This is a genomic window from Pseudomonas alliivorans (genome assembly GCF_017826695.1).
In the GTDB taxonomy this organism is placed as follows: Bacteria; Pseudomonadota; Gammaproteobacteria; order Pseudomonadales; family Pseudomonadaceae; genus Aquipseudomonas; species Aquipseudomonas alliivorans.
The window spans coordinates 1-57373 of record NZ_JAFFZW010000006.1 but is presented as its reverse complement, the minus strand read 5'-3'; the positions used below and the strand labels follow the sequence as shown (position 1 = coordinate 57373).

At 58.4% G+C, this 57373-nt stretch carries 52 protein-coding genes and 2 tRNA genes (1 of these 54 cut by a window edge); 31 read left to right on the top strand and 23 right to left on the bottom strand.

Features of this window, described 5'->3' with window-relative positions; translation table 11 throughout:
• Nucleotides 1-1815 carry the 3' portion of a carbamoyl-phosphate synthase large subunit gene (gene carB / locus JTJ32_RS16665; protein ID WP_099226792.1) on the top strand. The gene continues 1407 nt to the left of window position 1, outside the view, so the window shows 1815 of its 3222 coding nt (coding positions 1408-3222); its start codon lies beyond the left edge, outside the window; its stop codon occupies nt 1813-1815.
• Complete coding sequence (gene greA, locus JTJ32_RS16660; protein WP_004879992.1) at nt 1812-2288, top strand: transcription elongation factor GreA; 477 nt, start codon at nt 1812-1814, stop codon at nt 2286-2288. Before carB ends, greA begins: the two co-directional genes overlap by 4 nt.
• Nucleotides 2289-2441: 153 nt before the next feature.
• Here the strand turns inward: greA and JTJ32_RS16655 are convergent, their stop codons facing one another.
• A complete protein-coding gene (locus JTJ32_RS16655; RefSeq protein ID WP_004879990.1) occupies nt 2442-2750 on the bottom strand; it encodes a YhbY family RNA-binding protein in 309 nt (102 codons plus the stop codon).
• A gap of 104 nt (nt 2751-2854) precedes the next feature.
• Between JTJ32_RS16655 and rlmE the strand changes: the two genes are divergently transcribed.
• The 16 genes from rlmE to JTJ32_RS16575 all read left to right on the top strand — a co-directional run bounded on the left by rlmE (nt 2855) and on the right by JTJ32_RS16575 (nt 18871).
• Nucleotides 2855-3505, top strand: coding sequence for a 23S rRNA (uridine(2552)-2'-O)-methyltransferase RlmE (rlmE, locus tag JTJ32_RS16650; protein ID WP_004879989.1), 651 nt, complete (start codon nt 2855-2857; stop codon nt 3503-3505).
• Nucleotides 3506-3698: 193 nt separating this feature from the next.
• Entirely contained in the window at nt 3699-5603 is a 1905-nt protein-coding gene (gene ftsH / locus JTJ32_RS16645) for an ATP-dependent zinc metalloprotease FtsH (protein WP_099226793.1), read from the top strand.
• Nucleotides 5604-5611: 8 nt separating this feature from the next.
• Complete coding sequence (folP, locus tag JTJ32_RS16640; RefSeq protein WP_099226794.1) at nt 5612-6463, top strand: dihydropteroate synthase; 852 nt, start codon at nt 5612-5614, stop codon at nt 6461-6463.
• Between the two features lie 16 nt (nt 6464-6479).
• Entirely contained in the window at nt 6480-7823 is a 1344-nt protein-coding gene (glmM, locus tag JTJ32_RS16635; protein ID WP_210042691.1) for a phosphoglucosamine mutase, read from the top strand.
• 66 nt (nt 7824-7889) lie between these two features.
• Nucleotides 7890-8645 (top strand): triose-phosphate isomerase, encoded by a 756-nt coding sequence (gene tpiA, locus JTJ32_RS16630; protein WP_099226796.1) that lies wholly within the window; start codon nt 7890-7892, stop codon nt 8643-8645.
• Between the two features lie 4 nt (nt 8646-8649).
• Entirely contained in the window at nt 8650-9030 is a 381-nt protein-coding gene (gene secG, locus JTJ32_RS16625; protein WP_004879981.1) for a preprotein translocase subunit SecG, read from the top strand.
• 45 nt (nt 9031-9075) lie between these two features.
• Nucleotides 9076-9161: transfer RNA gene (locus JTJ32_RS16620), tRNA-Leu, on the top strand.
• A gap of 96 nt (nt 9162-9257) precedes the next feature.
• Nucleotides 9258-9334: transfer RNA gene (locus JTJ32_RS16615), tRNA-Met, on the top strand.
• 130 nt (nt 9335-9464) lie between these two features.
• Nucleotides 9465-9923 carry a ribosome maturation factor RimP gene (gene rimP / locus JTJ32_RS16610; protein ID WP_004879978.1) on the top strand — a complete coding sequence of 153 codons (459 nt, stop codon included), beginning with the start codon at nt 9465-9467 and terminating at the stop codon, nt 9921-9923.
• 59 nt (nt 9924-9982) lie between these two features.
• The gene (gene nusA, locus JTJ32_RS16605; protein WP_004879977.1) at nt 9983-11464 is read left to right on the top strand and encodes a transcription termination factor NusA; all 1482 of its coding nucleotides are present in this window, start codon (nt 9983-9985) and stop codon (nt 11462-11464) included.
• A gap of 27 nt (nt 11465-11491) precedes the next feature.
• A complete protein-coding gene (gene infB, locus JTJ32_RS16600; protein WP_210042690.1) occupies nt 11492-14023 on the top strand; it encodes a translation initiation factor IF-2 in 2532 nt (843 codons plus the stop codon).
• A 159-nt stretch (nt 14024-14182) separates the two neighbouring features.
• Nucleotides 14183-14599 carry a 30S ribosome-binding factor RbfA gene (gene rbfA, locus JTJ32_RS16595; protein WP_004879974.1) on the top strand — a complete coding sequence of 139 codons (417 nt, stop codon included), beginning with the start codon at nt 14183-14185 and terminating at the stop codon, nt 14597-14599.
• A gap of 3 nt (nt 14600-14602) precedes the next feature.
• Entirely contained in the window at nt 14603-15520 is a 918-nt protein-coding gene (truB, locus tag JTJ32_RS16590; RefSeq protein WP_099226799.1) for a tRNA pseudouridine(55) synthase TruB, read from the top strand.
• Nucleotides 15521-15679: 159 nt separating this feature from the next.
• On the top strand, nt 15680-15949 hold the full coding sequence (rpsO, locus tag JTJ32_RS16585; protein ID WP_002555121.1) for a 30S ribosomal protein S15: 270 nt from the start codon (nt 15680-15682) through the stop codon (nt 15947-15949).
• A gap of 175 nt (nt 15950-16124) precedes the next feature.
• Nucleotides 16125-18230, top strand: coding sequence for a polyribonucleotide nucleotidyltransferase (gene pnp, locus JTJ32_RS16580; protein ID WP_004879969.1), 2106 nt, complete (start codon nt 16125-16127; stop codon nt 18228-18230).
• A 287-nt stretch (nt 18231-18517) separates the two neighbouring features.
• The gene (locus JTJ32_RS16575; protein WP_083182391.1) at nt 18518-18871 is read left to right on the top strand and encodes a BON domain-containing protein; all 354 of its coding nucleotides are present in this window, start codon (nt 18518-18520) and stop codon (nt 18869-18871) included.
• A 137-nt stretch (nt 18872-19008) separates the two neighbouring features.
• Here the strand turns inward: JTJ32_RS16575 and JTJ32_RS16570 are convergent, their stop codons facing one another.
• From JTJ32_RS16570 to dksA, 18 genes are all read right to left on the bottom strand, one after another.
• Complete coding sequence (locus JTJ32_RS16570; protein WP_210042837.1) at nt 19009-19287, bottom strand: DUF2845 domain-containing protein; 279 nt, start codon at nt 19285-19287, stop codon at nt 19009-19011.
• Nucleotides 19288-19337: 50 nt separating this feature from the next.
• Nucleotides 19338-22316: a DUF748 domain-containing protein gene (locus JTJ32_RS16565; RefSeq protein ID WP_210042689.1), complete on the bottom strand. Its 2979-nt coding sequence runs from the start codon at nt 22314-22316 to the stop codon at nt 19338-19340.
• Between the two features lie 108 nt (nt 22317-22424).
• A complete protein-coding gene (locus tag JTJ32_RS16560; RefSeq protein ID WP_210042688.1) occupies nt 22425-23441 on the bottom strand; it encodes a class I SAM-dependent rRNA methyltransferase in 1017 nt (338 codons plus the stop codon).
• Nucleotides 23442-23636: 195 nt separating this feature from the next.
• Nucleotides 23637-24815 carry an acetyl-CoA C-acetyltransferase gene (locus JTJ32_RS16555; RefSeq protein ID WP_210042686.1) on the bottom strand — a complete coding sequence of 393 codons (1179 nt, stop codon included), beginning with the start codon at nt 24813-24815 and terminating at the stop codon, nt 23637-23639.
• A 127-nt stretch (nt 24816-24942) separates the two neighbouring features.
• The gene (locus JTJ32_RS16550; RefSeq protein WP_210042684.1) at nt 24943-25809 is read right to left on the bottom strand and encodes an oxygenase MpaB family protein; all 867 of its coding nucleotides are present in this window, start codon (nt 25807-25809) and stop codon (nt 24943-24945) included.
• Between the two features lie 52 nt (nt 25810-25861).
• Nucleotides 25862-27799 carry an acetate--CoA ligase gene (acs, locus tag JTJ32_RS16545; protein WP_210042682.1) on the bottom strand — a complete coding sequence of 646 codons (1938 nt, stop codon included), beginning with the start codon at nt 27797-27799 and terminating at the stop codon, nt 25862-25864.
• Nucleotides 27800-27952: 153 nt separating this feature from the next.
• Nucleotides 27953-29617: a glucose-6-phosphate isomerase gene (gene pgi, locus JTJ32_RS16540; RefSeq protein WP_210042681.1), complete on the bottom strand. Its 1665-nt coding sequence runs from the start codon at nt 29615-29617 to the stop codon at nt 27953-27955.
• A gap of 185 nt (nt 29618-29802) precedes the next feature.
• Entirely contained in the window at nt 29803-30183 is a 381-nt protein-coding gene (gene panD, locus JTJ32_RS16535; RefSeq protein WP_025996635.1) for an aspartate 1-decarboxylase, read from the bottom strand.
• A gap of 7 nt (nt 30184-30190) precedes the next feature.
• Entirely contained in the window at nt 30191-31042 is an 852-nt protein-coding gene (gene panC, locus JTJ32_RS16530) for a pantoate--beta-alanine ligase (protein ID WP_210042680.1), read from the bottom strand.
• Nucleotides 31039-31839 (bottom strand): 3-methyl-2-oxobutanoate hydroxymethyltransferase, encoded by an 801-nt coding sequence (gene panB / locus JTJ32_RS16525; protein WP_099226807.1) that lies wholly within the window; start codon nt 31837-31839, stop codon nt 31039-31041. The genes panC and panB overlap by 4 nt, the downstream gene beginning before the upstream one ends.
• Nucleotides 31840-32071: 232 nt before the next feature.
• The gene (gene folK, locus JTJ32_RS16520) at nt 32072-32578 is read right to left on the bottom strand and encodes a 2-amino-4-hydroxy-6-hydroxymethyldihydropteridine diphosphokinase (protein ID WP_184321548.1); all 507 of its coding nucleotides are present in this window, start codon (nt 32576-32578) and stop codon (nt 32072-32074) included.
• On the bottom strand, nt 32571-33974 hold the full coding sequence (locus JTJ32_RS16515; protein ID WP_184321546.1) for a polynucleotide adenylyltransferase PcnB: 1404 nt from the start codon (nt 33972-33974) through the stop codon (nt 32571-32573). The genes folK and JTJ32_RS16515 overlap by 8 nt, the downstream gene beginning before the upstream one ends.
• Before the next feature lie 325 nt (nt 33975-34299).
• On the bottom strand, nt 34300-34677 hold the full coding sequence (locus JTJ32_RS16510) for a hypothetical protein (protein WP_184321544.1): 378 nt from the start codon (nt 34675-34677) through the stop codon (nt 34300-34302).
• On the bottom strand, nt 34677-36110 hold the full coding sequence (locus JTJ32_RS16505; RefSeq protein WP_099226811.1) for a sigma-54-dependent transcriptional regulator: 1434 nt from the start codon (nt 36108-36110) through the stop codon (nt 34677-34679). The genes JTJ32_RS16510 and JTJ32_RS16505 overlap by 1 nt, the downstream gene beginning before the upstream one ends.
• Before the next feature lie 22 nt (nt 36111-36132).
• A complete protein-coding gene (locus JTJ32_RS16500) occupies nt 36133-39087 on the bottom strand; it encodes a sensor histidine kinase (RefSeq protein WP_184321542.1) in 2955 nt (984 codons plus the stop codon).
• Nucleotides 39071-39247 carry a hypothetical protein gene (locus JTJ32_RS16495; RefSeq protein ID WP_004879930.1) on the bottom strand — a complete coding sequence of 59 codons (177 nt, stop codon included), beginning with the start codon at nt 39245-39247 and terminating at the stop codon, nt 39071-39073. Before JTJ32_RS16495 ends, JTJ32_RS16500 begins: the two co-directional genes overlap by 17 nt.
• Nucleotides 39248-39345: 98 nt before the next feature.
• On the bottom strand, nt 39346-40233 hold the full coding sequence (gene gluQRS, locus JTJ32_RS16490; RefSeq protein WP_210042679.1) for a tRNA glutamyl-Q(34) synthetase GluQRS: 888 nt from the start codon (nt 40231-40233) through the stop codon (nt 39346-39348).
• Between the two features lie 155 nt (nt 40234-40388).
• Nucleotides 40389-40829, bottom strand: a complete 441-nt coding sequence (gene dksA / locus JTJ32_RS16485) for an RNA polymerase-binding protein DksA (protein ID WP_004879927.1) — start codon at nt 40827-40829, stop codon at nt 40389-40391.
• Between the two features lie 349 nt (nt 40830-41178).
• Here dksA and JTJ32_RS16480 point away from each other — a divergent pair, with 349 nt between their 5' ends.
• Together JTJ32_RS16480 and sfsA are read left to right on the top strand one after the other, a co-directional pair.
• Nucleotides 41179-42351 (top strand): pyridoxal phosphate-dependent aminotransferase, encoded by a 1173-nt coding sequence (locus JTJ32_RS16480; RefSeq protein ID WP_210042678.1) that lies wholly within the window; start codon nt 41179-41181, stop codon nt 42349-42351.
• Entirely contained in the window at nt 42351-43064 is a 714-nt protein-coding gene (sfsA, locus tag JTJ32_RS16475; RefSeq protein WP_210042677.1) for a DNA/RNA nuclease SfsA, read from the top strand. The genes JTJ32_RS16480 and sfsA overlap by 1 nt, the downstream gene beginning before the upstream one ends.
• A 19-nt stretch (nt 43065-43083) precedes the next feature.
• Here the strand turns inward: sfsA and JTJ32_RS16470 are convergent, their stop codons facing one another.
• Nucleotides 43084-43488, bottom strand: coding sequence for a Rieske (2Fe-2S) protein (locus JTJ32_RS16470; RefSeq protein WP_408004602.1), 405 nt, complete (start codon nt 43486-43488; stop codon nt 43084-43086).
• A gap of 109 nt (nt 43489-43597) precedes the next feature.
• Between JTJ32_RS16470 and JTJ32_RS26540 the strand changes: the two genes are divergently transcribed.
• Both JTJ32_RS26540 and deoC read left to right on the top strand, forming a co-directional pair.
• Nucleotides 43598-43732, top strand: a complete 135-nt coding sequence (locus tag JTJ32_RS26540; protein WP_257211810.1) for a hypothetical protein — start codon at nt 43598-43600, stop codon at nt 43730-43732.
• A 111-nt stretch (nt 43733-43843) separates the two neighbouring features.
• A complete protein-coding gene (deoC, locus tag JTJ32_RS16465; RefSeq protein ID WP_210042676.1) occupies nt 43844-44671 on the top strand; it encodes a deoxyribose-phosphate aldolase in 828 nt (275 codons plus the stop codon).
• A 282-nt stretch (nt 44672-44953) separates the two neighbouring features.
• Here the strand turns inward: deoC and JTJ32_RS16460 are convergent, their stop codons facing one another.
• Nucleotides 44954-45298: a pentapeptide repeat-containing protein gene (locus JTJ32_RS16460; protein WP_099226818.1), complete on the bottom strand. Its 345-nt coding sequence runs from the start codon at nt 45296-45298 to the stop codon at nt 44954-44956.
• A gap of 96 nt (nt 45299-45394) precedes the next feature.
• The gene (locus JTJ32_RS16455) at nt 45395-46933 is read right to left on the bottom strand and encodes a bifunctional aminoglycoside phosphotransferase/ATP-binding protein (protein ID WP_184321532.1); all 1539 of its coding nucleotides are present in this window, start codon (nt 46931-46933) and stop codon (nt 45395-45397) included.
• 133 nt (nt 46934-47066) lie between these two features.
• Between JTJ32_RS16455 and mrcB the strand changes: the two genes are divergently transcribed.
• The 3 genes from mrcB to JTJ32_RS16440 are packed head-to-tail and all read left to right on the top strand — an operon-like array spanning nt 47067 to nt 50474.
• Entirely contained in the window at nt 47067-49388 is a 2322-nt protein-coding gene (gene mrcB / locus JTJ32_RS16450) for a penicillin-binding protein 1B (RefSeq protein WP_210042674.1), read from the top strand.
• 16 nt (nt 49389-49404) lie between these two features.
• The gene (locus JTJ32_RS16445; RefSeq protein ID WP_210042672.1) at nt 49405-50145 is read left to right on the top strand and encodes a hypothetical protein; all 741 of its coding nucleotides are present in this window, start codon (nt 49405-49407) and stop codon (nt 50143-50145) included.
• Nucleotides 50145-50474, top strand: a complete 330-nt coding sequence (locus JTJ32_RS16440) for a YqcC family protein (RefSeq protein ID WP_210042670.1) — start codon at nt 50145-50147, stop codon at nt 50472-50474. Before JTJ32_RS16445 ends, JTJ32_RS16440 begins: the two co-directional genes overlap by 1 nt.
• An 11-nt stretch (nt 50475-50485) precedes the next feature.
• On the opposite strand, the gene JTJ32_RS16435 is transcribed toward JTJ32_RS16440, so the two are convergent.
• A complete protein-coding gene (locus JTJ32_RS16435) occupies nt 50486-50917 on the bottom strand; it encodes a DUF4124 domain-containing protein (RefSeq protein WP_210042669.1) in 432 nt (143 codons plus the stop codon).
• A gap of 399 nt (nt 50918-51316) precedes the next feature.
• Between JTJ32_RS16435 and JTJ32_RS16430 the strand changes: the two genes are divergently transcribed.
• The 6 genes from JTJ32_RS16430 to msrQ all read left to right on the top strand — a co-directional run bounded on the left by JTJ32_RS16430 (nt 51317) and on the right by msrQ (nt 57299).
• The gene (locus JTJ32_RS16430; RefSeq protein WP_025996000.1) at nt 51317-53041 is read left to right on the top strand and encodes an acetolactate synthase 3 large subunit; all 1725 of its coding nucleotides are present in this window, start codon (nt 51317-51319) and stop codon (nt 53039-53041) included.
• Nucleotides 53042-53043: 2 nt separating this feature from the next.
• The gene (ilvN, locus tag JTJ32_RS16425; protein WP_025258538.1) at nt 53044-53535 is read left to right on the top strand and encodes an acetolactate synthase small subunit; all 492 of its coding nucleotides are present in this window, start codon (nt 53044-53046) and stop codon (nt 53533-53535) included.
• Between the two features lie 46 nt (nt 53536-53581).
• Nucleotides 53582-54598: a ketol-acid reductoisomerase gene (gene ilvC / locus JTJ32_RS16420; protein ID WP_002552076.1), complete on the top strand. Its 1017-nt coding sequence runs from the start codon at nt 53582-53584 to the stop codon at nt 54596-54598.
• 146 nt (nt 54599-54744) lie between these two features.
• Nucleotides 54745-55602 (top strand): CDP-diacylglycerol--serine O-phosphatidyltransferase, encoded by an 858-nt coding sequence (pssA, locus tag JTJ32_RS16415; RefSeq protein WP_029244489.1) that lies wholly within the window; start codon nt 54745-54747, stop codon nt 55600-55602.
• A 63-nt stretch (nt 55603-55665) separates the two neighbouring features.
• A complete protein-coding gene (gene msrP / locus JTJ32_RS16410; protein ID WP_184321522.1) occupies nt 55666-56679 on the top strand; it encodes a protein-methionine-sulfoxide reductase catalytic subunit MsrP in 1014 nt (337 codons plus the stop codon).
• Nucleotides 56679-57299: a protein-methionine-sulfoxide reductase heme-binding subunit MsrQ gene (gene msrQ, locus JTJ32_RS16405; RefSeq protein ID WP_210042668.1), complete on the top strand. Its 621-nt coding sequence runs from the start codon at nt 56679-56681 to the stop codon at nt 57297-57299. Before msrP ends, msrQ begins: the two co-directional genes overlap by 1 nt.
• The last annotated feature ends 74 nt before the right edge of the window (nt 57300-57373 follow it).

The following is a 57373-nucleotide window of genomic DNA, read 5'->3' as shown; positions in this document are numbered from 1 at the left end:
ATCAAGGACGAAGAAAAGGTCAAGACACTGGGTCTGTCGGCGATCGACCGCGACCTGATGTTCCGCCTCAAGCGCAAGGGCTTCTCCGATGCCCGTCTGGCCAAGCTGCTGGGCGTGACCGAGAAGAACCTGCGTACGCACCGTCACAAGCTGGAAGTGTTCCCGGTCTACAAGCGCGTCGACACCTGCGCCGCCGAGTTCGCGACAGACACCGCGTATCTGTACTCGACTTATGAAGAAGAGTGCGAAGCCAACCCTTCGACGCGCGACAAGATCATGATTCTGGGTGGCGGTCCTAACCGTATCGGCCAGGGCATCGAGTTCGACTACTGCTGTGTACATGCCGCCCTGGCGCTGCGTGACGACGGGTACGAGACCATCATGGTCAACTGCAACCCGGAAACCGTTTCCACCGATTACGACACGTCCGATCGTCTGTACTTCGAGCCGGTCACGCTGGAAGACGTGCTGGAAATCGTGCGCGTCGAGAAGCCGAAAGGCGTGATCGTCCAGTACGGCGGCCAGACGCCGTTGAAGCTGGCGCGTGCCCTGGAAGCGGCAGGCGTGCCGATCATCGGCACCAGCCCTGACGCCATCGACCGTGCAGAAGACCGTGAGCGCTTCCAGCAGATGGTCGAGCGCCTGAATCTGCGTCAGCCGCCAAACGCGACGGTGCGCAGCGAAGACGAAGCCATTCGTGCTGCCGCGAAGATCGGCTATCCGCTGGTCGTGCGTCCATCCTATGTGCTGGGTGGCCGTGCGATGGAAATCGTTTACCAGGAAGAGGAGCTCAAGCGTTACCTGCGTGAGGCGGTTCAGGTCTCCAATGATAGCCCGGTGCTGCTGGATCACTTCCTGAATTGCGCCATCGAAATGGATGTCGATGCAGTCTGCGACGGCACCGACGTGGTCATCGGCGCGATCATGCAGCACATCGAACAGGCGGGCGTTCACTCCGGTGACTCCGCGTGCTCGCTGCCGCCTTACTCGCTGCCGGCGCATATCCAGGACGAGATGCGCGAACAGGTCAAGAAGATGGCGCTGGAGCTGGGCGTTGTCGGCCTGATGAACGTGCAGTTGGCTTTGCAGGGCGAAGACATCTATGTCATCGAAGTCAACCCGCGTGCATCGCGTACCGTACCGTTCGTGTCCAAGTGCATCGGTGTTTCCCTGGCCATGATCGCTGCGCGCGTGATGGCAGGCAAAACCCTGAAAGAGCTGAATTTCACCAAGGAAATCATTCCGAATTTCTACAGCGTGAAAGAAGCCGTCTTCCCGTTCGCCAAGTTCCCCGGCGTTGACCCTATTCTCGGTCCGGAGATGAAGTCGACCGGTGAGGTGATGGGCGTCGGTGATACCTTCGGTGAGGCGTTTGCCAAGGCTCAGATGGGCGCCAGCGAAGTGCTGCCGACCGGTGGTACTGCATTCATCAGCGTTCGTGACGATGACAAGCCTTTGGTGGCTGGCGTTGCGCGCGATCTGATCGGTCTTGGCTTCCAGATCGTTGCGACGGCGGGCACTGCCAAGTTGATCGAAGCGGCGGGCTTGAAAGTGCGCCGCGTCAACAAGGTCACCGAAGGTCGTCCGCACGTGGTCGACATGATCAAGAATGACGAAGTCACCTTGATCATCAACACCACCGAAGGCCGTCAGTCGATCGCGGACTCCTACTCCATTCGTCGCAACGCCTTGCAGCACAAGATTTACTGCACCACTACTATTGCAGCAGGCGAAGCTATCTGCGAAGCGCTCAAGTTCGGTCCAGAGAAGACTGTACGTCGCTTGCAGGATCTCCATGCAGGATTGAAGGCATGATCAAATACCCAATGACTGTTCAGGGCGCTCGCGCCCTGGAAGAAGAACTTACACATCTGACCAAGGTGGTCCGTCCCAAGCTGAGCCAGGACATCGGCACGGCTCGGGAGCTGGGCGACCTGAAGGAAAACGCTGAATACCATGCTGCCCGCGAACAGCAGGGCATGGTCGAGGCGCGTATTCGTGACATTGAAGGCCGTATGCAGAACGCCGTGGTGATCGATGTCACCACGATTCCTCACACCGGGAAGGTGATTTTCGGCACGACTGTCGAAATCGCCAACGTTGAAACGGACGAAAGCGTCACGTATCAGATCGTCGGTGAGGATGAGGCGGACATCAAGAAGGGCAAGATTTCGGTGGGTTCGCCTATCGCCCGTGCCTTGATTGCCAAGGAAGAAGGCGACGTCGTTGTCGTGAAAACGCCCAGCGGCGTGATCGAATACGAAATCGTCGAGGTTCGTCACATCTAAGGCGAAGTGCCCGCTTCTGGCGGGCGCAACCTGTCGGCCTTCATGGTTCTGGTCTTGAAGGTTCTGGCGGTAGCCTGTTCGATAGTCTGGTGCGAGATAGTGCGGTAAATCAGGAGCAGGGCGCGCCGAAAGCGGCCCTGGCTTCTGCTTTTTTTAGTGCGCGCGGTGGACGTTGGACAACAGCTTGTTTACCTTTGGGTTCTTGCGATAGATCAACGCCATTTTGCCGATGACCTGAACCAGGTCGGCCGAGCCGGCTTTGCAGATCTCTGCAATGGCCTGCAGGCGGCTTTCACGGTCAAGGATGTTGAGCTTGATCTTGATCAGCTCGTGATCGCTCAGTGCGCGTTCAAGCTCTGCCAGCACACCTTCAGTCAAACCATTGTCAGCCACGATCAATACCGGTTTCAGGTGGTGGCCAATGGATTTGTATTGTTTCTTCTGCTCTTGAGTGAGCGGCATAATCTGACCTCTGCGTCTGATCTTGTAAAAAGCGGCGGCCAGTTTACCCGAGCGAGTCCGGGACCGCCCAGTTAATCACGACTCGTTTATTTTTGAGGTGCCCCGTGGCCCGTTCCAAGACAAGCCATAACTGGCTCAAAGAACACTTCGACGACAAGTACGTCAAAATGGCACAGAAGGACGGCTACCGTTCGCGTGCCAGCTACAAGCTGCTCGAGATTCAGGAAAAGGACAAGATCATCCGTCCTGGCATGACCGTGATCGACCTCGGCGCCGCGCCTGGAGGCTGGTCGCAGGTGACCAGTCGTCTGATTGGTGGTCAAGGCCGCCTGATTGCTTCCGACATCCTTGAAATGGACAGCATCCCTGATGTGACCTTTATTCAGGGTGACTTCACCGAGGACGCGGTGCTCGCACAAATTCTGGAAGCAGTCGGTAATACGCAGGTAGACCTTGTGATTTCCGATATGGCCCCCAATATGAGTGGATTGAGCGCTGTGGACATGCCGCGTGCAATGTTTCTTTGTGAGCTGGCGCTTGATCTGGCCGGGCGGGTTCTGCGTCCGGGTGGCGATTTCCTCATCAAAGTCTTCCAGGGTGAGGGTTTCGATGTGTACCACAAGGACATTCGCAAACTGTTCGACAAGGTGCAGATGCGCAAACCCTTGTCCTCACGCGACCGTTCTCGCGAGCAATACCTGCTGGGACGTGGCTTCAAAGGTATCGAAGGCGCTGCCAGCGATGAGCGTCTCTGACGCGGAGCGATAGCTTTTTTTAAATAGCGCTGTCGATGCAGCATGTTCGAACATTGCGCAGTCAAAGTTTCACAAAGGGTTACAGACGTCGCCTGCCACATCTGTAGGTTCTGTAGTAAGTTAGGCCGGTGAATATCATGCGAGGCACGCTTGCTGCGTGGAGCTTGCTTCAGAGGGTAGCTAATTGAACGATATGGCAAAGAATTTGATCCTGTGGTTGATCATCGCGGCTGTCCTCGTGACGGTGATGAACAACTTCTCCAGCCCGAACGAGCCGCAGACCCTCAACTACTCCGAGTTCATCCAGCAAGTGAAGGATGGCAAGGTTGAGAAGGTTTCCGTCGATGGCTACGTCATCACTGGCAAGCGCAGTGATGGCGATACCTTCAAGACTATTCGTCCGGCTATCCAGGATAACGGTCTGATCGGCGATCTGGTCGACAACAACGTCGTCGTTGAAGGCAAGCAGCCTGAGCAGCAGAGCATCTGGACTCAATTGCTGGTCGCCAGCTTCCCGATTCTGGTGATCATCGCCGTCTTCATGTTCTTCATGCGGCAGATGCAGGGCGGCGCGGGTGGCAAAGGCGGGCCGATGAGCTTTGGCAAAAGCAAGGCGCGCCTGCTGTCCGAAGATCAGGTCAAGACCACTCTGGCGGACGTTGCAGGTTGTGACGAAGCCAAGGAAGAGGTCGGTGAACTCGTTGAGTTCCTCCGTGATCCGGGCAAGTTCCAGCGCCTGGGTGGCCGTATTCCTCGCGGCGTGCTTATGGTCGGTCCTCCGGGTACCGGTAAGACGCTGATCGCCAAAGCCATTGCTGGCGAAGCGAAAGTGCCTTTCTTCACCATTTCCGGTTCCGACTTCGTCGAGATGTTCGTGGGTGTTGGTGCGAGCCGCGTCCGTGACATGTTCGAGCAGGCCAAGAAGCACGCGCCATGCATCATCTTCATTGACGAAATCGACGCTGTCGGCCGCCATCGTGGCGCTGGCATGGGCGGTGGTCATGACGAGCGCGAACAGACGCTCAACCAGTTGCTGGTCGAGATGGACGGTTTCGAGATGAATGACGGCATCATCGTCATTGCCGCAACCAACCGCCCTGACGTGCTCGACCCTGCGCTGCTGCGTCCAGGCCGTTTCGACCGTCAGGTCGTGGTCGGTCTGCCGGACATTCGTGGTCGCGAACAGATTCTCAAGGTTCACATGCGCAAGGTTCCGATGGGCGAGGATGTGAATGCTGGCGTCATCGCACGCGGCACGCCTGGTTTCTCGGGTGCCGACCTGGCCAATCTGGTTAACGAGGCTTCGCTCTTTGCTGCTCGCTCCGGCAAGCGGATCGTCGAGATGAAAGAGTTCGAACTGGCCAAGGACAAGATCATGATGGGCGCCGAGCGCAAATCGATGGTCATGTCTGAGAAGGAAAAGCAGAACACGGCCTACCACGAAGCGGGTCACGCTATCGTCGGTCGTCTGGTGCCTGAGCATGATCCGGTCTACAAAGTGTCGATTATCCCGCGCGGTCGTGCGCTGGGTGTGACCATGTTCCTGCCGGAAGAAGATCGATACAGCCTGTCGAAGCGGGCGCTTATCAGCCAGATCTGCTCGTTGTACGGCGGTCGTATTGCTGAAGAGATGACACTTGGCTTTGATGGTGTCACCACGGGCGCTTCCAACGACATCATGCGCGCGAGTCAGATCGCACGGAACATGGTGACCAAGTGGGGATTGTCGGAAAAGCTGGGGCCTCTGATGTATTCCGAGGATGAGGATGCCGGTTATCTTGGGCGTGGCGGCAGCCAGAATTCCAACTTCTCAGGCGAGACAGCCAAACTGATCGACTCCGAGGTTCGCAGCATCATTGATCTCTGCTACGGCACCGCGAAGCAGTTGCTTACGGACAACCGTGACAAGCTCGATGCCATGGCTGACGCGCTGATGAAGTATGAAACCATCGATGCTGATCAGATCGATGACATCATGTCTGGTCGTCCACCGCGCGAGCCGCGGGACTGGGAAGGCGGTTCGGGTACCAAAGGTACACCTATCACTCCTGATCCACGCCCGGAAACACCGATCGGCGGCCCTGCTGCCGAACATTAAGGTCTGACATGACTTCTGCGCTGTACCCGACCCGGTTGCCTTGCGGCAACCGGGTTCTTGATTTGGCTCACACGCATGTGATGGGCATTCTCAATGCAACCCCTGACTCTTTTTCGGACGGCGGGCGCTACAGCCGGTTGGATGCGGCCTTGCGCCATGCGGAGGCGATGGTTGAGGCGGGCGCCACTCTGATCGACGTGGGTGGCGAGTCCACGCGTCCGGGTGCTCGTCCGGTATCGCCGGAAGAGGAGGTGCAGCGCGTTGCGCCAGTGGTCGAGCTCATTGCTCGGGAGCTGGATGTGATCATCTCCGTCGACACTTCGACGCCCGAGGTCATTGTCGAGTCCGCCAGGCTGGGCGCTGGTCTTATCAATGATGTTCGCTCGCTACGGCGTCCGGGTGCGCTCGAAGCCGCTGCCGCGACCGGTCTGCCGGTCTGTCTAATGCATATGCTGGGCGAGCCGGGCGACATGCAGGATAATCCGCATTATCAGGACCTCGTCGGCGAGGTAAGTGCCTTTCTGGTCGATCGCATGGAACGATGCGAGTTGGCCGGCATTCCCCGGGGCCGTATCATTCTTGATCCCGGTTTCGGCTTTGCGAAAACGCTGGAGCACAATCTCAGCCTGTTCAAGCACATGGAAGCGCTGCATGCTCTGGGTCGCCCGCTGCTGGTGGGCGTCTCCCGCAAAAGCATGATCGGCGCTGTGCTGGGTCGTCCTGTGGACGAGCGACTGATAGGTGGGTTGGCGTTGGCCGCACTGGCCATGACCAAAGGTGCAAGAATCTTGCGTGTGCACGATGTCGCCGAAACGGCTGACGTGGTGCGCATGATCGCAGCTGTCGAAACAGCTGAATAACAACAGTGGGGCATCCATGACTACCAGAAAATATTTCGGAACCGACGGCATTCGCGGTCGTGTTGGCCAGTTCCCGATCACTCCCGATTTCATGCTCAAGCTGGGCTGGGCGGCGGGCATGGCTTTCCGCAAGCTGGGCACCTGCCGGATCCTGGTCGGTAAGGACACGCGCATCTCCGGCTATATGTTCGAGTCTGCACTTGAGGCCGGATTGTCCGCTGCCGGTGCCGACGTAATGCTGCTGGGTCCGATGCCCACGCCTGCCATTGCCTACCTGACGCGTACATTCCATGCTGAGGCCGGTATCGTGATCAGTGCCTCGCATAACCCGCATTACGACAACGGCATCAAGTTCTTTTCCGGGCAGGGCACCAAGCTGCCTGACGAAATCGAAATGATGATCGAGGAGCTGCTCGACGCGCCGATGACCGTCGCCGAATCTGAAAATCTGGGCAAGGTATCCCGCATCAACGATGCCGCTGGTCGTTACATCGAGTTCTGCAAGAGCAGCGTGCCGACCAGTACCGACTTCGCCGGATTGAAAGTCGTTATCGATTGCGCGCACGGTGCGACATACAAGGTCGCGCCGAATGTCTTTCGTGAGTTGGGTGCACAGGTTGTCGTTCTGTCGGCTCAGCCTGATGGCCTCAACATCAACAAGGACTGTGGCTCTACCCATATGGAGGCGCTGCAGGCTGCCGTGCTGGCCGAGAAGGCGGACATGGGTATCGGCTTCGACGGTGATGGCGATCGGGTCCTGATGGTCGATCATACGGGCACCATCGTAGATGGTGATGAGTTGTTGTACATCATTGCGCGTGATCTGCACGAGCGAGGCCGTTTGCAGGGCGGTGTGGTCGGGACCTTGATGAGTAATCTGGGACTGGAGCTGGCCTTGGCCGAGCAGAATATTCCGTTCGTGCGCGCCAATGTCGGTGACCGTTATGTCATCGCTGAACTGCTTGAGCGTAACTGGCAGGTCGGTGGGGAGAACTCCGGGCATATCGTTTGCTTCCAGCATGCGACCACGGGTGATGCGATCATCGCAGCGCTGCAGGTCATTCTCGCATTGCGTCGCAGCGATATCAGCCTTGCAGAAGCGCGTTTGAGGCTGCGCAAATGCCCGCAGATACTGATCAATGTCCGTTTTGGCGGAGAAGGGGTCGACCCCGTTTCGCACCCGTCCGTTCAGGAGGCCTGCGCGCGCGTTACCGAGCAAATGGCAGGTCGTGGCCGGGTTCTTTTGCGCAAGTCCGGCACCGAGCCATTGGTCCGCGTCATGGTCGAAGGTGAGGACGAATCTCAGGTCAGGGCCCATGCTGAAGAGCTGGCAAAACTGGTTGCTGAAGTTTGCGCCTGATTTCGGCTTGCCAGTGCTCTAAGTGTTGGGTAACATCTGCGCCCACTTTGACCCACGAGGTGTAGCATGCGTCGCCCAATGGTAGCTGGTAACTGGAAAATGCACGGTACCCGCGCCAGCGTCGCTGAGCTGATCAAGGGCCTTGCTCTGCAGTCTATTCCGAGCAATGTTGATGTTGCCGTAATGCCTTCGAGCCTGTTCATCGGTCAGGTGGTTCAGGGGCTTGAAGCTACCTCGATCACCGTTGGTGCTCAGGATGCGGCCATACAGGCTGCGCAGGGCGCGCTGACAGGTGAGGTTGCATCGAGCCAGCTGGCTGATGCAGGTTGCAAGCTGGTGTTGGTGGGGCACTCCGAGCGCCGTCAGTTGATTGGCGAGCAGGACGATGTCCTCAACCGCAAGTTTGCAGCGATCCAGGCAGAAGGGCTGACGCCGGTGCTTTGCATTGGTGAAACCCTGGAAGAACGTCAGGCGGGCCGGACACTTGAAGTGGTTGGTCGTCAGCTTGAGGTTGTCATTGCCGAGTTTGGTGTTGAAGCGTTCCGGAATGCGGTCATCGCTTACGAGCCAGTCTGGGCCATTGGTACCGGATTGACTGCTTCGCCTGAAGAGGCGCAGGAAGTGCACGCAGCCATTCGTGCGCAACTGGCGGAAAAGAATGCCGAAGTCGCACAAGGCGTGCGACTTCTCTATGGCGGCAGCGTTAAGTCGGCCAATGCGGTCGAGTTATTCAGCATGCCGGATATCGATGGGGGGCTCATTGGTGGTGCCTCCCTGAATGCAGATGAGTTCGGTGCGATCTGTCGCGCCGCGGGAAACTGAAAAAATGCTGGAAACAGTCGTAGTCGTTTTTCATCTGTTGGGCGCTCTGGGCGTTGTTGCTCTGGTATTGCTGCAGCAGGGTAAAGGTGCGGACGCAGGTGCGTCTTTCGGAGCAGGTGCATCAAATACTGTCTTCGGAGGGCAAGGAACCTCTACCTTTCTCAGTAAGTTTACTGCTATACTTGCGGCATGTTTTTTCATAACCAGCTTGGGGTTAGGTTACTTTGCTAAAGAGAAAGCTCAACAGCTGACTCAAGTAGGGTTGCCAGATCCAGCGGTACTGGAAGTGAAGCAAAAGCCGGCAGCAGATGATGTTCCGGTGCTCGAAGGGCAAAAGCCAGCTGTTGTTCCAGCTGACGTACCTCAGGCTCCAGAGCAGAAGTAAAAGAATTCAGGCGATGTTGTTGAGGTCGCCGAAAAGAGTTGTAATGCCGAGGTGGTGGAATTGGTAGACACGCAACCTTGAGGTGGTTGTGCCCATAGGGTGTAGGGGTTCGAGTCCCCTTCTCGGTACCAATTGAACAGGAGAGCCCGCACTAGCGGGCTTTCTTGTAGGTGGATGTTCGATTGACCCATAGATGGATCGGTCGTATACTTCCGCCCCAGCTTTGTCGCGGGGTGGAGCAGCTTGGTAGCTCGTCGGGCTCATAACCCGAAGGTCGTTGGTTCAAATCCAGCCCCCGCAACCAGTTTTAGCGGAGCCCCTTTTCAGGGGCTTTTTGTTAGCTGGACAGTACATGACGTCGATGTTCAGCGGCGTTCTCATGGATGGGCTTTTGCCCATTTTTTTATTTTTAAAGCATGCACGAGGGGGTTCAGGTGTCGAGCAAGCTAGAACAGTTGCAGGCCTTGTTGGCCCCGGTGGTCGAGGCTCTTGGCTATCAATGCTGGGGAATAGAGTTTCTTTCCCAGGGCCGACATTCACTGCTGCGCATTTATATCGACAAGGAAGGTGGTGTTCTGGTGGAGGACTGCGAAATCGTCAGTCGCCAGATAAGTGGTGTTTTGGACGTAGAAGATCCAATCGCTGCCGAATACACGCTTGAGGTGTCTTCTCCCGGCATGGACCGCCCACTGTTCACTCTTGAACAGTTTGCTTTGCACGCTGGGGAACAAGTGAAAATAAAGCTGCGCTCGCCCTTCGATGGTCGACGCAACTTTCAAGGCCTTCTCCGCGGGGTGGAGGAGCAGGACGTCGTGGTGCATGTAGAAGACCATGAATACCTGTTGCCGATCGACTTGATCGACAAGGCCAACATTATTCCCACGTTTGACTGAGACGTGCCAGATACTGCGGATCCCGCGGATCCAATGGCTTGCGAAAGGCGAGGCGTACGATGAGCAAAGAAGTACTGCTGGTTGTTGAGTCGGTGTCCAATGAAAAGGGCGTTCCGGCAGGTGTAATTTTCGAAGCACTGGAGCTGGCGCTTGCCACGGCTACCAAGAAGCGTTTTGAAGATGAAGTTGAACTGCGTGTGGAAATCAACCGTCACACGGGTAACTACGAGACTTTCCGTCGCTGGACAGTGGTCGAAGACGAAGATCTGGACGATCCGGCTTACGAGTTGGCAGTTGATCAGGCCCAGGCCAAAAAGCCGGGCGCCGTTGCTGGCGATCTGATCGAAGAGAAAATCGACTCCATCGAGTTCGGCCGCATTGCCGCACAGACCGCCAAGCAAGTCATTGTGCAGAAGGTTCGTGAGGCTGAGCGTGCTCAGGTTGTCGACGCCTATCGCGAGCGTCTGGGCGAAATTATTTCCGGTACTGTCAAAAAGGTTACGCGTGACAATGTCATCGTTGACCTTGGCAACAATGCCGAAGCACTGCTGGCTCGTGAAGACATCATCTCCCGGGAAACTTTCCGGGTCGGTGTTCGCGTTCGGGCGCTGCTCAAGGAAATCCGCACCGAAAACCGTGGCCCTCAGCTGATCCTGTCGCGTACTGCGCCAGAGATGCTGATCGAGCTTTTCCGTATCGAAGTACCGGAAATTGCCGAAGGTCTGATCGAGGTGATGGCTGCCTCCCGTGACCCGGGTTCGCGTGCAAAAATCGCTGTTCGCTCCAAGGACAAACGAATCGATCCGCAAGGCGCCTGCATCGGCATGCGTGGTTCGCGAGTTCAGGCCGTTTCCGGCGAGCTGGGTGGCGAGCGTGTGGATATCGTGCTTTGGGACGATAACCCGGCACAGTTTGTGATCAACGCAATGTCCCCTGCTGAAGTAGCGGCAATCATCGTAGATGAAGATGCGCATGCAATGGATATCGCTGTTGGCGCGGACAACCTGGCTCAGGCGATTGGTCGTGGCGGTCAGAACGTGCGTCTGGCAAGTCAGTTGACTGGCTGGACCCTGAACGTAATGACCGAATCGGACATCCAGGCCAAGCAGCAAGCTGAAACCGGCGACATCCTGCGCAATTTCATCGAAGAGCTGGAAGTCGATGAAGAACTGGCACAGGTTCTGGTTGATGAAGGCTTTACCAGCCTGGAAGAGATTGCCTACGTACCGTTGGAAGAAATGCTCAACATCGACGGCTTTGACGAAGACATCGTCAACGAGCTTCGCGCTCGTGCCAAGGATCGATTGTTGACTAAAGCCATCGCTACTGAGGAAAAGCTGGCAGACGCCCATCCGGCCGAAGACCTGCTCTCGCTTGAGGGTATGGACAAGGATTTGGCGATGGAACTGGCGGTGCGCGGCGTAGTTACCCGCGAAGACCTGGCCGAGCAGTCTATAGATGACCTGCTCGACATCGACGGCATTGACGATGATCGTGCCGGCAAGTTGATCATGGCCGCCCGAGCCCATTGGTTCGAGTAAGTAGGCGCGGCCTGAGGAGAGAAGTGCATGACGCAAGTCACGGTGAAAGAACTGGCCAAAGTGGTCGACACACCGGTAGAGCGCCTGTTACAGCAGATGCGTGAGGCAGGTCTGCCGCACACCGCCGCCGAGCAAGTTGTGACCGATAACGAAAAACAAGCCCTGTTGACGCATTTGAAAAGCGGTCACAAGGCCAAGGTGGAAGAGCCGCGCAAGATCACTTTGCAGCGCAAGACCACCAGCACACTGCGCGTTGCTGGCAGCAAGAGCATCAGCGTCGAAGTGCGCAAGAAGAAAGTCTTCGTACAGCGCAGCCCGGAAGAAATCGAAGCCGAGCGCAAGCGTGAGATGGACGAGCGCCGTGCGGTAGAAAATGCCGCACGCCAAAAGGCTGAAGAAGAAGCCAAGCGTCGCGCAGAAGAAGCGCCGCGCCAGCCTGCTGCACAGACTGCCGAGCAACCTGCACCCGCAGTTGCTCAGCCTGTTGCCGCTGCCGAGCCTGCGCGTGAAGCGCCGGCGGCTCCTGCTCCGGCACATCCGAACGCGACGCCGACCGTTGAAGTCCGCAAGCGTGACGACCAGCGTCGCCCGGACAAGCCGCGCGCCGACGATCGTAACGCCCGTGGTGGCGACGGCGAGCGCAAGAACGCGCCTCATCGCGCTTCGGTCAAAGAGAAGGCACCGGCTCCACGCGTTGCGCCTCGCACTACCGATGAAGAAAGCGATGGTTTCCGTCGTGGCGGCCGTGGCAAGTCCAAGCTGAAGAAGCGCAATGCGCACGGTTTCCAGAGCCCTACCGGCCCTGTGGTTCGTGATGTTGCCATCGGCGAGACCATCACTGTCGGCGAATTGTCCGCACAGATGTCGGTCAAGGCTGCTGAAGTCATCAAGTTCATGTTCAAGATGGGCACTCCGGTGACCATCAACCAAGTACTGGATCAGGAAACTGCCCAGTTGATCGCCGAAGAGCTGGGCCACAAGGTCACGCTGGTCAGCGACAACGCCCTGGAAGATTCCCTGGCTGAATCGCTGAAGTTCGAAGGCGAGACGTTCTCCCGTGCACCTGTCGTGACCGTAATGGGCCACGTTGACCACGGTAAGACTTCCCTGCTCGACTACATTCGTCGTGCCAAGGTTGCTGCTGGCGAAGCCGGTGGCATCACCCAGCACATCGGCGCCTACCACGTTGAAACCGAACGCGGCATGGTGACTTTCCTCGACACCCCTGGTCACGCTGCGTTTACCGCAATGCGTGCCCGTGGTGCCAAGGCGACCGACATCGTGATCCTCGTGGTTGCGGCGGACGACGGCGTAATGCCACAGACCATCGAAGCGGTTCAGCATGCTGTTGCTGCTGGCGTGCCTCTGGTGGTTGCGGTGAACAAGATCGACAAGCCGGGCGCAGATCTTGATCGCATCCGTAGCGAGTTGTCGGTTCATGGCGTTACGTCAGAAGAGTGGGGCGGTGATACGCCTTTCGTACCGGTCTCCGCGAAGATGGGTACCGGCGTCGACGAACTGCTCGAAGCTGTCCTGCTGCAGGCTGAAGTTCTGGAACTCAAGGCAACACCGTCGGCTCCTGGCCGTGGTGTGGTTGTCGAGTCCCGTCTGGACAAGGGCCGTGGCCCGGTTGCGACGGTTCTGGTTCAGGACGGTACGCTGCGTCAGGGCGACATGGTTCTGGTCGGTTCGAACTTCGGTCGTATCCGCGCCATGCTCGACGAGAACGGCAAGCCGGTCAAAGAAGCAGGTCCTTCGATTCCGGTCGAAATCCTGGGTCTTGATGGCACACCGGACGCTGGCGACGAGATGTCTGTACTGGCTGACGAGAAGAAAGCCCGTGAAGTCGCTCTGTTCCGCCAAGGCAAGTTCCGCGAGGTCAAACTGGCTCGCGCTCATGCCGGCAAGCTCGAAAACATCTTCGAGAACATGGGGCAGGAAGAGAAGAAGACGCTCAACATCGTCCTCAAATCCGACGTCCGCGGTTCTCTGGAAGCATTGCAGGGCGCCCTCGGCGGCCTGGGTAACGATGAAGTGCAAGTGCGCGTAGTCGGTGGCGGTGTCGGTGGTATCACCGAGAGCGACGCCAACCTGGCACTGGCCTCCAACGCTGTACTGTTCGGCTTCAACGTGCGTGCCGATGCAGGCGCTCGCAAGATTGTCGAGCAGGAAGGTCTGGACATGCGTTACTACAACGTGATCTACGACATCATCGAAGACGTCAAGAAGGCCCTTACCGGCATGCTTGGCAGCGACGTCCGGGAGAACATCCTGGGTATTGCCGAAGTCCGCGATGTGTTCCGTTCGCCGAAATTCGGCGCGATCGCAGGCTGTATGGTGCTGGAAGGCGTTGTTCACCGTAACCGTCCGATCCGTGTACTGCGTGACGACATCGTTATCTTTGAAGGCGAGCTGGAATCCCTGCGCCGCTTCAAGGACGACGCTGCCGAAGTGCGTGCCGGCATGGAATGCGGTATCGGCGTCAAGAGCTACAACGACGTCAAGGTCGGTGACAAGATCGAAGTCTTCGAGAAGGTCCAAGTGGCTCGCAGCCTCTAAATCGCGAGCTTCAGGAGCCATGGTGAAACATCGCATGCAAATGCCGCTGTCTTCATCATGGGCTCTCAACGCAACGCCCGGTCTGGCATTTGTCAGGCCGGGCGTTTGCCGCTTTCAGACTGTCAGGGTTTGGTCCCGGATCAGTAACAGGTAACAAACATGGCAAAAGAATATAGCCGCACCCAACGTATCGGCGATCAGATGCAGCGTGAGCTGGCGCAACTGATCCGTCGCGAAATCAAGGACCCTCGTGTGGGTCTTGTCACCATCACCGCTGTCGATGTCAGCCGCGACGTGGGTCATGCCAAGATTTTCATGACCGTCATGGGTCAGGACAGCGCTGAGGAAATTGCACAGAGCATCAAGGTGCTCAACTCTGCTGCAGGTTTCCTGCGCATGCAGCTGGCGCGCGAGATGAAGCTGCGCAGCGTGCCGCAGTTGCACTTCCACTACGACGAAAGCGTCGTGCGTGGCGCTCACCTCTCGGCATTGATCGAGCGGGCCGTGGCCGAAGACGGGCAGCACCAGGAAGGTTCTGCGCCACAAGGCGTCAAGCCTGAAAGTACCGAGGAGTAAAGGGTGGCTCAGGTCAAGCGTATACGCCGCAATGTCAGCGGAATCATCCTGCTCGACAAGCCGCTGGGTTTTACGTCCAATGCGGCCTTGCAGAAGGTTCGCTGGTTGCTCAATGCCGAGAAGGCCGGCCACACCGGCAGCCTCGATCCGCTGGCAACGGGTGTACTGCCCTTGTGTTTCGGCGAGGCCACCAAGTTCTCGCAATACCTCCTCGATTCGGACAAGTCCTACGAAACCCTGATGCAACTCGGCAAGACCACGACCACGGGAGACTCCGAAGGCGATGTTTTGCTGACGCGTCCCGTGACCGTTGGTCGTGACGATATCGAAGCCGCATTGCCCGCTTTTCGTGGACAAATCAGCCAGATACCGCCGATGTACTCCGCCCTCAAGCGGGACGGACAGCCTCTTTACAAGCTGGCACGTGCAGGGGAAGTAGTGGAGCGCGAGCCCCGTTCTGTTACTATTGCGCGCTTGGAATTGCTTGCCTGCGAAGGCGACACGGCACGTCTGTCGGTCGATTGCAGCAAAGGCACCTATATCCGGACTCTGGTCGAGGATATCGGTGAGCAGCTCGGTTGTGGTGCATACGTCGCGGAGCTGCGTCGTACGCAGGCCGGACCGTTCAGTCTGGCCCAGACGGTCACGCTGGAAGAGCTTGAGCAGGTTCACGCCGACGGCGGCAATGAGGCGGTTGACCGCTTCCTGATGCCCTCGGACAGTGGTTTGCTGGACTGGCCGCTGCTGAAGTTTTCGGAGCACAGTTCGTTCTACTGGTTGCATGGTCAGCCAGTAAGAGCACCGGACGCGCCTAAGTTCGGCATGGTGCGGGTGCAGGATCATGAAGGTCGCTTCATCGGTATCGGTGAAGTCAGTGAAGACGGGCGTATTGCGCCGCGTCGATTGATTCGGTCAGAGTGACCGGAACCCGCCCATCGGCAGGCTTGCCTGCAGATGGGAGGGAGCGAGGATGGCTGTCAACAGGCACGGTCAAGCCTCTTTTTTTAATACGAGGATCTGTCCTCGGCCTGTTGGAAACGTTTCTTCGGAAGCGGTTCCTTGAATGGAAGGATTGCCCACATGGCACTCAGCGTTGAAGAAAAAGCTCAGATCGTAACCGACTACCAGCAAGCTGTTGGTGATACTGGTTCGCCAGAAGTGCAAGTTGCACTGCTGACCGCCAACATCAACAAACTGCAAGGCCACTTCAAGGCCAACGGTAAGGACCACCACTCGCGTCGTGGTCTGATCCGTATGGTAAACCAGCGCCGCAAGCTGCTGGATTACCTGAAAGGTAAGGACGTTAGCCGTTACAGCGCCCTGATCGGTCGTCTGGGTCTGCGTCGCTAATAACGACGTTGCTAGAGGTTGGTTGTCTGTCGCGAATCATCGGGTTTACCCGGTGGTTCGGGCAGGCTCCCAGCCTCAAGTTTTATCTGGACTGTGGAAGGGGCCGATTCCCCACGCTGCCCAAGAATTCGCAAGAAACCAGTTCCCCAAGAGCCACAAAGAAAGGTAGGAAACCGTGAACCCGGTAATCAAGAAGTTTCAGTTCGGTCAATCGACCGTAACCCTCGAGACAGGCCGTATCGCCCGTCAGGCCTCCGGTGCAGTATTGGTCACCGTTGACGACGACGTCAGCGTGTTGGTGACTGTTGTCGGCGCCAAGCAAGCCGACGCCAGCAAAGGCTTCTTCCCTCTGTCTGTGCACTATCAGGAAAAGACCTACGCTGCCGGCAAAATTCCTGGCGGTTTCTTCAAGCGTGAAGGCCGTCCTTCCGAGAAAGAAACCCTCACCTCGCGTCTGATCGATCGCCCGATCCGCCCCCTGTTCCCTGAAGGCTTCATGAACGAAGTGCAGGTTGTCTGCACCGTCGTTTCCACCAGCAAGAAAACCGATCCGGACATCGCTGCGATGATCGGTACATCGGCTGCCCTGGCGATCTCCGGCATTCCGTTCGACGGCCCGGTCGGCGCTGCGCGCGTTGCTTTCCACGAGAGCACCGGCTACCTGCTGAACCCGACTTACGAGCAGCTTCAGGCGTCGAGCCTGGACATGGTTGTTGCCGGTACTTCCGAAGCCGTTCTGATGGTGGAATCGGAAGCCAAGGAACTGACCGAAGACCAGATGCTGGGCGCTGTGCTGTTCGCACACGACGAGTTCCAGGTTGTGATCAATGCCGTCAAGGAGCTGGCTGCCGAAGCCGCCAAGCCTACCTGGACCTGGCAGCCAAAGCCTGAAGCGACCGCATTGCTGGGTGCGATCCGTGCCGAGTTCGGCGAAGCGATCTCCCAGGCTTACACCATCACCATCAAGGCCGACCGTTACGCGCGTCTGGGCGAGCTGCGTGAGCAGATCGTCGCCAAGCTTGCTGTCGAAGAAGGCAGCCCGTCTGCCAGCGAAGTCAAAGCCGCTTTCGGTGAAATCGAATACCGCACCGTTCGCGAAAACATCGTCAACGGCAAGCCGCGTATCGATGGCCGTGACACCCGCACCGTCCGTCCTCTGAACATCGAAGTCGGCGTTCTGCCAAAGACCCACGGTTCGGCACTGTTCACCCGTGGCGAAACTCAGGCGCTGGTCGTTGCCACGCTGGGTACCGCGCGTGATGCACAACTGCTCGATACACTTGAAGGCGAGAAGAAAGACCCCTTCATGCTGCACTACAACTTCCCTCCGTTCTCGGTGGGCGAGTGCGGTCGCATGGGTGGCGCAGGCCGTCGCGAAATCGGTCACGGCCGTTTGGCACGCCGCAGCGTACAGGCCATGCTGCCGGGCGCTGATGTGTTCCCTTACACCATTCGTGTGGTATCGGAAATCACTGAGTCCAACGGCTCCAGCTCCATGGCTTCGGTTTGCGGTGCATCCCTGGCACTGATGGACGCTGGCGTGCCGATGAAGGCGCCGGTTGCCGGTATCGCCATGGGTCTGGTCAAGGAAGGTGAGAAGTTCGCCGTTCTGACTGACATCCTGGGTGACGAAGACCACCTCGGCGACATGGACTTCAAGGTAGCCGGTACCGCCAAAGGTGTGACCGCGCTGCAGATGGACATCAAGATCAAGGGCATCACTGAAGAGATCATGGAGATTGCCCTGGGCCAGGCCCTGGAAGCTCGCCTGAACATCCTCGGTCAGATGAACCAGATCATCGGTCAGTCGCGTACCGAACTGTCGGCCAACGCTCCGACCATGATCGCCATGAAGATCGACACCGACAAGATTCGTGACGTCATCGGTAAAGGCGGCGCCACCATCCGTGCAATCTGTGAAGAGACCAAGGCTTCGATCGATATCGAAGACGACGGCTCGATCAAGATCTTCGGTGAATCCAAGGAAGCGGCCGAGGCAGCTCGTCAGCGTGTTCTGGGTATCACTGCAGAAGCGGAAATTGGCAAGATCTATGTCGGCAAGGTTGAGCGCATCGTCGATTTCGGCGCATTCGTCAATATCCTGCCTGGCAAGGATGGCCTGGTTCACATCTCCATGTTGAGCGATGCTCGCGTCGAGAAAGTGACCGACATCCTGAAAGAAGGTCAGGAAGTTGAAGTACTGGTACTGGACGTGGACAACCGCGGCCGTATCAAACTGTCGATCAAGGACGTCGCCGCTGCGAAAGCATCTGGCGTCTGATTGATCAGGCAGCATTGAAAAAGGACCCTCCGGGGTCCTTTTTTTATGAGCGCAATTAAAGGCTTATGCGGCCGTGCTGCATACAGCATGATGCAAACATGCATCTTGCATGCGTAAAACGAGAGGAAGCGGGCAAACTGCACGATTACGCAAAAGTGATGAATTTATAACTCCTTGATTTTATTGGTTTAATCCCGATTTTGCGTATTGGCACAGCACTTGCGATATACCTGATAACCCTGCAGCCACACGCTGGCGCAGATTTTGAGAAAAACAGGAGTTATCGTATGAAGAAGTTCGTTATCGCTGCTGCTACCGCTACTACCCTGACTCTGACCATGGCTGGCGCTGCTTTCGCACAGACCGCTGTTCAATCTCCAATGGTTCTGGCAGCTAACACCACTACTCAAGAAGTCAAAGAAGACACCTCTGACACCTGGATCACCACCAAAGTCAAAGCCGACCTGCTGACTGAAAAAGGCATCCCGGGTTCGGACATCAAGGTTGAGACCAACAAAGGCGTGGTTTCCCTGTCCTCGACAGTTGCCGTGACCGACAGCCAGAAAAAAATGGCTGTTGATATCACCAAGAAAATCAAAGGCGTGAAAGACGTTTCCGCTGCTGGCCTGAAAGCTGAGTAATCAGATTCTGCCCATGAGCATCCCAGTCATCTGACCGATGGAAAGTTCATGCGAGGCTACAGGGATGTAGCCATTACAGGCCCCGGCTCTTGAGTCGGGGCCTGTTCTATTGTGGGAAAGAAAAAGCAGGAACGGACTCAGTTACCGCGTTTGCTCTGGATTTCGGTGAGTCGACCGCCCACAAAGCGCAGGTATTGGTACATGCCGTGGCTGGGTCCGTAGACCCATTCTTCAACAATGACTTCTTCGGTCTGACGGTAGTAATTGACCACTTCTTTACTGCTCACGACCTGTTGGCTGACAGGCTCGCCGCATTTCTGCTGAACCTCGAAGGTTCTATCTCCTGTGCTGACCAACTGGCTGCCGCAACGCAAGGTTGAAGCTGCCTGCGCGTCGAACGTGGCTGCCCCGGTCATCATGACGAGGGCCAGGCAAAGGGTGGATCGAAATGGTTGTGGCAAGGTGTCTACTCGCTATCCAGATGCAATGGGCTGATGACACTGCCGTCCGCCTGCGCCTGACCCAGACGGGCATCGACGAAGTAGACGCGTTCATCTTCAAGCTTTCCTTTTTCGACCAGATAATCCTTGATGCTGCTGGCCCGATTCTGTCCGAGCTCGCGAAGCAGGACTTCATTGCCGCTCCAGAACTTGAGCATGGCAGCACGCATCTGATTGGAGCGTTCCTCCTTGCCAAGGTTTGCCCACTCAGCGGGCGGCTGTTGCTTCAGACGAGCCCTGTAGATGCCTTCCAGCATGGGTGCCTTCTCGTCTTCCGGCACTTGCAGCAGCGCTGCCTTGGCAGGGACCTTGTCGCCACGACGTTGCAGGATCTTGTAGTAGGTGGCCTGATACTCGCGTTCCAGTCGCTGCCGGGCGATCAGCGGGCCGTCGCTACTGGCCGCGCTGGTGCCTTCGATCTCGAGCTTCAGGGTTGGACGCTCCTTGAGGGCGGCCGAGAGCTTGTCCAGGGCTTTTTGCGTGTCCGCGCTCAATTCGCTTGAACCGGGCGCAAAACTCACGTTACCGAGGTCCTCGGAGCCGCCACCGGATACCAGACCACCCAACATCTTGAAAGGCGCCTGTGCTGCGCGTAGCACCAGATTGCGCAAGGTTTGCCAGACAATGGGCATCACGCTGAACTGAGGGCTATTCAGGTCACCCTCGACCGGCAATTCGATGGAGATGCGGCCCTGAGTATCCTTGAGCAGCGCGACCGCCAGCCGGATCGGCAGATCCACCGCATCCGGGCTGTCCACTTTCTCGCCCAATTGCAGCTGCTCCACCAGCACCTTGTTCTGCGCTTTCAACTGGCCGTTGGTAATCAGGTAATGCAAGTCCAGATTAAGTCGACCCTTGCGGATCCTGAAACCGGCGAACTTGCCCGAGTAGGGCGTCAGCGTTGTCAGCTCGACACGTTTGAAGCTGGTCGCGATGTCCAGACTGGCCATCGGGTCGAAAGGGTTCAGGCTGCCTTTGATCGTGACCGGCGCGTAGCGATCAACCTTGCCTTCGATATTCACTGGCGCCGGCTTTGACTGGCGGTTGTCGATGATGCCAATGCGCCCGTTGAGCTGCTGCACGGCTGTGGAGAAGTTGGGCGTCAGCGTCAGGTCGGCAAAATTGGCCGAGCCATCCTTGATATTCACTTCACCTACGTAAATGCCCAAGGGGTTCTCTTTGGGGGCTTTGGGTGTGTTTTTGGCATTGGCTTTCGACGTTGCCGTCGGCTTTCCATCTTCAGGCTGCGGAATCAGCAGGTCGTCAATGTTGGTGGTGCGGTCGTCGTTGATCATGAAGCGCGCGTAAGGCTGCAGCATGTTTACCTTGGCAATCGACAGGCTGGCGCCGTGCTGATAGTCCAGACCCTCCAGATCGAGCTTTTCCCATTTGAGGAAATCGCGCTGTTTGAGGGTATCAAGCGTATGGAGCTGACTGACCTGTGCCTTGCCGGTCACGCTGAATGCCAGCGGTTCGGTACTTTTCAGGTTCACTGCCAGATCGCTGCCCAGCATGCCGCTGCGCATTTCAAGCTTGATGAACGGATTGATATAGGACTGGGCCAGTCGCAGATCGATATCACGGGTAGTGACATTCAACCGCGCAGTGACGGGATTGAGATTGACCTCGCCAGTCGCAGTCAGATTGCCTTGCTTGCCCAGGCCGGTGTCGAGCTTGAGGGTGAAAGGCGACGTATTGAGGCTGTCGAAGTTCTGCACATCCAGATTCAGCGGGCCGACATCCAGAAGTACAGGCTCTGTGGGCACTCGGTCTGCCAGATGGACCTGGTAATTGCGAAGCTGCACATCGCGCAGCACCACTTGCCATGGTTTTCCAGGCTTGTCTGAACGGGCTGTCGCCTTGGCCGACGCATCGGTGACCGGCGCAGGTTCTGCGGCTTTCTCATCGACTGGCGGTTTCTTCGGTGCGGCGGGTTTGTCAGGCTTGCTGGCAAACAGCTTCTGCCAGTCCAGTTGACCGTCCGCTTCACGGGCTGCCCAGGTTTCCAGCCCCTGACTGCGGATCTTGCCGACATTGACGTGTTGTCTGGCCAGATCGACCGTCGTTTCGCTGACATCCAGACGCTCGAGACGCACGAGTGGACGGCCGTCGGGTGCATTGAGCCCGAATGGCGCGACACTGGCCGAGAGGTTGGTCAGCTTGAGTTCGGTGTCCTTGGACAGATCAAGTGTGTAAGCGGTACTGAAATTCAGCACGCCGTCCTGAAGCGCCAGGGGAAGCGCGTCACGGACGTAAGGCCACCAGAGCTTCATTTTGCCGTCGGTGACTTTCAGAGTGCCTTCGGAGGTGATCGGCACAATGCTGATACGGCCTACCCAGTCGATTTGCCCGCCATCAGGCCCTGCCGCAACCAACGTCATGTCGGCATTGTCTTCAGGCAGGGTACTGAGGTTCTTCAATTCGAAGTTCAGCTTGTCGTAAAGAAACTCGATGGGTTCGCTAGGGCGCAGGTCGCGGAAATGCAGATAGCCGTCAGCCAGCCTGATTTCGTCGATGCGCAGCGGAAACGGCTTGCCCGGTGCCTCGTCCTTGACAGGCTCGCTCGCCGGAAACGTAAAAAGTTGCGCCAGATTCAGCTTGCCCTGCTTGTCGAACAGCAGTTCAGTCTTGGGCTGGAGCAATTCAACGCGTTGCAGGTGCAAGGCGCGGGTCCAGAGGCTGTCGAACTGAAGATTGGCGTAAAGCTTTTCGAAGGCGATCTGCTCCTGGCCAGGCGTGCCAATGTTCAGGCCCCATAGGGTCAGCTCGAGTGTGTAAGGGTTGAACTCCAGACGCTCGATTTTGGCGGGTGCCGTCGAATAGTTCGCCAGTTGCTGATTCGCGACTCGCAAAGCGATCCCCGGAAGGATGAAAAAACCCAACAAGCTGTAGAGCACGACCACGCTCAGCAGGGAGCCAAACGTGATTTTCAATCCTCTGGACATGGGTTAAGGCGTCTCACTGTTTCGGAGGTCCTTGGAGTATGGCATGCCTGTTCGGTTCCCAAGCCAATGCCAACCTTGCTCGTAGGAAGTTTCTGGTATTCCGGCGACCTAGAATTGCAGGATCAAGGTCTTCAGAGGCGGCTGGTTATCCATGGAGGGAAAATCCTCGGCAGGCTTCATGACCTGCCACTCACGCACCGGTCGACCCGCCTTGGTAGCGCAGCGCAGCACCTGTTCGCGCCAGTCTTCCATGCTGACCTTCGCCAGGTTGTTGCAGCAGATGAGTACGCCGTCGTCTGCGGTGCTCAAAAGCGCAGGCTTGAGCAGGCTCTGGTAGTCGCGCAGCAGGTCGACGGTGCCGAAGGCGCTCTTGGCCCAGGCAGGCGGATCCAGAAGCACCATGTCGTACTGACGCGGCTGCAGCTTGATGTAATCCGGCAGTTTCTGACTGCGTCGTGCCGACACCGGAAGACCGGCCAGTTGGCGGATGGCCGGGAAGTAGTCCGACTGGATGAACTGCATGGTCAGCAGTTGCGGATTCAACGCACCGTTTTCGCGGCCGACGGCCAGATTGCCCTCGGCAAAATCCAGATTACATACCTCGCTGGCGCCACCGGCCGCCGCGCTCAGGCCGACGCCGCAGGTGTAGGCAAACAGGTTCAGGACGCTCTTGCCGGCGCTGTGCTGTTTGACCCAGCCGCGTGTGTTGCGCAGGTCGAGAAACAGCAGCGGATCCTGTCCGGCATGGCGACCCCGAACCCGATAATTCAAGCCCCACTCGTGACCGACCTGATCTGCGAGCGAGAGGTCATCGGCCTTGTAGACGGCGTCCTGACGATCAATGCGCGAGTTGCCCTGCGAACGATCGTTGTAGACCAGCAGGGTTTCCAGCGCCAGATGACGGTTGACCTGTGCATGCAGCTCAAGCAGCGATTCACGTTCAAGCGCGGTGTGAAAGCTCTGCACGAGCAACTGCGGGCCGTAGCGGTCGATGGTCAGGCCGCTCGCACCCTCCTGGCTGCCATGGAACAGGCGATAACAATCAGTGCCTTGCTCGTGCAACTCATCGAGCAGTTGCTGACGATTATCGAGGGCGACGCTGAGCGCCTGATTCAGGGAAGACATACGACGCGCCTCGGGCTGGATGGAATGAGGCGCGGGAGTTTAACAGTTACTGGCAGGCTGGAGACGCATCGCTTGAAATGCCGCGCCTGCGTCTCACAAAAGACGTCTTTTCGTGGGAGGCGGCGCGATGGCGCTGCGTCAAAGACGTGGCGAGGCCTCCCACCAAACTGCAACTCTTCAGGGGGTACGCGCCGCTTATCGAGCCAGCGCCAGCGCCACACCCTGGCCGCCACCAATGCAAAGGGTCGCCAAGCCTTTTTTGGCGTCGCGCTTGATCATTTCGTGCAGCAGCGTGACCAGCACGCGGCAGCCTGATGCACCGATGGGATGGCCAATGGCGATGGCGCCGCCGTTGACGTTGAGCTTTGCCGGATCCAGCCCCAGTTCCTTGCCGACCGACAGCGACTGCGCGGCGAAGGCCTCGTTGGCTTCGATCAGGTCCAGTTGCTCAAGTGTCCAGCCTGCCTTGTCGAGGCAGCGGCGGGTGGCGCTGACAGGGCCGATGCCCATGATGGCCGGGTCTACGCCAGCGTTGGCGTAACCTGCAATTCGTGCCAGCACGGGGAGGCCCAATTGTTCGGCCTTGGCGGCGCTCATCAGCATGACTGCCGCAGCGCCATCGTTCAGCGAGGACGCATTACCGGCGGTTACCGTGCCGTCCTTCTTGAACGCAGGCTCGAGCTTGGCCAGTGCTTCGGCGGTGGTGCCCGCGCGCGGTTGCTCATCGGTGGCGAAAGACAGTGGATCGCCTTTACGCTGCGGAATCAGGATCGGGGTGATTTCATCGAAAAAGCGCCCGCCCTCAATGGCAGCAATCGCTTTCTGCTGGGAGGACGCGGCGAAAGCATCCTGCGCCTCACGGCTGATCTCATACTTTTCGGCCAGATTCTCGGCGGTAATGCCCATGTGATAGTCGTTGAAGGCGTCCCACAGGCCATCGCTGATCATGGTGTCAATCATCGTGGCGTGCCCCATGCGCAGACCGGTTCGTGCGCCGGGCAGGACGTAATTGGCCAGGCTCATGTTTTCCTGACCGCCGGCAATGATAATTTCAGCGTCGCCACAGCGGATGGCCTGGGTCGCCAGATGCAATGCCTTGAGGCCCGAGCCGCAGACTTTGTTCAGGGTCATGGCCGGCACGGCGAAGGGCAGGCCGGCCTTGATCGCCGCCTGACGGGCCGGGTTCTGACCGGCACCGGCAGTGAGCACCTGGCCCATGATGACCTCATCGACCTGCGCACCGTCTACGCCGGTCTGTTCCAGAAGCCGACGAATGACCGCAGCCCCCAGATCCACGGCGGGAACAGTGGCCAGAGAGCCCTGGAAACTGCCCACGGCAGTGCGGGTGGCGGCAACGATAACGACGTCTTGCATGGTGCGGATCCTCATTGTTTTTGGATGGCGGCCGATCGGTCGTGGCTGCCGTGATCACGTGGCTCATGGTGTCACAGATGGGGATCAATCTTCCAACTGCGAACCCGCCGGTCACTTTTCGCCTCGATCACAGGCCCATTCGTCGCCTTGCCCTGTGAGACGAGCCATCGCGCACTGCCCAGCGCAGAACAGATGCGCAGCGGTTGACTCCTGAACGGATCATTTTTCGTTTCGACGGTCCTTGGGCAACATTCAGCATGTCACTGGCCCATGTCGGCAGCAGCTCGATTCCGGCCTGCATCATCAGCACGCCGAAAGGCTTGGCCAGCCAGTTAGGCGCGGGGGCATCCAGCAGCAGTCGCAGCACTTCCCTGCTGCGCTCGTCGCACACAAGGTCTTTTCGAACGCTGGCCAAGTAGTCGGCAATCGCTTGGCGTGAGCGTGGCACGTCCCGAGCTCCAAGCCGCTCGGCAACCAAAGCGGTCTCGGCGTAGTAGGTGTCCTGATCGGCCGTTGAAAGCAGCGGATTGACGTAGCGCAGATGCGCCGCCATGAAGCTGCTGACTTCGGCCACATGCACCCATGTCAGCAGAACCGGGTCACTGGCTGCGTAGGGCCGGCCGTCGGGTGCGGTACCGATGATTTGCAGGTGAATGGTGCGCACTTTCTCGATCAGCCAGTTGGCGTCCCGGGTCGAGCCAAAGGTCGTACCCGACAGAAACTGCCCGGTGCGCCGCAGACGACCGAGCATGTCATCGCGAAAATTGGAGTGGTCCCAGATGCCGGCAAGCGCCAGTGGGTGCAGCGCCTGCAACATCAGTGCGCTGATGCCGCCGACCAGCATGCTGGTGAAGTCGCTGTGCACCTTCCAGCAGGCAGCCTGCGGGCCGAAAAGACCTGGATCGCCCTTGGGGTTTTCCAGGTCCAGCTGGCCCAGTGAAAGGCCAGTCAGATTGATCACCTGAGCTTCGATACGACTGCGAATGAATTCCATGTTCCCTCAGAACTAATACTGCATGCGCGGCGCTGACCATGCCTTGTGCGCTTCAGCGATTCAAGCGTTTGTCGATCAGATCCTCAACCACGCCCGGATCTGCCAGGGTTGACGTGTCACCCAGGCTGTCGAGTTCGTTGCAGGCGATCTTGCGCAGGATGCGGCGCATGATCTTGCCCGAGCGGGTTTTCGGCAGCGCTGATGCCCATTGCACATGATCGGGTTTGGCGAAACTGCCAATCTCCTTGCTGACGTGGCCGAGCAATTCCCTTTTCAGATCGTCACTGGGAGCGATCCCGTTGATGGGCGTGACAAAGGCATAGATGCCCATGCCTTTGACGTCATGTGGATAACCCACCACCGCGGCTTCGGCGATATTGTCATGCAGCACCAGCGCGCTTTCGACCTCGGCAGTGCCGATGCGATGCCCGGAGACGTTGATCACGTCGTCCACGCGGCCAGTGATCCAATAATCGCCGTCTTCGTCACGCCGTGCGCCGTCCCCGGTGAAGTAGTAACCGGGGAAGGGTTTGAAATAAGTGTCGATCATGCGTTGCGGATCGCCGTACACACTTCGAATCTGCCCCGGCCAACTGGCTTTTATCGCCAGCAGGCCGCTGCCGGGGCCTTCGATTTCCTTGCCTTGCTCGTCGAGCAGCACGGGTTGTACGCCAAACAGAGGGGCTGTGGCACACCCAGGCTTTATCCGGCTGAAACCGGTGAGTGGCGTCAGCATGATGCCGCCGGTTTCGGTCTGCCACCAGGTATCGACGATGGGGCAACGCTGCTTGCCGACCTGATGGAAATACCATTCCCACGCTTCGGGGTTGATCGGCTCGCCGACGCTGCCCAGCAGTCGCAGACTTTCGCGGGATGATCCTTGCAGCGGCCCTGTGCCCTCACGCATCAACGCGCGCAAGGCCGTGGGCGCGGTGTAGAAAATGTTGACCTGATGCTTGTCGATAACCTGCCAGAAGCGCGACGCGTCGGGGTAGTTGGGAACGCCCTCGAACATTAGCGTGGTCGCGCCATTGGCCAGCGGTCCGTAGACGATGTAGCTGTGCCCGGTAACCCAGCCGACATCCGCAGTGCACCAGAACACTTCGCCGTCCCGGTAATCGAACACGACCTTGTGCGTCATGGCCGCCTGTAACAGATAGCCGCCAGTGGTATGCAGCACGCCTTTGGGTTTGCCGGTGCTGCCGGAGGTATACAGAATGAACAGAGGATCTTCGGCATCCATCTGTTCCGGCGGACAGTCATGGTCAACCCCATGAATTGCTTCGTGGTACCAGATGTCACGGTTTTTGACCCAGTCGATCTTGCCTTGGGTGCGCTCGACAACCAGCACGGTGCTGACATCGGGACAGCTTTGCAGCGCTTGATCTACATTGGCCTTGAGCGGGATGTACTTGCCGCCACGAATACCTTCGTCGGCGGTGATCACGGTTCGGCAGTCGGCGTCGAGAATCCTGTCGCGCAGGGCGTCGGGCGAGAAGCCGCCAAACACGACCGAATGCACCGCGCCGATACGGGCGCAGGCCAGCATTGCGTAAGCGGCTTCGGGAATCATCGGCATGTAGATGCACACACGGTCGCCTTTTTTCACGCCGCGCATTTTCAGCACGTTCGCCAGTCGGGCAACGTGGTGATGCAGTTTCCGGTAGGTAATCTCGGCTGATTCGGAAGGGTTGTCACCTTCCCAGATAATCGCGATCTGATCGGCTCGATCCGGCAAGTGGCGGTCGATGCAATTGTGGCTGACGTTGAGCTTGCCGTCCTTGAACCAGGTGGCATGCCCTGTGGTGAGGTCAGCCTGATGCACCTGACTCCAGGGAGCCGACCAGTCGAGAAAGGTTTCGGCCTGTTCGGCCCAGAACTCATCGGGGTGATCGATCGATTGGCGGTAAAGTCGCTGATAGTCGGCTTCGCTGAGATGCGCATCTTTGCGCACTGCGTCGGCCCTGGGGAAAGCACTGATATCGAACATGACGGCTTCCTTATTCTGTGATCCACAGAAATGGGAGTCATGCGTGGGGAAAGGGGTTCAATACGTAAAGAGGTTCAGCCGGCTGATCGTGACCACGCGCCAGCGTGGTCACGATCAATGTCGAGGCGAGCGCAGTGCTCGGGCTCGATCAGGTCATCCGCGGTGACGACCACGGAAGTAGTTGATCAGGCCCTGGGTCGATGCATCGTCAGCCGGCTCTTCGGTACCACCGGTCAGGCGATGGTAGACCGCCTTGCCCATTTCCTTGCCCAGCTCGACGCCCCACTGGTCGAAGGCATTGGTGCCCCAGACCACGCTTTGCACGAACACCTTGTGTTCATACATCGCCACCAGCGCGCCGAGACGGCGTGGGCTGATGCGTTCGACGACCAGCGTGTTGCTCGGACGGTTGCCAGGGATGACCTTGTGCGGTGCCAGCTTCTGCACGTCGTCCTCGCCCATGCCTTTTTCGCGCAGCTCGGCTTCGGCTTCAGACTTCGTCTTGCCCATCATCAGGGCCTGGCTCTGCGACAGGCAGTTGGCGTACAACCACTGATGGTGGTCGGAAACCGGATTGAAGCTGACGATCGGCACAATGAAGTCGGCCGGGATCATCTGGGTGCCTTGATGCAGCAACTGGTGATAGGCGTGTTGGCCGTTGGCGCCCACGCCGCCCCAGATGACCGGGCCGGTGTCGGTAAAGACCGGCGTTCCGTCCTGGCGCACGCTTTTGCCGTTGGATTCCATGTCCAGCTGCTGCAAATGCTTGGTGATGTTACGCAGGTAGTGGTCATACGGCAGAATCGCGTGGCTCTGCGCATTCCAGAAGTTGCCGTACCACACGCCCAGCAAGGCCAGCAGCACTGGCATATTCTTCTCGAACGGCGCGCTCTGGAAATGCTGGTCCATGGTGTAGGCACCGGACAGCAGTTCCTTGAAGTTGGACATGCCGATCGCCAACGCAATCGGCAGGCCGATTGCCGACCACAACGAGTAGCGACCGCCTACCCAGTCCCACATCGGGAAAATGTTTTCTTCGCGAATACCGAACGCCACGGCCGCAGCATTGTTGCTGGACACCGCAATGAAGTGACGATGCAATTCCGCTTCGGAGCCGCCCTGCGCGAGATACCAGGCACGTGCAGCCTGCGCGTTCTTCAGCGTTTCAAGCGTGTTGAAGGATTTCGACGAAACGATGAACAGCGTGGTCTCTGCACGAATCTTCATCGACAGTTCATGGAACTCACTGCCATCGATGTTCGCCAGGTAATGGCAGCGCACGCCTTTGTGGGCGTAGGCGACCAGCGCTTCGGATACCAGCTCAGGACCGAGGAAGGAACCACCGATACCGATGTTGACCACGTCAGTGATGGGCTTCTCGGTATAACCACGCCATAGACCGTCGTGGATGCGGCCGACCAGTTCAGTCATCTGGTTGAGCACACGATGTACATCCGGGATGACATCGACGCCATTGACCTTCAGCTTGTCGCCGACAGGACGGCGCAGGGCCGTGTGCAGGGCAGGGCGGCCTTCGGAGGCGTTGACCAGCTCGCCGTCATACTGTGCCTTGATCGCGTCTTTCAGGCCCACTTCATTGGCCAGGCTTACCAGCAAGTCACGCGTTTCGGTAGTAATGAGGTTTTTCGAATAATCGAGGAACAGGCCAGCGCTGCTCAGGGTGAACTCGCTGAAGCGCTGTGGATCTGCATTGAACGCTTCGCGCATGCTGAAATCCTGCATGGCTTTGCGGTGTTCACTCAACGCCTGCCAGGCGGGCAGAGCGGTCACATCGGAAGGAGTGCGGTAGTACGCCATCGCTGCGGGTTTCCTTAACTGGATCTTCTGGGGCTTTATGGAGCGAGGTTGCGATTTGACCCATTGGCCACATTACGCAGACTACGCCCTCGTCTACCTGTTTGTCTGCGCTTCGCCGTACTTGAGCCCGGTACTATTTCTCACACAACAGGCGGGCTTTTCAGCCGAATGCTGTCAGCAATCGGTTACGCAAACTGTACGGGTATGGCATTACTGGTGTGGCTTAGTTCATTGCCCGGCGCCATGTACAGCATGCGCGGCTTGAAATTGACCAGCTCTGCTTCCGAATAATGAGCGTAGGCGCAAATGATTACCCGGTCGCCGACTTTCGCTTTGTGCGCCGCAGCACCATTCACCGAGATCATGCGCGAGCCTTCTTCACCGCGAATGGCGTAGGTGGTGAAGCGTTCACCGTTGTCGATGTTGTAGATCTGGATCTGCTCGTACTCACGAATTCCCGACAGGTCCAGCCATTCGCCATCAATGGCGCACGAGCCTTCGTAATCGAGTACCGCATGGGTGACTTCGGCACGGTGCAGTTTGGCTTTGAGCATCACGGTGTGCATCTTGTTGTTATTCCTTGATCAGGTGCAGATTGTCGATCAGGCGGGTCGTGCCCATGAACGCGGCGGCTATGACGACCAGGTCGCAATCCTGCGCAGTGGCCGGGCGCAGGCTGGTGGCCTCGCGTATTTCCAGATAGTCGATACGAAAGCCTGCGGCTTCCAGGTGTTGCCGGTTGCGGTGCAGCAGGCCACCGAAATCCTGTTCGCCGACGGTGATCGCGTCGCCAATCTGGCGAAGCACGCGATAGAGCGCGGGCGCGGCGGCGCGTTGTTCTTCGTTCAGGTAGCCATTGCGCGAGGACAGTGCCAGGCCGTCGTCGGCGCGTACGGTCGGCTCACCGATGATCTGGATCGGCATGTTCAGGTCGCGGACCATGGCGCGAATCACCGCCAGTTGCTGAAAGTCCTTTTCGCCGAACACGGCAACATCGGGCTGGACCATGTTGAACAGCTTGCTGACAACTGTCGCGACACCGTCGAAATGGCCGGGTCGACTCGCGCCGCACAGACCTTCGGAGACAAGCGGCACGCTGACGAGCGTCTGCACGCCCATACCGTTGGGGTACATCTCTTCAACGGAGGGCGTGAACAGCAGGTCGCAGCCTGCGTCCTGAAGGCGTTCCTGATCTGCCGTCAGGGTGCGCGGGTAGGTGGCCAGGTCTTCGTTGGCGCCGAACTGCAAAGGATTGACGAAAATAGTCGCGACCACAAAGTCTGCGCACTGGGTTGCGCGGGTCACCAGTGCCGCATGGCCGCTGTGCAGGTTGCCCATGGTCGGTGTCAGGCCGATGCGTTTGCCTTCACGGCGTGCATTGGCGACCGCTGCGCGCAGTTCCGAAACGGTTGAGACTGTGATCATGCCGAGAATCCATGTTCGATAGCAGGAAAGCTGACGTCTTTGACGGCGCTTACGTACGCCTGGATGGCCGACTGGATATCAGGCTGGCCGACCATGAAGTTCTTCACGAACTTGGGAACGCGTCCGGTGATGGACAGGCCAAGCATGTCGTGCAGCACCAGCACCTGGCCATCAGTTGCACTGCCTGCGCCGATACCGATGACCGGAATCTTCACCGCGTGAGTGATTTCTTCCGCCAGTTCGCTCGGCACGCATTCGAGCAGAATCATCGCCGCCCCGGCCTGCTCCAGCGTAATGGCGTCGGCACGCATCTGGCGTGCCTGGGTTTCCAGGCGTCCCTGAACCTTGTAACCGCCCAGCACGTTGACCGATTGTGGCGTCAGGCCCATGTGGGCGCAGACCGGAATGCCGCGCTCTGCCAGGAGACGGATCGACTCGGCCAGCCAGGCAGCGCCTTCGACCTTGACCATGTGCGCGCCGGCCTGCATCAGCGTTGTGCTATTGACGAAGGTCTGGTCCAGCGTGGCATTGGCCATGAAAGGCAGGTCAGCGAGGATCATCGCACCCTGATTGCCGCGTTTGACGCATGCGACGTGATAGGCCATTTCCGCAGTGGTGACAGGCAGCGTGCTGTCATGACCCTGCAGGACCATGCCCAGCGAGTCACCTATCAGCAGCACTTCGACGCCCGCCTGACTGGCAGCGTGGGCGAAGGTCGCGTCGTAGCAGGTCAGCATGGTGATCTTTTCACCTTTCTGTTTCATACCCAGCAGCGACGTAACGGTTATGTTCGGCATGTAAAGTCCTCCATCAGGCGCTGAAAACTGCGGCACTCAGCGCGTGAGAGTCATCCTGGAAAAGCAGGCACACCGTCGTGTCGCGGTGTTTTGCAAAGGCCTGTTTCGCGCCCGTTCGCCACGGGGGTGGCGGCGGGAGGCCTATCTTCGTGAGGAGGGGGCGTGAAGTCAATTGCGGGTGTTACCGTTTGCCAGGGCGGTTACAGCAACGGTAACTAGTGGCAGGAGGACACTACGCCTGAGCGGGCAAACGTTCCAGGCCAACGAACGGGCATTCACTCAGCAATTGACCCAGTTCGCGACCATCGGCGAGGGTCAGGCCAGGTGCCAGCTCGGCCAGCGGATAAAGCACGAACGGCCTTTCCTGCATGTGGTAATGCGGTACCTTGAGACGGGGTTCGTCGATCAGATGATTGCCGAACAGCAGGATATCCAGATCCAGTGTGCGCGGCCCCCAGCGCTCGTGGCGCTCACGGCCCTGATCCAGTTCGATGGATTGAAGCGCGTCGAGCAGGACCAGCGGAGCGAGGGCGGTGTCCAGCGCGGCGACCGCGTTGGTGAAGCGCGGTTGGCCGGGGAGCAGCGAGTCGCTGACGTAAAACGAAGAAACGCCCGTCAGTTGGCTGCCTGGCAGCAATTCCAGTGCCTTGAGGGCGCTGCGCAGTTGTTCGGCCGGGTCGGCAAGGTTGCTGCCCAAGCCGATATAGACGCGCTCAGTGTTTAACGAGGTGTTACTCACCGCCGGACGTCTCGGCACCGGTGCGCTTGCGCTTCGCGCCGCTGCTGCGCCGACGTTTGCGCGGAGCGGCACCGGCTGCTTCAGGCTTGCCACTCAAGTCGCGAATCATGTCGCGACGCTCGCTTTCGTTACATTCCTGATAGTCGGTCCACCACTGGCCTAGACCGTCGGTCTGTTCGCCTGCGGTTTCGCGCAGCAGCAGGAAATCATAACCGGCGCGGAAGCGTGAATTATCGAGCAGCAGATCGGCGCGCTTGCCTGAACGACGTGGCAGACGCTCCTGCATGTCCCAGATCTCACGGATCGGCATCGTGAAACGCTTCGGAATCGCGATGCGCTGGCACTGCTCGATGATCAGCTCGTGTGCAGCTTCCTGCATCGCGGCGATCGGCGGCATGCCGCGCTCCTGAGCGCGCAGCACCTTGGCAGGCAATGCAGGCCAGAGCAGCGCAGCAAACAGGAAGGCCGGGGTGACCGGCTTGTTCTGCTTGATGCGCAGGTCGGTGTTGATCAGGGCATTGCTGATCAGCGTGTGCGTATAGGTCGGGTTGTACTCCAGCGCCTTGGAGCTGGCCGGGAACAGGGGGTCGAACAGTTCCAGATCCACCAGCATCTCGAATGTCGAGGCGGCATGACCGGAAAGGAACAGCTTGAGCACTTCTTCGAACAGGCGCGCCGACGGGATATCACGAAGCATGGCGGCCAGCGGGCGAATCGGCAGGGCGCTGTGCTTTTCAATGCCGAAATCCAGCTTGGCGGCGAAACGCACGGCACGCAGCATGCGCACCGGGTCTTCCTTGTAGCGCTGTTCGGGATCACCAATCAGCCGGATCAGGCGATTGCGGATGTCGTGCACACCGTTGGCGTAATCCAGCACGCGCTCGGTGACCGGATCGTAATACAAGGCGTTGATCGTGAAGTCGCGACGCTGAGCGTCCTCTTCAAGGGTGCCGTATACGTTGTCACGCAGGATGCGCCCGCTTTCGTTGCGCGAGGACTGATTGCTGTCCTCTTCTTCGTCATCCTGTGGATGATTGGCGCGGAACGTGGCGACTTCGATGATTTCGCGACCGAAGTGGATATGGACCAGCTTGAACCGGCGGCCAATGATTCGGGCGTTGCGAAACTCGGCACGCACCTGCTCCGGCGTGGCGCTGGTGGCGACGTCGAAATCCTTGGGCGTGATATTGAGCATCATGTCACGGACGCAGCCACCGACCAGATAGGCCTGGTAGCCTGCGTTTTGCAGGCGCTCGACGATATTGACGGCGTAGCGACTGAATTGACCGCGTTGCAGCGAATGCTGGCCGCTATTGAGCACTTCAGGCGTGGTGCGCGTGTGTTGCTGCGGCTTGCGCAGTGGAGAGCGAAATGACTGGAACAGCTTCTTCAGCATGGGAGGCACTGTTTGAAGGAATATTCGGCCAAAAACGTGGAATGACCGCATGATGGGCGGGGATTCTAGCATTTAGTCGAGGGATGGTGTAGGAAGCTGTCGCTGAAGGCAGGGAAAGTGAGGCAGGGCTTTGTTCTTGAAGCTACTGGGGGAGCCGAAGCTCCCCCAAAGTGTGTGCTCTTTATTATTGTTTTCTGTTAGGGCTTCTTGTTTTTGTTGAGTGCCCATTCACGAGACTTTCGTCTGTGAAACCTCCCAATCGGGAGTCAAGAGCAAACGGATTGCTTTGGTCGCTGCGTTGCAATGATCATTCGATCCAACCAGTTCAGGCTCTACCTAAGGGTAGTTTTTGTTGTTCTCGGCCTGGTTGCGGGGCAAGCCCCAAATACAACTCCTCTCCAAAAGAATCAGTTAGCTGCGCCTCCGCCGTGTTGTTCTTGTTATGCGTGAGTCGATTCGTGTTGTTCTTGTTATGGGTGTCGTACTGCTTGTTGTTCTTCTTGTACAAGAGATATAGCAGGACCTGTGCCAACTTTTCAAAAGCCCCGTAAACCGGGGCCTTGGCAGCTTTTTCAAAAAACGGCAGGCATAAAAAAGCCGGGACTTCGTTACCGTAAGACCCGGCTTTTGTTACGTGAGGCGAGGAGGGTAACAGTTTGCGCAAAGCCCTGAGCGCCGCGTGCCAGAGCCTTGCGCAGAACATCAGGTTTCGTTGGCCACCCCTTTTCGACGGGGTATGCCCAGGCGCTGACGACGTTCCCACAGGCACTTGCGGCTGACCCCGAGTTTGCGGGCCAGCTCCGTTTCGGTCATGTGGTCCTGATGTTCCAGAACGAAGTGCTGGAAATAGTCTTCCAGCGACAGGTCCTCGGTCGGCTCGCTGCTGCCGGAGGTCGAGCCGCTGGGCAGCGGCGCAAGGCCCATGTACTCGTCGTCGCCCAGACCGTCCAGCTCGATGTCGATACCCAGCAGGTCGGCGGTGATTTCCGGGTTCTCGCAGAGAATGACCGAGCGCTCCACCGCGTTTTCCAGTTCGCGGACGTTGCCGGGCCAACTGTAGTGACGAATCGCCTGCTCGGCATCAGGCGCGAACTTCAGGTCGTTACGGCCAACCTTGGCGCTCTGGCGTGCCAGAAAGGCGTGGGCGATTTCGAGCACATCGCTGCCGCGTTCGCGCAAGGCCGGAAGTTTTAGGGCGATGACGTGCAGGCGGTAAAAAAGGTCTTCACGGAATTCGCCGTTCTTGGCCAGAGTCTTGAGGTCTCTGTGGGTCGCCGCAATCAGTCGCACATCGACCTTTTGCGACTGCACCGAGCCGACCCGGCGAATTTCGCCTTCCTGCAGAACGCGCAACAGGCGTGCCTGCGCTTCCAGCGGCAACTCACCGATCTCGTCGAGAAACAGCGTGCCGCCGTCCGCGGCTTCCACCAGGCCGGCACGTCCGGCGCTGGCGCCTGTAAACGCGCCTTTCTCGTGTCCGAACAGTTCGGACTCGATGAGCGACTCGGGAATGGCTGCGCAGTTGACAGAAATCATCGGTGCCTTGGCGCGGCGTGACAGATTGTGCAGGGCGCGGGCGACCAGTTCCTTACCCGTGCCCGACTCGCCCTGGACCAGCACGTTGGAATCGGTCGGTGCGACTTTGCGAATCTTGCTGTAAAGATCGAGCATCGGCGGACATGAGCCGATGATGCCGATTTCGCCATTGTTGTTCGGTGCCGTACCTTTCTCGGCACTGCTCACCTTGCCCATGGCGCTGCGTTCGGCCTGCAGGCTGCTGACCGTCTGGCGGTCACGCAGGATGCGCGACACGGCCTGAAGCATCTCGTCATGATCGAAGGGTTTGGCGATGTAATCCACCGCGCCCATTTTCATTGAGTCGACTGCCGAGCGCAGGCTGGCGTAGCTGGTCATGATCAGCACCGGCTTGCCTTCGCCCAGCTTGATCAATTCGGTACCGGGCGCACCCGGAAGCCGCAGGTCGCTGACGATCAGGTCAAAGGACGGGATGCTGAAACGTTCCTGAGCCTCCTGAACAGAACCGGCCTCACTGACTTCATACTGATTGCGTTCAAGCAGGCGACGCAGGGCTGAGCGGATAATCGTTTCGTCTTCGACGATCAAAATATGCGGCATTGATTCAGTTCTCTCGACGGTCTCAGTTCGCGGTGGACGTCGCGTCGACATGGCGTGGCAGAGTCACCCGGATACGGGTACCACGCTGGTGCTCGGGGTCGGCCGGGCTGTCGATGGTGATTTGTCCATAATGCTCTTCAACGATGGAATAGACCAGCGCAAGCCCCAGTCCGGTTCCTTCACCGGGGTCTTTGGTAGTGAAGAATGGCTCGAACAATCGGTCCATGATTGCCTTGGGTATTCCACTGCCTTCGTCCTCGACGATCAAATCCACAGTGTGTTCGGATGCTTCACTCTTGACCCTGACCGCGCTGCCTGCGGGCGATGCGTCGCGCGCGTTGGACAGCAGGTTGATCAGCACCTGTGCAAGACGTTGCGGGTCACCATCGACCCAGTGTTCAGGGTTGCAGAGGTTGTAGAACTGCACCTCGAAATTGCGTCGGTTCAGCGCCAGCAGGCCGATGGCATCCTGAGCCACTTCGGCCAGACAGACGGCTTCGTCACTGTGCTGATGAGCGCCAGCGTGGGCAAAACTCATCAGCGACTGCACGATACGCGACACGCGTTTGGTCTGTTCGAGAATCTGACTGCTGATCTCTTTCAGCTCGTCGTCTTCTTCACGCTCTTCCCGAAGGTTCTGCGCCAGGCAGGCGATACCGGTGATCGGGTTGCCGATTTCGTGGGCGACACCGGCCGCCAGTCGGCCAATGCTGGCCAACCGTTCCGAGTGGACCAGTTTGTCTTCCAGCATCTGCGTGTCTGTAAGGTCTTCCACCAGCAGTACCAGACCGCTGTTGCCTGGCGCGAGCGGTTCGTTGATGGCCGCCTTGTGCAGGTTGAGCCAGCGGGTCTGGCCATCCAGACCAAGACGCTGCTTGTGCAAGTGTTCATCAGGTACGCTGATGAAGCCGGTCAGCAGGCCTTTCCACGGCTCGGCGATGGTCTCGAGGCGGGAACCCACGACGCGCTGAGCGACGATGCCGGTCAGCTCTTCCATGGCACGGTTCCACATCAGGATTTCCTGATCCTCGGCCAGCGAGCACACGCCCATCGGCAATTCCTGCAGTGTCTGGCGGTGATAGCGGCGCAGGGCATCGAGTTCGGCAGCGAGCCCGGTCAGGCGCGAGTGGTAATCCTCGAGCCGGCTTTCGATGAAGTGGATATCTTCAGTGACGTATTTTTCGCTGCCCGATTTGTACGGCAGGAAAGTCTCCACCATGTCCTGAGCGACGCTCGGGCCCATCAGGCCGGACAGGTTGGCCTCGATCCGGTCGCGCAGACGCCGCAAGGCATAGGGCCTGCGTTCATCGAAGGGCAGATAAAGATCGCGCAGGGCCTGCTCGACTTCTTTCTGCGCTGCCTTCGCGCCCAGCGGTTTGGCCAGTTGCGTGGCGAACTCCTGTGGCGACACCGCGTGCAATTCGCGGCGTTGAGGCCTGCGCACGTTGTCGACCGCGCAGGCCTCGGCCGCGCTGACTTCTTCGGCGCTGGCATTGGTGAACAGCGACACGAGGGTGAACAACAGCACGTTTGCAGCCAGCGACGCGATGGCCGCCATGTGCCAACTGGTGTCGTCCAGCACGTAAATCATATTCAGCAGCGGAATGTAGAAGCCCTGCAGGTTGCTGATAAGCGGCAACAGCATGCTGACGACCCAGACCGCGATCCCGGCCAGCAGTCCGGCAATAAAGCCGCGCCGGTTCGCCGTCGGCCAGTACAGCACCGACAGCACGCCCGGCAGAAACTGCAGTGTCGCAACAAACGCCACGATGCCCAGATTGGCCAGGTCCTGCTGCGCGCCGAGCATCAGGTAGAAACCGTAGCCTGCTGCGATGATCGCCACGATCAGCCCGCGTCGGGTCCACTTCAGCCAGCGATAGATATTGCCTTCCGCTGGCGGCTGGTAAAGCGGCAGCACGAGATGATTGAGTGCCATGCCCGACAGCGCGAGCGTAGTGACGATGATCAGTCCGCTGGCCGCTGACAACCCGCCGATATAGGCAAGCAGCGCCAGAGCTGGCTTATTGGCAGCCAGCCCGATGCCGAGAGTGAAATATTCGGGGCTGGTGGTCGCGCCGAGCTTGAGCCCGGCCCAGAGGATCAGTGGAACGGCCAGACTGATCAGCAGCAGGAACAACGGGAGGCCCCAACTGGCGCTGACCAGCGAGCGCGGGTTGAGGTTTTCGGTAAAGGTCATGTGGTACATGTGCGGCATGACGATGGCCGAGGCGAAGAACACCAGCAGCAGCGTGCGCCACGGACCTTCCTGCAGAGGCGTGTGCAGCGACGCCAGGGCGGTCTGGTTCTGCAGCAGCCAGAGTTCCAGTTGCTGCGGGCCGTCGAACACACCGTACAGGGCGTACAGGCCGACGCCTCCCAGGGCGATCAGTTTGATCAGCGACTCAAAGGCGATGGCGAACACCAGTCCCTCATGTTTTTCACGCGTCGCGATGTGTCGTGAGCCGAAGAAGATCGTGAACAACATGATGATCGCGCAGAACGCCACGGCCACACGATCCTGCACCGGCTCGCGCGTCAGGATGCTGATCGAGTCGGCTACTGCTTGAATCTGCAGTGCCAGCAGTGGCAGCACACCAATCAGCATGAACACCGTGGTCAGCGCGCCGGCCCAGGTGCTTCGGAAGCGGAACGCGAACAGGTCGGCCAGTGAGGAAAGCTGATAGGTGCGGGTGATTTTCAGAATCGGGTAAAGCAACACCGGTGCCAGCAGAAATGCACCGGACACACCGAGATAGCTGGAGAGAAAACCGTAACCGTACTGATAGGCCAGACCGACCGTGCCATAGAACGCCCAGGCACTGGCGTAGACGCCCAGCGAAAGCGTATAGGTCAGTGGGTGGCGAATGATTGCACGCGGAATCAGGCCGCGCTCGCTGACCCAGGCAACGCCAAACAGCACCAGCAGATAGCCGGCGCTCACCAGCAACATCTGCGTCAGGCTAAAGCTCATCGGCATCTCGCTGGCTCTGAAGAATGAACGTCACCACGATCAGGATCAGCCACAGCAGATAGGGCCGATACCAGGCACCTGTCGCGTCGATCCACCAGTCCATGATGGCCGGAGAGAAAAGGTAAATACCTACCACCAGAAGCAAAACCAACCGGTATATGTACATCTGGTCTCCCTGCGCTGGTAGATGAGGAGCGGCATGGTAACGGATGCGCGACAAGCTGCAAGTAGCCATAAGCAGTAGTTTTCAGCAACCGCTCTGGTTCAGTCTATCCGGGCTTCCTCAATGTTGTGCACCCTGGGGATGAGGTCCGGGTTCCAGTGCTCAATGCCATAGGCCAGCACTTCGTGAGCTGTTCCGTACATCAACTGTGAATCGGTTGGCTGGCCCAGTGCGCGCAAGGCGCGCAGCAGCAAGGGTGTGGCCTGATCGGCAGGCAGGGGGGGCGAACGATAGGACTTGCCGAGCTTGTGGCCATCGGGTTGGGTGATCAACGGCACATGCAGGTAGCGCGGCTGAGCAATGCCCAGCAACTCCTGCAGATACAACTGGCGCGGGGTCGAGTCCAGCAGGTCGGCGCCGCGCACGATATCGGTCACGCCCTGCCAGGCATCGTCAATGACGACTGCCAGTTGATAGGCATACAGGCCATCCCGTCGGCGAATCACAAAGTCCCCGCTTTCGTTGCCCAGATGCATGCGGAACGTGCCTTGCACCCGGTCTTCGAAGCGATACTCCAGTTCCGGCACGCGAATGCGAATGGCGGCGTTATCGGGCGAATGCCCTGCGTTGCGGCACAAGCCGGGATAAACGCCTTTATAGCCTTCGAGCTGTTTGCGTGAACAGGTGCAGGCGTAGGCCAGGCCGTGGCTGAACCAGCGGTCGATAATGGCGGCGTAGGCATCATGGCGTTCGCTCTGGCGGATCAACTCGCCGTCCCACTCGAAGCCGTAGCGTTCCAGCGTTTCCAGGATGGCCGCTTGCGCACCCGGCACTTCACGTGGTGGATCCAGGTCTTCCATGCGCATCAGCCACTGTCCGCCTGCTGCACGCGCGTCGAGATAAGAGGCAAGTGCCGCAACCAGCGAGCCAAAATGCAGATAACCACTGGGCGTCGGCGCAAAGCGCCCGATGTAGGCAGATTTTTTCATGGGCCGGATGTTACTGGTGCGCAGCTTTGGCGATCAAGCGTGAAGCGAGTCGCATCTCTACGTAGAGCGATGTGCACGATCACTAGCAACTTCTCGATCCGTGAAAACCAAAAAAAGACGCCGAAGCGTCTTTTTTTCAAGGCAGGTCCTGCAGGTCACTTGCCGACCTGTTTTTCCTTGATTTCCGCCAAGGTCTTGCAGTCGATGCACAGATCCGCAGTCGGACGGGCTTCGAGGCGGCGGATGCCGATTTCGACGCCACAGGATTCACACCAGCCATATTCTTCATCAAGGATCAGTTGCAGCGTCTTGTCGATCTTTTTGATCAGTTTGCGTTCGCGATCACGAGCGCGAAGTTCAAGGCTGAACTCTTCTTCCTGACTGGCGCGGTCGGCCGGGTCAGGGAAATTGGCAGCTTCGTCCTTCATGTGGTCCACCGTGCGATCGACCTCTTGCATCAAGTCCTGTTTCCACTTGTTCAGGATCTTGGTGAAGTGCGCGCGCATAGGCTCGCTCATGTACTCTTCATCCTTCGTCGGAACGTAGGGTGAAAAGCCGCTGATTAGATGGTTCTGTTGCTTTTCTGGGGTGGGCATGTATGGACCGCCTCTCACTCTTCTAATCTATTGCGCAGGATTGTTCCATCACCGACACCCGTCGGCCCTGCAGCTGCAAGCGGGCGAACTTACCAGATCAAATCGGAGTGCGCTACTCCCGGTTGTCGAGCATGACGAAGCGGTCTGCTTGCAGAGGTGACCGTAACGAAACTGCCCGTGCCTTAAATGAACTCTAGTCTTCGACAGCCGTCGTAGCTTTCTTTTCTTTCTGCTTTATCGATACGTCCTGCACGATCATTTAGGGCACCGCAGGTACAGGGTGGGTAGAATCGTGTTCCTCTGTTGTGACAATCACATTTCCAGAAGCCTTCGTCATAAAGGAAGACCCATGGCCCAGCCTTACAGCGCGCGCAGTCGCGCTATCGAACCGTTTCATGTCATGGCGCTGCTGGCGCGTGCCAATGAGCTACAGGCGGCGGGCCAAGACGTGATTCATCTGGAGATAGGCGAACCGGACTTCACCACGGCCGAACCCATTATTGCGGCCGGACAGGCGGCGCTGGCTGACGGCAAGACACGCTATACCGCCGCCCGTGGCCTGCCCCGGTTGCGTGAGGCCATATCCGGTTTCTATGCACAGCGTTATCAGGTGGATATCGATCCCGAGCGAATTCTGGTCACGCCGGGTGGTTCGGGGGCGCTGCTGCTGGCCAGCAGCCTGCTGGTGGATCCGGGCAAGCACTGGTTGCTGGCCGATCCGGGGTATCCGTGCAATCGCCACTTTCTGCGCCTGGTCGAAGGGGGCGCTCAGTTGGTGCCGGTCGGCCCGCAAGAGCGCTATCAACTGACGCCCGAACTGGTCGAGCAGTGCTGGAATGAAGACAGTGTCGGTGCGCTGGTGGCATCGCCCGCCAACCCTACCGGCACCCTGTTGCATCGCGATGAGCTGGCCGCCCTGTCGCAGACCTTGAAGGCGCGCGACGGGCATCTGGTGGTCGACGAGATTTACCACGGCCTGACCTATGGTGTGGACGCCAGCAGTGTGCTGGAAGTCGATGATGACGCTTTCGTGCTCAACAGCTTTTCCAAGTACTTCGGCATGACAGGTTGGCGTCTGGGCTGGCTCGTCGCGCCGACAGACGCGGTGGCCGACCTGGAAAAGCTTGCTCAGAACCTCTACATCAGTGCGCCGAGCATGGCGCAATACGCGGCGCTTGCCTGTTTCGAGCCGCAGACCCTGGACATCCTGGAGCAGCGGCGCGCGGAGTTCGGGCGCCGTCGGGATTTCCTGCTGCCTGCCTTGCGTGAATTGGGTTTTGGCATTGCTGTCGAGCCGGAGGGCGCGTTTTACCTGTACGCCGACATCAGCGCATTCGGTGGTGATGCCTTTGCGTTCTGCCGACACTTTCTGGAAACCGAACATGTTGCGTTCACGCCAGGGCTGGACTTTGGTCGTCATCTGGCCGGACATCATGTGCGTTTTGCCTATACCCAGAGCCTGCCCAGATTGCAGGAGGCCGTCGAGCGCATTGCACGCGGCCTGCGCAGTTGGAGTGCCTGATGCGTTTCTCGCCTGAATTGGAGCAGGGTCGTCTGATTATTCGCTACAAACGTTTCCTGGCCGATATCGAGACCGATAGCGGCGAGCTGTTGACCATTCATTGTCCCAACACCGGTTCGATGCTCAATTGCATGATGCCGGGAGGGCGTGTCTGGTTCAGTCGCTCCAGTGATCCCAAGCGCAAACTGCCGGGGACCTGGGAGATCAGTGAAACGCCGCAGGGTCGTTTCGCGTGCATCAACACCGGGCGCGCCAACACACTGGTGGAGGAGGCTTTGCGCGCGGGTGTGATCAGCGAGTTGAACGGTTTCACGGCGCTCAAGCGCGAGGTGGCGTATGGGCAGGAAAAAAGCCGTGTCGATTTCCGTCTCGAGTATCCCGACGGTCATGTGTATCTGGAAGTAAAAAGCGTCACGCTCGGCTTTGATGAGTCGGCCGTCGCCGCGTTTCCCGATGCCGTAACACAACGGGGGGCACGTCACCTGCGCGAACTGGCGGCCTTGGCACGCGAGGGTGTGCGTTCAGTCTTGCTGTATTGCGTCAACCTCACCGGGATCGAGTCGGTGCGACCGGCTCAGGAGATTGACCCGGCCTACGCGCTGGCGTTGAAGGACGCGATGGATGCCGGTGTCGAGGTTCTGGCCTATGGCGTGCACCTGGATCCGCAGGAAGTGCGCATCGACCGGCGCTTGCAGGTGCTATGGCCGGGATAAGCCATCGATGCCGGGGTAATTAGTCCTGCAGGTGATCTTCAGGCAAGGTTACCCAGATGCCTTGGGCGTCTTCATGAGCGTCGAGCGCGGTCAGCGACTGACCCTCGCAGGGGCCTGCCACGCACTCGCCATTCTCGATCAGAAACAGCGCACCGTGGGTGGCGCACTGGATCAGACTGGCGCTGCTGTCCAGAAACTGGTCGGGCTGCCATTCCAGAGGGACGCCACGATGCGGGCAGCGATTCCTGTAGATGAAAACCTCACCGTGTCGGCGTATCGCCAGAAGTCTGTAGTCTTCCAGTTCGAACCCGCGGCTCTGTGATTCCGGTAGGTGACTGGATGTGCAGAGAAATATCAAGAAAACCCCATGAAGCGTGGATGGCTTTGACGGCGATCCCGGTCGAAATGTGCCGCCAAGGATCATTGGGTGAGATTTTAGTCTGCTGACCCGTCAATGTGGTCAGGTCATGTTGCCTGACGTCCGGATCTTCAGTCCGCACGTGAGCAGTTGGATTGGGGAATGATTCGTGCACATGGCAGACATTGACATGGGCACCGCGGTGCTCGTGTCGCTGCTGGCTCAGATCGAGGATGAGATTACCGAGGAAAGTGCCGATTACGTGTGGTGCACGGTGGCTGGACTCAGGCAGGATCCAGGCATTCAGTAGTATCGGACTTTTCTTTGTTTGACGTGGTATCTGTCCCGAGAGGTAAGGTGGCGTCCCGCCCGCGCGCAGGCTCGTATATCGTCTCGCTCCCGTTTCTGCGAGCGACCTACCATGACAGCGATCACTGCCGATGATGAGCAACTGGCACGCCAGGCCATAGCCTTGATGGAACTCTTCGCCCTCAATCACGACGATACCGAACAACGCATCATGGGGGTCTGTCAGCGTGCACTGACGCCGCTGGGGCCTGTTGCCGCAGTGAGTGTGTCTTCACGTTTTGTCTGCCTTGCGCGTACGACGCTGGATCGACTCCAGGCACATCAGGTCAAGGTCGTGGCAGTGGTCAACTTTCCTTACGGTGGAACGGATTTCGAGGCTGCGGCTTCCGAGACGCGTGCGGCCATGCTTGCGGGTGCCGACGAGGTCGATGTTGTCTATCCCTTTCGCGCATTGCTCGGCGGCGATGAGCAGACGGGCGCGGACCTGATCTCGGCCTGTCGATCCCGGCTCGACGGGCGGATCAAATTGACGGTAACGCTCGAAACTGGCGAATTGAGAGATTCGGAAGTCATTCACACGGCATGCCGCGCAGCCATCGAAGCGGGTGCCGACTTTCTCAAGACAGGCACCGGCAAATCCGCGCGACATGTAACGCCTCAGGCTGCGCGAATCATGCTGGAATCCATTGCCGACACGGGCGGGCAGGTCGGCTTCAAGGTCGCAGGCGGGCTTCGTACCTTTGAAGACGCCAGGCATTTCATTCATCTGGCTCACGCAAGGTTCGGTGCTCACTGGATAGTCAGTGACAGGGTGCGACTGGGTGGATCGAGCCTGCTCGATGATTTGCTCGGAAGGCTTGGCTTGCACGCGTATGCAGGCCCTCAGCCATTTTTCGGAGGCAAAAAAAGACCCGGCAAAGAGCCGGGTCAAAAACCGTGATTAGCCTGATGAGGAGATAATCTGAAAGTCCGAACCAAGGTCTTTCAGTTATCGTCCAGTCTCGCGACCGGATGTGATAATCATAACGATTCTCATTTGTAAGTCAACAGTTCTTTTCCCCGCTGGTCAGGTGCAGAAAATTGATGCCGGGAAGTAGGGAATAACAACGGGAGCGGGGGCGCAGGAGCAGACGTGGGTCAACGGAAAAACGCCTACACCCGGCATGCGTTGCGCATACCGGTTCAAGACGGTTGTTTCAACGGCGGTATTTGAAAACGGTGCTCAGCGAGTGCGATAGCGCAGTCGGGTACCGAAATTCACAGACATCAGAATTTCATCTGCGGTGAGTTCTGCCGGGAAGTAAGCGCCCGATATCTGTGCATGCGCGATGCTCGCACCTTCCATCGGCGTGTTGCGCAAATCCAGGCCGCGAAGATCAGCTGAACGGAAGTAGGCATCGGTAAAGTCGATACCGGCAGTATCCAGGTCACGCAGATCAAGACCCCGGAAATCACCCCCGGCCATATCGATAGTGCCGGTCTTCGGCTTCTCCTGATTGAAGCCTTCGACATCGTCCCTACGCAGCATGATGTAGAGCGGTGAGTCGATCTGTTTGGGCTGGCTCATGATGGCCTCGTGGTTTGTGTTGGAATTATGGCGCCAGTATATCGCCACCATTGCTCGGCCGTGAAGCGCTACCTGCCCAACGGCTGAGCACAGTGTTCAGAGGCCGGGCAGACGCTGGCGCAACTGATCGATGAGGCTGTCCAGATCACTACTCTGATTGGTCGCAACGTGCTTGCTGCAGATGACTTCTTCCGCAGTCAGTGGCTCGCGGCTGGCCTGCTGGGCCTTGATGACATCCATGGTCGCGTCTGAAGGATCGGTGTTCTGCGCCTGACGCTGTGCCAGCCAGCCTTCGATAACGGCGTCCGGTGCTTCGCAATCCAGGATCAGGAACGGCACACCGGTGGTTTCAGCAACTTTGGCCGCCGCAACGCGCTGTTCATGCTTGAGGTAGGTGGCGTCAATCACGACGGCAAAGCCTGCGTGCAATACTTTTCCCGCCAGTTCATGCAGACGATTGTACGTCGCACTGCTGGCCTGCTCTGCGTAAAGCGCGGTGCTTTCATCGGAGAACATGCGCTTGCGCTCGACGTCTGAGCGCAGACGGATCGCGCCCAGTGATTCGACCAGACGCATGGCCACATGGCTTTTGCCAACGGCGGAAACCCCGTGAGTCACCACGAGAAAGCGTGAAGGGATGGCGCTGTAGCTCTCGGCCAGATTCGCGTAATTGCGGTATTGACGAAAGGTCGCAGCACGCTGAACGCCATCGGCATTGGCGGGCTGGCTGAACAGCGCGACCTTGGCGCGTACCATGGCCCGGTAGGCCTTGTAGAAATTGAGCAGTTCAAGGCCGTCATAGTCGCCGGTCTTTTCCAGATACAGGCTGATCAGGCGTCGAGAAAGCGATTTCAAACCCCGGTCTTCCAGGTCCATGGCCAGAAAGCCGATGTCGGCGTAGACGTCGGTCTTGCGGAATGGCTCGTTGAACTCGATGCAGTCGAACAGTACAACCTTGCCGTCGATCAGGGTCGCGTTACCCAGGTGAATGTCACCATGGCATTCGCGGATAAAACCTTCTGCCTTGCGCTGAGCCATCAACGGCTTGAGGCGCTCGAAGCTCGATTCTGCCCATGCCTGTAGGGCATCAAGTTGGGTCAGATCGGATTTTTCGCTGAGAAGAGGGCGAATCTGCTCGAAGTTCTGCAGCACTGGCGCCATAACGCTGTCGGGCGAACCTAGATCCGTGTCAGACATGACGCGCGGGGCTTGTTCGTGAACCCCGGCGATCTGGATCGCCAACTCGTCAATGTGTCCGGCTGTCAGTTCGCCGTTGGCTTGCAGCGTGCTCAGCAGGCCGGCTTGCGAGAACTGCCGCATCTTGAGAGCGTACTCGATGACTTCACCGCTGCCGTCCAGTTGCGGGGCTTCGACCGAACCGGTAATCGGCAGGACCTCCAGGTACAGATCCTCGGTCATGCGTTGGTTGAGGCGCAGTTCTTCATTGCAAAAATGCTCGCGCGACGACAGCGTGGTGAAGTCGAGAAAGCCGAAGTTCGCAGGTTTTTTGATCTTGTAGGCGTAAGGGCCGGTGAGCAATACCCATGAGATATGGGTTTCGATAACCTGAAAGTCTTCTACCGGATGGGGAAAAAGAGCGGGATTTTGCAGGGCTGCGATCAAAGACTGGCTCACGGGCGATCCTTCAGGAGTGGATTCAAAAAAATGTAACTGTCAGATGCGGCCATTATGGCCGCTTGGCGCGACGCTGCAAACCGCCGACTCGGGTGTCTGTCGAAGCCTTGCAAAGTGCGTATAATCCGCGCCCATGACTCGATCCCGCACCTCTCGTCCCTCGAAAAAACAACCCTCCGGCAGCCTGCGCAAGTGGCTGGGCTGGGCGTTGAAGCTCAGCATTGTCGGCCTGGTCCTTTTGGCTGGCCTGGCTATCTATCTTGACGCGATTGTCCAGGAGAAATTCTCCGGAAAGCGCTGGACCATTCCTGCGAAGGTCTACGCGCGTCCGCTGGAGCTGTTCGTTGGCCAGAAGCTCAGCCGCGATGACTTCCTCATCGAGCTGGATGCGTTGGGCTACCGCCGTGAAAGCGTTGCGAACGGGCCCGGCGCTGCCGCAGTCAACGGCAACACGGTCGACCTCAATACCCGAGGCTTCCAGTTTTACGAAGGCACCGACCCGGCCCAGCAGGTCCGCGTGCGCTTTTCCGGTGACTACGTGGCCGACCTGTCGTCCGGCAACGGCGGCAAGCTGGCCGTGGCCCGTCTTGAGCCGCTGTTGATCGGCGGGTTGTATCCCAAGAATCTTGAAGACCGGATCCTCATCAAACTGGATCAGGCTCCGCCTTATCTACTCGATGGGCTGGTAGCAGTCGAAGACCGTGACTTCTACCATCACTTTGGTGTGTCGCCCAAGTCCATTGCGCGCGCCCTCTGGGTCAATACGTCTCAGGGCCAAATGCGTCAGGGCGGCAGTACGCTCACCCAGCAGTTGGTCAAGAACTTCTACCTGACCAACGAGCGCAGTCTCTCGCGCAAATTGACCGAAGCCATGATGGCTGTGCTGCTGGAGATTCATTACAGCAAGCAGGAGATTCTCGAGGCCTATCTCAATGAGGTGTTCGTCGGCCAGGATGGTCAGCGTGCAGTGCATGGCTTCGGTCTGGCCAGCCAGTACTTCTTCAGTCAGCCTTTGTCCGAGCTGAAAATCCATCAGGTTGCGATGCTCGTCGGGCTGGTCAAGGGCCCGTCCTTCTATAACCCGCGTCGTAATCCCGAGCGTGCACTTGAGCGCCGTAATCTGGTGCTTGATCTGTTCGAGCAGCAAGGCGTTGCCACCGCTGAAGTCGTGGCTGCCGCCAAGAAGATGCCGTTGGGCGTGACCAAGACCGGTACGCTGGCCGACAGCTCGTTCCCCGCCTTCCTGGATCTGGTCAAGCGTCAATTGCGCGAGGACTACCGCGACGAAGACTTGACCGAAGAGGGGCTGCGGATTTTCACGAGCTTCGACCCGATCCTGCAGATGAAGTCCCAGGCGGCCATGGACGATACGTTCAAGCGGCTGGCCGGGCGCAAGGGTTCGGACGAGGTTGAAGCGGCAATGGTTGTGACCAATCCGGAAACCGGCGAAGTGCAGGCTCTGCTGGGCAGTCGTCAGGCGGGGTTCGCAGGCTTCAACCGTGCAATCGATGCCGTGCGGCCGATCGGCTCGCTGGTCAAGCCAGCCATCTATCTCACAGCGCTTGAACGTCCGAGCCAGTACACGCTGACCAGTTGGATTGCCGATGAGCTGTTTCAGGTCAAGGGTGCTGACGGTCAGGTCTGGAAACCTCAGAACTACGATCACAAGTCACACGGCAACATCTTCCTGTATCAGGGGCTTGCGCATTCCTACAACCTTTCAACCGCCAAGCTGGGCCTTGAACTGGGTGTTCCTACCGTCTTCAAGACGCTGGCAAAGCTGGGTGTAACGCGTGAATGGCCTGCCTATCCATCCATGTTGCTGGGTGCGGGAGGGCTGACGCCAATGGAAGTCGCCACCATGTACCAGACCATTGCGAGCGGCGGTTTCAACACGCCGATGCGCGGGATTCGCAGCGTGCTGACCGCCGAAGGCGAGCCGCTCAAGCGCTATCCGTTCCAGATCGAGCAGCGTTTCGATCCGGGCGCCATTTATCTGGTGCAGAATGCGATGCAGCGTGTGATGCGTGAAGGTACCGGCAAGTCGGTCTATAACGTGTTACCCAGCTCGCTGAATCTGGCGGGCAAGACCGGTACCAGTAACGATTCGCGCGACAGTTGGTTCGCCGGCTTCAGTCAGGACCTGCTGGCCGTGGTGTGGATGGGCCGCGATGACAACGGCAAGACACCGTTCACCGGTGCCACGGGTGCATTGCAGGTCTGGACCAGTTTCATGCGCAAGGCCGATCCGTTGCCGCTGGACATGGCCATGCCGGATAACGTCGTCCAGGCCTGGGTCGACGCCCAGACCGGACAGGGTTCTGATGCAAGCTGCCCGAATGCCGTACAGATGCCGTATATTCGCGGCAGTGAACCCCAGCCCGGCGCCACATGCGGCGGCACTCCGGCACCTGCCACTGAGGTGATGGACTGGGTCAAGGGGTGGTTGAACTAAGCAATGAGGGTTTGAAGTGAATAAATGGTGGATACCAGCTCTAACGACTCTGGCGTTGCTCAACGGTTGCGCCAGTGTGGAGCGCGGCTCGATTCCGGTCGTGGATTCGAGTTCGAAAGTGTCAAACGGCGAACGTGTTTCTGCGTCACGTAACGGCGTGAATCAGGCAAACACGGCTCAGGCTCAACCACAGGCGGTGCCGCAGGATTCGGGTGTCGTGGTGATGATTCCCGGCGCTGGCGGCAACAACCCGGGGCAGACGTTTTCGCCACCTGCCAGCCAGGCTCCTTTCAGTGTCGATGCACCCGCCATCGATACCTCGCCAGTCAATCCGGCTCCGGTCACCCCTGCGCCTGCCAGTAATACCAGTTACAGCATGCCGCCTTCATCGGCACCTACCGGGATACCGTCCAGCGGTGGAGGTCTTTCCGAAGACGAGCAACTGGATGGCCCGGTGCTTGCGTTGCTGACCACCGCGCAGCAACAACAGAGTGGGGGTGACCTGAATGGTGCATCGTCCAGTCTTGAGCGTGCCCAGCGTGTCGCGCCTCGCGAGCCGCAAGTGCTTTATCGTCTTGCACAAGTGCGTCTGGCTCAGGGCGATGCCGCCCAGGCCGAGCAACTGGCGCGTCGTGGTCTGACCTATGCCAACGGTCGCGCCAGTCTTCAGGCGAGCCTGTGGGAACTGATCGCTCAATCCCGCGAGAAGCAGGGCGATTCTGCCGGCGCAGCACTGGCGCGGCAAAAGGCCCGCTGATGGACGAGCGCTTTCCTGAAATTGCCGAACAGTTGCTGTTGATCGAGCGGGAGCTGCGGGTGCTGGGCTGGTGGGAGACCACGCCGCCCGGCGAGCAGGCGCTGTCCAGTCAGGAGCCTTTCTGTGTGGATACGCTCGAGTTCGCGCAGTGGCTGCAGTGGATTTTCCTGCCCCGTATGAAGATCATCCTTGAGCGTGACCTTCCACTGCCCAATGCATCTGGAATTCTGGAAATGGCTGAAATGGTCTATTCCGGCCATATGGGCGAAACCAGATCGTTACGGCAGAGTCTGGCCCGTTTCGATCAATTGATCACCGAAGTCAGTTGATCGGGTACTGCCTAGCGGCAGTACTCGCTGATGGCTTTTTCAGTCTCTTCAATGCGCGTCTTGCGGTTCTCTTCCGTGAGGCGCCTGACTTCTCCACCGACCTGCTCCCGAATCCGCGGATTGTTCTGCAGCTGCGCAAGGTTGGTACGCAGTCCCTCGCAATTCTCCTCCCGCTTCGCTTCCTGCACTTTTACCTGAGCCCTTACCTTGTCATTGATGGCGCGTTGCTGAGCATCGTCTGACGGTGAGTCGGTAGAAGTGGATGAGGGCGCGGATGAGGGGGGCGGTGTTTGCACATTGATCTGCTGCGCCTCCTTGCCCGCCGGGGGGTGGGCGTCGAAGTGGGTCACGCCCTGGGCGTCCACCCACTTGTAGACCGGTGCTGCCTGACTGCTCGCGCTCGCTGCCATGGCCAGCGCCGCAGCGAAGATCATCCATCGCATGGTGTTTCCTTGAAATGTCTATGCCACAGGAAAGCTACCATAACGGTGCGCTTCAGTCTGAAACAGTGCAATTTCAGGCCCTTGGTAACAAGAAAGCTCAACGATGACTTGACTTGAGGGGGGCGAATCACAACAATCCAAAGTTCGCTGTAGAAGGACTGCCAGAAGCAGACCCTCTCGGTAGATCATGAGGCGCACACCCGCGCCGACCTGTAACACCCGCAACGCGTTACCTCGCGCTGGGTGGGAATGTTCCGCAACACTCAGGGACATCCCAATACTTGCTCAGTCAGTGCTGACGTAGTCGGCGACCACCGTCGCTCATGCTCTGCTTGGCAGTAAACCTATTAAGACCCGTCCCGGAGTGGGCGGTATTCTGGCGTTTTAGAGGTGAACAACGTGGAGCTTTTATCTGGCGCTGAAATGATCGTCCGCTTTTTGCGTGACGAAGGCGTTGAGCATATCTATGGGTACCCGGGTGGTGCCCTTCTGCATGTCTACGATGCCCTGTTCAAAGAACCGGCCGTGAGCCATATCCTCGTTCGCCACGAGCAGGCTGCCACGCACATGGCCGATGGCTATGCACGTGCGACCGGCAAGGCGGGTGTCGTGCTGGTTACTTCCGGTCCGGGTGCGACCAACGCAATTACCGGCATCGCGACCGCCTACATGGACTCCATCCCGATGGTGGTACTGTCTGGTCAGGTCGCCAGTACGCTGGTGGGCACCGATGCGTTCCAGGAGACCGACATGATCGGTATCTCCCGTCCGATCGTGAAGCACAGCTTCATGATCAAGCATGCGTCGGAAATCCCGGAAATCCTGAAAAAGGCTTTTTACCTGGCGCAATCCGGTCGCCCTGGTCCTGTCGTCGTCGATATTCCGAAGGACATGACCAACCCGGCCGAGAAGTTCGAATACGTCTTCCCCAAGAAAGCCAAGCTGCGTTCCTACAGCCCGGCGGTGCGTGGTCACTCTGGCCAGATTCGCAAGGCAGTCGAAATGCTGCTGGCCGCCAAACGTCCGATCATTTACGCCGGTGGTGGCGTGATCATGGGCAACGGCTCTGCGCAATTGACCGAGCTGGCTCAGTTGCTCAATGCGCCGGTCACCAACACCCTGATGGGGCTGGGTTGCTACCCGGGCACGGATCGTCAGTTCGTAGGCATGCTTGGCATGCACGGCAGCTACACCGCGAACCTGGCCATGCACCATACCGATGTGATCCTGGCAGTCGGCGCGCGTTTCGATGACCGGGTCATCAACGGCGCGAGCAAATTCTGCCCGAACGCCAAGATCATCCACATCGATATTGACCCGGCCTCCATCTCCAAGACCATCAAGGCCGATGTGCCAATCGTGGGCCCTGTCGAAAGCGTACTGACCGAAATGGTCGCTACCCTGAAAGACATCGGCGAGACACCTGACAAGGCGTCCGTTGCGGCATGGTGGAAGCAGATCGACGAGTGGCGTGCAGGCGGCGACCTGTTCCCTTACAACCGCGGCGATGGCTCGGTCATCAAGCCACAGACCGTGATAGAAACGTTGTGCGAAGTCACCAAGGGTGACGCCTATGTCACGTCCGACGTGGGTCAGCACCAGATGTTCGCGGCTCAGTACTACCGCTTCAACAAGCCCAACCGCTGGATCAACTCGGGTGGCCTGGGCACGATGGGCTTCGGTTTCCCGGCAGCCATGGGCGTCAAACTGAACTTCCCGGATGCCCATGTTGCATGCGTGACCGGTGAAGGCAGTATCCAGATGAACATCCAGGAACTGTCGACCTGCCTGCAGTATGGTCTGCCAGTGAAGATCATTCTGCTCAACAACGGCGTACTTGGCATGGTTCGCCAGTGGCAGGACATGAGCTACGGCGCTCGTCACTCCCACTCGTATATGGAATCGTTGCCTGACTTCGTCAAGCTGGTCGAAGCCTACGGCCACGTCGGCATGCGTATCACGGACCTGAAAGATTTGAAGCCGAAAATGGAAGAAGCCTTTGCCATGACAGATCGTCTGGTCTTCCTCGACATTCAGGTCGATGTAACCGAGCACGTCTATCCGATGCAGATCAAGGACGGCTCCATGCGCGATATGTGGTTGAGCAAGACGGAGCGGACATAATCATGCGGCACATCATTTCCCTACTGCTGGAAAACGAACCGGGTGCGTTGTCTCGTGTCGTCGGGCTGTTCTCGCAGCGTAACTACAACATCGAAAGCCTGACGGTCGCGCCCACCGAGGACCCGACCCTGTCGCGTCTGACGCTGACCACCGTGGGCCATGATGAGGTGATCGAGCAGATCACCAAGAACCTCAACAAGCTCGTTGAAGTGGTCAAGCTGGTCGATCTGTCGGAAAGCGCGCATATCGAGCGCGAGCTGATGCTGGTCAAGGTCAAGGCCACCGGCGCGCAGCGTGCCGAGATCAAGCGCACCACGGATATCTTCCGCGGACAGATCGTCGACGTGACCGCCAGCGTCTACACCGTGCAGTTGAGCGGTACGAGCGACAAACTGGACAGCTTCATTCAGGCCATCGGCACTGCCGCCATCCTGGAAACAGTACGCAGTGGCGTGACGGGCATTGCCCGTGGCGACAAAGTGCTGAGCATTTAACTCATTAAGCAAATGGCCTGAACGGCCAAGATAACAGGGGATTTCCATGAAAGTTTTTTACGACAAAGACTGCGACCTTTCGATCATCCAGGGTAAGAAAGTTGCCATCATCGGTTACGGCTCCCAGGGCCACGCTCAAGCGTGCAACCTGAAAGACTCCGGCGTTGATGTCACTGTTGGCCTGCGCAAGGGTTCAGCCACTGTCGCCAAAGCTGAAGCTCATGGCCTGAAAGTGACCGACGTCGCTTCCGCCGTTGCTGCTGCCGACCTGGTCATGATTCTGACCCCGGACGAGTTCCAGTCCCAGCTGTACAAGAATGAAGTCGAGCCTAACCTGAAGAAGGGCGCAACACTGGCCTTCTCCCACGGTTTCGCCATTCACTACAACCAGGTCGTGCCACGCGCTGACCTGGACGTGATCATGATCGCGCCGAAGGCTCCAGGCCACACCGTGCGTACCGAGTTCGTCAAGGGCGGCGGTATTCCTGACCTGATCGCTGTTTACCAGGACGCCTCGGGCAACGCCAAGAACGTCGCGCTGTCCTACGCTTCGGGCGTTGGCGGTGGCCGTACAGGCATCATCGAAACCACATTCAAGGACGAAACCGAAACCGACCTGTTCGGCGAGCAGGCTGTTCTGTGTGGCGGTACCGTCGAGCTGGTCAAGGCTGGCTTCGAAACGCTGGTTGAAGCTGGTTACGCGCCGGAAATGGCCTACTTCGAGTGCCTGCACGAACTGAAGCTGATCGTTGACCTCATGTACGAAGGCGGCATCGCCAACATGAACTACTCGATCTCCAACAACGCCGAGTACGGCGAGTACGTGACCGGCCCTGAAGTCATCAACGCTGAATCCCGTCAGGCCATGCGCAACGCTCTGAAGCGCATTCAGGATGGCGAATACGCCAAGATGTTCATCAGCGAAGGTGCTACCGGCTACCCATCGATGACCGCCAAGCGTCGTAACAACGCTGCGCACGGTATCGAAATCATCGGCGAGAAACTGCGCTCGATGATGCCTTGGATCGCGGCGAACAAAATCGTCGACAAGGACAAGAACTGATCTTTTCCGGTTCATGAAAAAACGCGGCCAACAGGCCGCGTTTTTTCGTTATGGGTTCCGGCTCTGGTATAAAGCTGCATCGTTTGCCGACGAACCCTCGTCGCAGACATCTGTCGAACCTTTTCAACCGCTGCAAGGTAATGTCCATGAGCGAACGTCCTGAAGAGCCGATCAAGGCCTCTGACGCTGAAAGTCTGCTACCTATCGATGAACACGTTGAAGAAGGGCACGATGACGAAGGCCGCAAGGTGCGTCATCGCGGCATCTATCTGCTGCCCAACCTGTTCACTACCGCCAATCTGTTTGCGGGTTTCTATTCCATCATCAGTTCCATGAGCGCCCAGAGTGCCTTGAGCGCAGGTGACACGGCGGGAGCCAGCAAGTACTTCGCGTTCGCCGCCATCGCCATTTTCGTCGCGATGGTGCTGGATGGCCTCGACGGCCGTGTGGCGCGCATGACCAACACGCAAAGCGCCTTCGGCGCCGAATACGATTCGCTGTCCGACATGGTTGCCTTTGGTGTGGCGCCTGCCTTGCTGGCATTTGGCTGGGCGCTCGGGGACATGGGCAAGGTCGGCTGGATGGTCGCCTTCATTTATGTCGCTGGGGCGGCGTTGCGTCTGGCGCGTTTCAACACGCAGGTCGGCAAGGCTGATAAACGTTACTTCATCGGTCTGGCCAGTCCGGCTGCTGCCGGTGTCGTGGCAGGTACCGTCTGGGCGTTCAGCGATTTCGGCATCCAGGGGTCCAAGCTGTCGTTTCTGGTCGCGCTGCTGGTGGCCGGTGCGGGGATGCTGATGGTCAGCAACATCAAGTACAACAGCTTCAAGGAGCTCGACCTGAGAGGTCGAGTGCCGTTCGTTGCGATTCTGGCGGTGGTCCTGGTGTTCGCTGTCGTATTCAGCGATCCGCCGCGCATCCTGCTGCTTATTTTCCTCGGTTACGCGCTGTCGGGCCCTGCTCAGTATTTGTTGCGTCTTCGTCGCCACAAATCCTCCAACTGATCTAATTTCCACCATACTCCGTAGTCTATTGGTGCATCAGTTCCCCTAGGCTGCGGAGTCATCATGCTAATCAAGCTTCCTTCTGCGTCAGACTCCAAAGAGTCCGACGTCACGCCTGAATCCATCTATCTTTCTCGTCGCACACTGCTGGCCAGTTCTTTGGCCGGATTGGCGGTAAGTGCCTTGCCGCGCTGGGCCAATGCCGCAGATCCTTCCCGTTACGCCGATGTTGAGGCGGGCAAGGCGCCGAGCTGGTTTGCTGAAAAGCTTCCGGACACCAAATGGCAGGCGGTCAACGTCCAGGGTGAGGCGATCACGCCTTTCAAGGACGCGACTCACTACAACAACTTCTATGAATTCGGAACTGACAAGGGCGATCCCGCAAAAAACGCGGGCTCCTTGAAAACCGAGCCCTGGAGTGTGGTGATCGATGGTGAGGTCGGTAAACCGGGCCGCTACGCTCTGGAAGACTTCATGAAGCCTTATCAACTGGAAGAGCGCATCTATCGTTTACGCTGCGTTGAGGCCTGGTCGATGGTGATTCCGTGGATCGGGTTTCCCATTTCGGCCTTGCTCAAGCAGGTCGAGCCGACCTCAAAGGCCAAATACATTCGTTTCGAGACGCTCGAAGATTCCAAGTCGATGCCGGGACAGCGTTCCGACTTCGCGCTGATCGACTGGCCTTATGTTGAGGGGCTGCGTCTTGATGAAGCGATGAATCCGCTGGCGATTCTGGCGGTGGGCATGTATGGCCGTGAATTGCCCAACCAGAACGGTGCTCCGCTTCGGTTGGTGGTGCCATGGAAGTATGGCTTCAAGAGCGTGAAGTCCATCGTGCGGATAAGCCTGGTGAGCGAACAGCCCAAAACGACCTGGCAAAGCATCGCGGCCAATGAGTACGGCTTCTATGCCAACGTGAACCCGACCGTGGATCACCCGCGCTGGACTCAGGCTCGCGAACGGCGTTTGCCGAGCGGGCTGTTCAGTCCCAATGTCATGGATACCAAGATGTTCAACGGGTACGAGGAGGAGGTGGCGTCTCTCTATACAGGCATGGACCTGCGGAAGGACTACTGATGCGTTACCCGTTGCTGCGTCTTTGCGTATTTCTTGCTGCCTGTGTTGCTCCCGTCCTGTGGCTTTATCAAGCCTGGATATTTGCGCTGGGGCCTGATCCGGGAAAGGCGCTGGTCGAGAACTTTGGATTGGGGGCGCTGATACTGCTGCTGATCACCCTGGCCATGACGCCACTGCAGAAACTGAGCGGCTGGCCATTCTGGATCGTGGTACGCCGGCAGTTGGGGCTTTGGTGTTTCGCGTATGTGGTGCTGCACATGACCATGTACACGCTTTTTGTCCTGGGGCTGGATTTCGGGCAACTGGGCGTTGAGCTGGTCAAGCGGCCCTACATTATTGTCGGAGCGCTCGGGTTTCTCTGTCTTCTGGTGCTGGCGGTGACATCCAATCGATACAGTCAGCGTCGGTTGGGGGCGCGGTGGAAGAAACTTCATCGGCTGGTCTACGTGATTCTGGGGCTCGGTTTGCTGCATATGTTCTGGATTGTGCGGGCCGATCTAAAGGAGTGGGCGCTTTATGCAGCAATAGGGGCAGGGCTGCTTTTGCTGCGAATCCCCGTAATTGCTAAGCGAATCCCGCGTCTTGTTAATGTCGGGGCAAGTCGGCAGGCAAAAACCTGAAAATAACGGTTGACGCGCTCGTTGAGGTGTCTATAATTCGCCCCACTTCCGGCGCAGACGGAAACGAAAAAGCC

Coding starts and splice junctions, on each gene's coding strand:
- greA (WP_004879992.1), top strand. CDS start 1,812: ATGATCAAATACCCAATGACTGTTCAGGGCGCTCGCGCCCTGGAAGAA.
- JTJ32_RS16655 (WP_004879990.1), bottom strand. CDS start 2,750: ATGCCGCTCACTCAAGAGCAGAAGAAACAATACAAATCCATTGGCCAC.
- ftsH (WP_099226793.1), top strand. CDS start 3,699: ATGGCAAAGAATTTGATCCTGTGGTTGATCATCGCGGCTGTCCTCGTG.
- folP (WP_099226794.1), top strand. CDS start 5,612: ATGACTTCTGCGCTGTACCCGACCCGGTTGCCTTGCGGCAACCGGGTT.
- glmM (WP_210042691.1), top strand. CDS start 6,480: ATGACTACCAGAAAATATTTCGGAACCGACGGCATTCGCGGTCGTGTT.
- tpiA (WP_099226796.1), top strand. CDS start 7,890: ATGCGTCGCCCAATGGTAGCTGGTAACTGGAAAATGCACGGTACCCGC.
- secG (WP_004879981.1), top strand. CDS start 8,650: ATGCTGGAAACAGTCGTAGTCGTTTTTCATCTGTTGGGCGCTCTGGGC.
- nusA (WP_004879977.1), top strand. CDS start 9,983: ATGAGCAAAGAAGTACTGCTGGTTGTTGAGTCGGTGTCCAATGAAAAG.
- infB (WP_210042690.1), top strand. CDS start 11,492: ATGACGCAAGTCACGGTGAAAGAACTGGCCAAAGTGGTCGACACACCG.
- rbfA (WP_004879974.1), top strand. CDS start 14,183: ATGGCAAAAGAATATAGCCGCACCCAACGTATCGGCGATCAGATGCAG.
- rpsO (WP_002555121.1), top strand. CDS start 15,680: ATGGCACTCAGCGTTGAAGAAAAAGCTCAGATCGTAACCGACTACCAG.
- JTJ32_RS16575 (WP_083182391.1), top strand. CDS start 18,518: ATGAAGAAGTTCGTTATCGCTGCTGCTACCGCTACTACCCTGACTCTG.
- JTJ32_RS16570 (WP_210042837.1), bottom strand. CDS start 19,287: ATGACCGGGGCAGCCACGTTCGACGCGCAGGCAGCTTCAACCTTGCGT.
- JTJ32_RS16565 (WP_210042689.1), bottom strand. CDS start 22,316: ATGTCCAGAGGATTGAAAATCACGTTTGGCTCCCTGCTGAGCGTGGTC.
- JTJ32_RS16560 (WP_210042688.1), bottom strand. CDS start 23,441: ATGTCTTCCCTGAATCAGGCGCTCAGCGTCGCCCTCGATAATCGTCAG.
- JTJ32_RS16555 (WP_210042686.1), bottom strand. CDS start 24,815: ATGCAAGACGTCGTTATCGTTGCCGCCACCCGCACTGCCGTGGGCAGT.
- JTJ32_RS16550 (WP_210042684.1), bottom strand. CDS start 25,809: ATGGAATTCATTCGCAGTCGTATCGAAGCTCAGGTGATCAATCTGACT.
- acs (WP_210042682.1), bottom strand. CDS start 27,799: ATGTTCGATATCAGTGCTTTCCCCAGGGCCGACGCAGTGCGCAAAGAT.
- pgi (WP_210042681.1), bottom strand. CDS start 29,617: ATGGCGTACTACCGCACTCCTTCCGATGTGACCGCTCTGCCCGCCTGG.
- panD (WP_025996635.1), bottom strand. CDS start 30,183: ATGCACACCGTGATGCTCAAAGCCAAACTGCACCGTGCCGAAGTCACC.
- panC (WP_210042680.1), bottom strand. CDS start 31,042: ATGATCACAGTCTCAACCGTTTCGGAACTGCGCGCAGCGGTCGCCAAT.
- panB (WP_099226807.1), bottom strand. CDS start 31,839: ATGCCGAACATAACCGTTACGTCGCTGCTGGGTATGAAACAGAAAGGT.
- JTJ32_RS16515 (WP_184321546.1), bottom strand. CDS start 33,974: ATGCTGAAGAAGCTGTTCCAGTCATTTCGCTCTCCACTGCGCAAGCCG.
- JTJ32_RS16510 (WP_184321544.1), bottom strand. CDS start 34,677: ATGTTCTGCGCAAGGCTCTGGCACGCGGCGCTCAGGGCTTTGCGCAAA.
- JTJ32_RS16505 (WP_099226811.1), bottom strand. CDS start 36,110: ATGCCGCATATTTTGATCGTCGAAGACGAAACGATTATCCGCTCAGCC.
- JTJ32_RS16500 (WP_184321542.1), bottom strand. CDS start 39,087: ATGCCGATGAGCTTTAGCCTGACGCAGATGTTGCTGGTGAGCGCCGGC.
- JTJ32_RS16495 (WP_004879930.1), bottom strand. CDS start 39,247: ATGTACATATACCGGTTGGTTTTGCTTCTGGTGGTAGGTATTTACCTT.
- gluQRS (WP_210042679.1), bottom strand. CDS start 40,233: ATGAAAAAATCTGCCTACATCGGGCGCTTTGCGCCGACGCCCAGTGGT.
- dksA (WP_004879927.1), bottom strand. CDS start 40,829: ATGCCCACCCCAGAAAAGCAACAGAACCATCTAATCAGCGGCTTTTCA.
- JTJ32_RS16480 (WP_210042678.1), top strand. CDS start 41,179: ATGGCCCAGCCTTACAGCGCGCGCAGTCGCGCTATCGAACCGTTTCAT.
- sfsA (WP_210042677.1), top strand. CDS start 42,351: ATGCGTTTCTCGCCTGAATTGGAGCAGGGTCGTCTGATTATTCGCTAC.
- JTJ32_RS16470 (WP_408004602.1), bottom strand. CDS start 43,488: ATGATCCTTGGCGGCACATTTCGACCGGGATCGCCGTCAAAGCCATCC.
- JTJ32_RS26540 (WP_257211810.1), top strand. CDS start 43,598: ATGGCAGACATTGACATGGGCACCGCGGTGCTCGTGTCGCTGCTGGCT.
- deoC (WP_210042676.1), top strand. CDS start 43,844: ATGACAGCGATCACTGCCGATGATGAGCAACTGGCACGCCAGGCCATA.
- JTJ32_RS16460 (WP_099226818.1), bottom strand. CDS start 45,298: ATGAGCCAGCCCAAACAGATCGACTCACCGCTCTACATCATGCTGCGT.
- mrcB (WP_210042674.1), top strand. CDS start 47,067: ATGACTCGATCCCGCACCTCTCGTCCCTCGAAAAAACAACCCTCCGGC.
- JTJ32_RS16440 (WP_210042670.1), top strand. CDS start 50,145: ATGGACGAGCGCTTTCCTGAAATTGCCGAACAGTTGCTGTTGATCGAG.
- JTJ32_RS16435 (WP_210042669.1), bottom strand. CDS start 50,917: ATGCGATGGATGATCTTCGCTGCGGCGCTGGCCATGGCAGCGAGCGCG.
- ilvN (WP_025258538.1), top strand. CDS start 53,044: ATGCGGCACATCATTTCCCTACTGCTGGAAAACGAACCGGGTGCGTTG.
- ilvC (WP_002552076.1), top strand. CDS start 53,582: ATGAAAGTTTTTTACGACAAAGACTGCGACCTTTCGATCATCCAGGGT.
- pssA (WP_029244489.1), top strand. CDS start 54,745: ATGAGCGAACGTCCTGAAGAGCCGATCAAGGCCTCTGACGCTGAAAGT.
- msrP (WP_184321522.1), top strand. CDS start 55,666: ATGCTAATCAAGCTTCCTTCTGCGTCAGACTCCAAAGAGTCCGACGTC.
- msrQ (WP_210042668.1), top strand. CDS start 56,679: ATGCGTTACCCGTTGCTGCGTCTTTGCGTATTTCTTGCTGCCTGTGTT.